The 56,844-nt window shown below is 40.0% G+C and carries 58 protein-coding genes, 1 tRNA gene and 4 pseudogenes (2 of these 63 cut by a window edge); 36 read left to right on the forward strand and 27 right to left on the reverse strand.

Annotated elements, in window-relative coordinates; genetic code table 11:
* Positions 1 to 337, reverse strand: partial view of a DUF2813 domain-containing protein gene (locus VRUMOI_RS06395; RefSeq protein WP_089139671.1) — the 5' end (the start) only. It extends 1,328 nt beyond the left edge of the window; the window shows 337 of its 1,665 coding nt (coding positions 1–337); it begins with the start codon at positions 335 to 337; the stop codon falls past the left edge of the window.
* Positions 338 to 606: 269 nt separating this feature from the next.
* Between VRUMOI_RS06395 and VRUMOI_RS06400 the strand changes: the two genes are divergently transcribed.
* Both VRUMOI_RS06400 and VRUMOI_RS06405 read left to right on the forward strand, forming a co-directional pair.
* Positions 607 to 2,340: a bifunctional metallophosphatase/5'-nucleotidase gene (locus VRUMOI_RS06400; protein ID WP_089139672.1), complete on the forward strand. Its 1,734-nt coding sequence runs from the start codon at positions 607 to 609 to the stop codon at positions 2,338 to 2,340.
* Positions 2,341 to 2,611: 271 nt separating this feature from the next.
* Complete coding sequence (locus VRUMOI_RS06405; protein WP_089139673.1) at positions 2,612 to 3,565, forward strand: TerC/Alx family metal homeostasis membrane protein; 954 nt, start codon at positions 2,612 to 2,614, stop codon at positions 3,563 to 3,565.
* Between the two features lie 95 nt (positions 3,566 to 3,660).
* On the opposite strand, the gene moeA is transcribed toward VRUMOI_RS06405, so the two are convergent.
* Positions 3,661 to 4,920 carry a molybdopterin molybdotransferase MoeA gene (gene moeA / locus VRUMOI_RS06410; RefSeq protein WP_089139674.1) on the reverse strand — a complete coding sequence of 420 codons (1,260 nt, stop codon included), beginning with the start codon at positions 4,918 to 4,920 and terminating at the stop codon, positions 3,661 to 3,663.
* 221 nt (positions 4,921 to 5,141) lie between these two features.
* Here moeA and folE point away from each other — a divergent pair, with 221 nt between their 5' ends.
* Entirely contained in the window at positions 5,142 to 5,825 is a 684-nt protein-coding gene (gene folE, locus VRUMOI_RS06415) for a GTP cyclohydrolase I FolE (protein WP_089139675.1), read from the forward strand.
* Positions 5,826 to 5,921: 96 nt separating this feature from the next.
* Here folE and arfB read toward each other — a convergent pair whose 3' ends face one another.
* Positions 5,922 to 6,335, reverse strand: a complete 414-nt coding sequence (gene arfB, locus VRUMOI_RS06420) for an alternative ribosome rescue aminoacyl-tRNA hydrolase ArfB (protein ID WP_089139676.1) — start codon at positions 6,333 to 6,335, stop codon at positions 5,922 to 5,924.
* Between the two features lie 153 nt (positions 6,336 to 6,488).
* Here arfB and VRUMOI_RS06425 point away from each other — a divergent pair, with 153 nt between their 5' ends.
* Entirely contained in the window at positions 6,489 to 7,076 is a 588-nt protein-coding gene (locus VRUMOI_RS06425) for a beta-phosphoglucomutase family hydrolase (protein ID WP_089139677.1), read from the forward strand.
* Between the two features lie 148 nt (positions 7,077 to 7,224).
* Positions 7,225 to 7,473, forward strand: a complete 249-nt coding sequence (locus VRUMOI_RS06430; RefSeq protein ID WP_089139678.1) for a DUF3297 family protein — start codon at positions 7,225 to 7,227, stop codon at positions 7,471 to 7,473.
* Positions 7,474 to 7,556: 83 nt separating this feature from the next.
* On the opposite strand, the gene VRUMOI_RS06435 is transcribed toward VRUMOI_RS06430, so the two are convergent.
* The 4 genes and pseudogenes from VRUMOI_RS06435 to VRUMOI_RS19710 all read right to left on the reverse strand — a co-directional run.
* Entirely contained in the window at positions 7,557 to 8,030 is a 474-nt protein-coding gene (locus tag VRUMOI_RS06435; protein ID WP_089139679.1) for an FKBP-type peptidyl-prolyl cis-trans isomerase, read from the reverse strand.
* Positions 8,031 to 8,039: 9 nt separating this feature from the next.
* A complete protein-coding gene (locus tag VRUMOI_RS06440; protein ID WP_089139680.1) occupies positions 8,040 to 8,666 on the reverse strand; it encodes a thioredoxin domain-containing protein in 627 nt (208 codons plus the stop codon).
* Positions 8,667 to 9,130: 464 nt separating this feature from the next.
* Positions 9,131 to 9,912: pseudogene (locus tag VRUMOI_RS06445) on the reverse strand (IS30 family transposase); the annotation flags it as partial.
* A gap of 32 nt (positions 9,913 to 9,944) precedes the next feature.
* A pseudogene (locus VRUMOI_RS19710) lies at positions 9,945 to 10,077 on the reverse strand (helix-turn-helix domain-containing protein); the annotation flags it as partial.
* A 78-nt stretch (positions 10,078 to 10,155) separates the two neighbouring features.
* Between VRUMOI_RS19710 and VRUMOI_RS06450 the strand changes: the two are divergent.
* Positions 10,156 to 10,995 carry a S1 family peptidase gene (locus VRUMOI_RS06450; protein WP_089139208.1) on the forward strand — a complete coding sequence of 280 codons (840 nt, stop codon included), beginning with the start codon at positions 10,156 to 10,158 and terminating at the stop codon, positions 10,993 to 10,995.
* 38 nt (positions 10,996 to 11,033) lie between these two features.
* Here VRUMOI_RS06450 and VRUMOI_RS06455 read toward each other — a convergent pair whose 3' ends face one another.
* Entirely contained in the window at positions 11,034 to 11,534 is a 501-nt protein-coding gene (locus tag VRUMOI_RS06455; protein ID WP_089139207.1) for a CreA family protein, read from the reverse strand.
* A gap of 254 nt (positions 11,535 to 11,788) precedes the next feature.
* On the opposite strand from VRUMOI_RS06455, the gene VRUMOI_RS06460 reads away from it, so the two are divergent.
* Both VRUMOI_RS06460 and yieH read left to right on the forward strand, forming a co-directional pair.
* Complete coding sequence (locus VRUMOI_RS06460; protein ID WP_089139206.1) at positions 11,789 to 12,316, forward strand: flavodoxin; 528 nt, start codon at positions 11,789 to 11,791, stop codon at positions 12,314 to 12,316.
* A 127-nt stretch (positions 12,317 to 12,443) separates the two neighbouring features.
* Entirely contained in the window at positions 12,444 to 13,097 is a 654-nt protein-coding gene (gene yieH / locus VRUMOI_RS06465) for a 6-phosphogluconate phosphatase (RefSeq protein ID WP_089139205.1), read from the forward strand.
* A gap of 57 nt (positions 13,098 to 13,154) precedes the next feature.
* Here yieH and VRUMOI_RS06470 read toward each other — a convergent pair whose 3' ends face one another.
* On the reverse strand, positions 13,155 to 13,364 hold the full coding sequence (locus VRUMOI_RS06470; RefSeq protein WP_089139204.1) for a hypothetical protein: 210 nt from the start codon (positions 13,362 to 13,364) through the stop codon (positions 13,155 to 13,157).
* A gap of 254 nt (positions 13,365 to 13,618) precedes the next feature.
* Between VRUMOI_RS06470 and VRUMOI_RS06475 the strand changes: the two genes are divergently transcribed.
* Entirely contained in the window at positions 13,619 to 14,212 is a 594-nt protein-coding gene (locus VRUMOI_RS06475; protein WP_089139203.1) for an acyl carrier protein phosphodiesterase, read from the forward strand.
* Positions 14,213 to 14,279: 67 nt separating this feature from the next.
* Complete coding sequence (locus VRUMOI_RS06480) at positions 14,280 to 15,548, forward strand: DEAD/DEAH box helicase (protein WP_089139202.1); 1,269 nt, start codon at positions 14,280 to 14,282, stop codon at positions 15,546 to 15,548.
* Between the two features lie 6 nt (positions 15,549 to 15,554).
* On the opposite strand, the gene VRUMOI_RS06485 is transcribed toward VRUMOI_RS06480, so the two are convergent.
* The 3 genes from VRUMOI_RS06485 to VRUMOI_RS06495 form a co-directional block, all read right to left on the reverse strand.
* On the reverse strand, positions 15,555 to 16,271 hold the full coding sequence (locus tag VRUMOI_RS06485) for a TetR/AcrR family transcriptional regulator (protein WP_162598347.1): 717 nt from the start codon (positions 16,269 to 16,271) through the stop codon (positions 15,555 to 15,557).
* 214 nt (positions 16,272 to 16,485) lie between these two features.
* Positions 16,486 to 17,496 (reverse strand): low-specificity L-threonine aldolase, encoded by a 1,011-nt coding sequence (gene ltaE, locus VRUMOI_RS06490; RefSeq protein WP_089139200.1) that lies wholly within the window; start codon positions 17,494 to 17,496, stop codon positions 16,486 to 16,488.
* A 26-nt stretch (positions 17,497 to 17,522) separates the two neighbouring features.
* Positions 17,523 to 18,047, reverse strand: a complete 525-nt coding sequence (locus tag VRUMOI_RS06495) for an NUDIX hydrolase (protein ID WP_089139199.1) — start codon at positions 18,045 to 18,047, stop codon at positions 17,523 to 17,525.
* Between the two features lie 201 nt (positions 18,048 to 18,248).
* Here VRUMOI_RS06495 and VRUMOI_RS06500 point away from each other — a divergent pair, with 201 nt between their 5' ends.
* From VRUMOI_RS06500 to ppiC, 6 genes and pseudogenes are all read left to right on the forward strand, one after another.
* Positions 18,249 to 19,910, forward strand: a complete 1,662-nt coding sequence (locus VRUMOI_RS06500) for an ATPase RavA domain-containing protein (protein WP_089139198.1) — start codon at positions 18,249 to 18,251, stop codon at positions 19,908 to 19,910.
* A 12-nt stretch (positions 19,911 to 19,922) separates the two neighbouring features.
* Positions 19,923 to 21,371, forward strand: a complete 1,449-nt coding sequence (viaA, locus tag VRUMOI_RS06505) for an ATPase RavA stimulator ViaA (RefSeq protein ID WP_089139197.1) — start codon at positions 19,923 to 19,925, stop codon at positions 21,369 to 21,371.
* A gap of 234 nt (positions 21,372 to 21,605) precedes the next feature.
* Positions 21,606 to 21,692, forward strand: a tRNA-Leu gene (locus VRUMOI_RS06510).
* Between the two features lie 255 nt (positions 21,693 to 21,947).
* A pseudogene (locus VRUMOI_RS06515) lies at positions 21,948 to 23,599 on the forward strand (choice-of-anchor I family protein).
* A gap of 365 nt (positions 23,600 to 23,964) precedes the next feature.
* Positions 23,965 to 24,648, forward strand: a complete 684-nt coding sequence (locus VRUMOI_RS06520) for a MaoC family dehydratase (protein WP_089139196.1) — start codon at positions 23,965 to 23,967, stop codon at positions 24,646 to 24,648.
* An 83-nt stretch (positions 24,649 to 24,731) separates the two neighbouring features.
* Positions 24,732 to 25,010, forward strand: a complete 279-nt coding sequence (gene ppiC / locus VRUMOI_RS06525) for a peptidylprolyl isomerase PpiC (RefSeq protein ID WP_089139195.1) — start codon at positions 24,732 to 24,734, stop codon at positions 25,008 to 25,010.
* A 219-nt stretch (positions 25,011 to 25,229) separates the two neighbouring features.
* Here the strand turns inward: ppiC and VRUMOI_RS06530 are convergent.
* A protein-coding gene (locus tag VRUMOI_RS06530; RefSeq protein ID WP_110410650.1) for an IS3 family transposase occupies positions 25,230 to 26,380 on the reverse strand; the annotation gives its coding sequence in 2 pieces (ribosomal slippage) (positions 25,230 to 26,137 and positions 26,137 to 26,380; 1,152 coding nt in all).
* A 24-nt stretch (positions 26,381 to 26,404) separates the two neighbouring features.
* A complete protein-coding gene (locus VRUMOI_RS06535; RefSeq protein WP_110410651.1) occupies positions 26,405 to 27,172 on the reverse strand; it encodes an EAL domain-containing protein in 768 nt (255 codons plus the stop codon).
* Between the two features lie 209 nt (positions 27,173 to 27,381).
* Between VRUMOI_RS06535 and VRUMOI_RS06540 the strand changes: the two are divergent.
* Positions 27,382 to 28,328: pseudogene (locus VRUMOI_RS06540) on the forward strand (IS30 family transposase).
* Between the two features lie 69 nt (positions 28,329 to 28,397).
* Here the strand turns inward: VRUMOI_RS06540 and VRUMOI_RS06545 are convergent.
* Genes VRUMOI_RS06545 through msrP form a run of 3 tightly spaced genes read right to left on the reverse strand, consistent with a single transcriptional unit; the run spans position 28,398 to position 30,913 of the window.
* The gene (locus VRUMOI_RS06545) at positions 28,398 to 29,189 is read right to left on the reverse strand and encodes a lipase family protein (RefSeq protein ID WP_089138244.1); all 792 of its coding nucleotides are present in this window, start codon (positions 29,187 to 29,189) and stop codon (positions 28,398 to 28,400) included.
* Between the two features lie 57 nt (positions 29,190 to 29,246).
* Positions 29,247 to 29,900, reverse strand: coding sequence for a protein-methionine-sulfoxide reductase heme-binding subunit MsrQ (msrQ, locus tag VRUMOI_RS06550; RefSeq protein ID WP_089138243.1), 654 nt, complete (start codon positions 29,898 to 29,900; stop codon positions 29,247 to 29,249).
* Positions 29,900 to 30,913: a protein-methionine-sulfoxide reductase catalytic subunit MsrP gene (gene msrP, locus VRUMOI_RS06555; RefSeq protein ID WP_089138242.1), complete on the reverse strand. Its 1,014-nt coding sequence runs from the start codon at positions 30,911 to 30,913 to the stop codon at positions 29,900 to 29,902. Before msrP ends, msrQ begins: the two co-directional genes overlap by 1 nt.
* Positions 30,914 to 31,225: 312 nt before the next feature.
* On the opposite strand from msrP, the gene VRUMOI_RS06560 reads away from it, so the two are divergent.
* Positions 31,226 to 31,765, forward strand: a complete 540-nt coding sequence (locus tag VRUMOI_RS06560) for a cytochrome b (RefSeq protein ID WP_089138241.1) — start codon at positions 31,226 to 31,228, stop codon at positions 31,763 to 31,765.
* Positions 31,766 to 31,776: 11 nt separating this feature from the next.
* The gene (locus tag VRUMOI_RS06565) at positions 31,777 to 32,346 is read left to right on the forward strand and encodes a YceI family protein (RefSeq protein WP_089138250.1); all 570 of its coding nucleotides are present in this window, start codon (positions 31,777 to 31,779) and stop codon (positions 32,344 to 32,346) included.
* A gap of 88 nt (positions 32,347 to 32,434) precedes the next feature.
* Here the strand turns inward: VRUMOI_RS06565 and nadE are convergent, their stop codons facing one another.
* Complete coding sequence (gene nadE / locus VRUMOI_RS06570; protein ID WP_089138240.1) at positions 32,435 to 33,265, reverse strand: ammonia-dependent NAD(+) synthetase; 831 nt, start codon at positions 33,263 to 33,265, stop codon at positions 32,435 to 32,437.
* Positions 33,266 to 33,617: 352 nt separating this feature from the next.
* Between nadE and VRUMOI_RS06575 the strand changes: the two genes are divergently transcribed.
* Positions 33,618 to 34,145 carry a nicotinate-nicotinamide nucleotide adenylyltransferase gene (locus VRUMOI_RS06575; protein WP_089138238.1) on the forward strand — a complete coding sequence of 176 codons (528 nt, stop codon included), beginning with the start codon at positions 33,618 to 33,620 and terminating at the stop codon, positions 34,143 to 34,145.
* Positions 34,146 to 34,159: 14 nt separating this feature from the next.
* Here VRUMOI_RS06575 and VRUMOI_RS06580 read toward each other — a convergent pair whose 3' ends face one another.
* Positions 34,160 to 34,771, reverse strand: coding sequence for a cupin domain-containing protein (locus VRUMOI_RS06580; RefSeq protein WP_089138237.1), 612 nt, complete (start codon positions 34,769 to 34,771; stop codon positions 34,160 to 34,162).
* 267 nt (positions 34,772 to 35,038) lie between these two features.
* Here VRUMOI_RS06580 and VRUMOI_RS06585 point away from each other — a divergent pair, with 267 nt between their 5' ends.
* Positions 35,039 to 36,154 (forward strand): 1-acyl-sn-glycerol-3-phosphate acyltransferase, encoded by a 1,116-nt coding sequence (locus VRUMOI_RS06585; protein WP_089138236.1) that lies wholly within the window; start codon positions 35,039 to 35,041, stop codon positions 36,152 to 36,154.
* Positions 36,155 to 36,266: 112 nt separating this feature from the next.
* On the opposite strand, the gene VRUMOI_RS06590 is transcribed toward VRUMOI_RS06585, so the two are convergent.
* Together VRUMOI_RS06590 and VRUMOI_RS06595 are read right to left on the reverse strand one after the other, a co-directional pair.
* On the reverse strand, positions 36,267 to 36,581 hold the full coding sequence (locus tag VRUMOI_RS06590) for a DUF406 family protein (protein ID WP_089138235.1): 315 nt from the start codon (positions 36,579 to 36,581) through the stop codon (positions 36,267 to 36,269).
* 348 nt (positions 36,582 to 36,929) lie between these two features.
* A complete protein-coding gene (locus VRUMOI_RS06595) occupies positions 36,930 to 37,718 on the reverse strand; it encodes a M48 family metallopeptidase (RefSeq protein WP_089138249.1) in 789 nt (262 codons plus the stop codon).
* Positions 37,719 to 37,933: 215 nt separating this feature from the next.
* Between VRUMOI_RS06595 and VRUMOI_RS06600 the strand changes: the two genes are divergently transcribed.
* From VRUMOI_RS06600 to VRUMOI_RS06620, 5 genes are all read left to right on the forward strand, one after another.
* Positions 37,934 to 38,353, forward strand: coding sequence for a hotdog fold thioesterase (locus tag VRUMOI_RS06600; RefSeq protein WP_089138234.1), 420 nt, complete (start codon positions 37,934 to 37,936; stop codon positions 38,351 to 38,353).
* The gene (locus VRUMOI_RS06605) at positions 38,350 to 38,583 is read left to right on the forward strand and encodes a DUF3389 family protein (RefSeq protein ID WP_089138233.1); all 234 of its coding nucleotides are present in this window, start codon (positions 38,350 to 38,352) and stop codon (positions 38,581 to 38,583) included. The genes VRUMOI_RS06600 and VRUMOI_RS06605 overlap by 4 nt, the downstream gene beginning before the upstream one ends.
* A 134-nt stretch (positions 38,584 to 38,717) precedes the next feature.
* Entirely contained in the window at positions 38,718 to 40,415 is a 1,698-nt protein-coding gene (locus tag VRUMOI_RS06610) for an SgrR family transcriptional regulator (protein WP_089138232.1), read from the forward strand.
* A 30-nt stretch (positions 40,416 to 40,445) separates the two neighbouring features.
* Entirely contained in the window at positions 40,446 to 40,775 is a 330-nt protein-coding gene (gene cutA / locus VRUMOI_RS06615; RefSeq protein WP_089138231.1) for a divalent-cation tolerance protein CutA, read from the forward strand.
* A 61-nt stretch (positions 40,776 to 40,836) separates the two neighbouring features.
* The gene (locus VRUMOI_RS06620) at positions 40,837 to 41,310 is read left to right on the forward strand and encodes a LabA-like NYN domain-containing protein (RefSeq protein ID WP_089138230.1); all 474 of its coding nucleotides are present in this window, start codon (positions 40,837 to 40,839) and stop codon (positions 41,308 to 41,310) included.
* Here the strand turns inward: VRUMOI_RS06620 and VRUMOI_RS06625 are convergent.
* The gene (locus VRUMOI_RS06625; RefSeq protein WP_089138229.1) at positions 41,302 to 41,487 is read right to left on the reverse strand and encodes a DUF2986 domain-containing protein; all 186 of its coding nucleotides are present in this window, start codon (positions 41,485 to 41,487) and stop codon (positions 41,302 to 41,304) included. The genes VRUMOI_RS06620 and VRUMOI_RS06625 overlap by 9 nt on opposite strands.
* 175 nt (positions 41,488 to 41,662) lie before the next feature.
* Between VRUMOI_RS06625 and queD the strand changes: the two genes are divergently transcribed.
* Together queD and queE are read left to right on the forward strand one after the other, a co-directional pair.
* Positions 41,663 to 42,028 carry a 6-carboxytetrahydropterin synthase QueD gene (queD, locus tag VRUMOI_RS06630; RefSeq protein WP_089138228.1) on the forward strand — a complete coding sequence of 122 codons (366 nt, stop codon included), beginning with the start codon at positions 41,663 to 41,665 and terminating at the stop codon, positions 42,026 to 42,028.
* Between the two features lie 11 nt (positions 42,029 to 42,039).
* Positions 42,040 to 42,708 carry a 7-carboxy-7-deazaguanine synthase QueE gene (gene queE, locus VRUMOI_RS06635; protein WP_089138227.1) on the forward strand — a complete coding sequence of 223 codons (669 nt, stop codon included), beginning with the start codon at positions 42,040 to 42,042 and terminating at the stop codon, positions 42,706 to 42,708.
* Between the two features lie 85 nt (positions 42,709 to 42,793).
* Here the strand turns inward: queE and VRUMOI_RS06640 are convergent, their stop codons facing one another.
* Together VRUMOI_RS06640 and trxC are read right to left on the reverse strand one after the other, a co-directional pair.
* Complete coding sequence (locus tag VRUMOI_RS06640; protein ID WP_089138226.1) at positions 42,794 to 43,954, reverse strand: MFS transporter; 1,161 nt, start codon at positions 43,952 to 43,954, stop codon at positions 42,794 to 42,796.
* A 212-nt stretch (positions 43,955 to 44,166) separates the two neighbouring features.
* Complete coding sequence (gene trxC / locus VRUMOI_RS06645; RefSeq protein ID WP_089138225.1) at positions 44,167 to 44,601, reverse strand: thioredoxin TrxC; 435 nt, start codon at positions 44,599 to 44,601, stop codon at positions 44,167 to 44,169.
* Positions 44,602 to 44,770: 169 nt separating this feature from the next.
* On the opposite strand from trxC, the gene VRUMOI_RS06650 reads away from it, so the two are divergent.
* The gene (locus VRUMOI_RS06650; protein ID WP_089138224.1) at positions 44,771 to 45,862 is read left to right on the forward strand and encodes a ketoacyl-ACP synthase III; all 1,092 of its coding nucleotides are present in this window, start codon (positions 44,771 to 44,773) and stop codon (positions 45,860 to 45,862) included.
* Positions 45,863 to 45,919: 57 nt separating this feature from the next.
* Here VRUMOI_RS06650 and VRUMOI_RS06655 read toward each other — a convergent pair whose 3' ends face one another.
* Entirely contained in the window at positions 45,920 to 47,566 is a 1,647-nt protein-coding gene (locus VRUMOI_RS06655; RefSeq protein WP_089138223.1) for an FAD-dependent oxidoreductase, read from the reverse strand.
* 84 nt (positions 47,567 to 47,650) lie between these two features.
* On the opposite strand from VRUMOI_RS06655, the gene VRUMOI_RS06660 reads away from it, so the two are divergent.
* From VRUMOI_RS06660 to VRUMOI_RS06670, 3 genes are read left to right on the forward strand one after another with little or no spacing between them, the layout of a single operon-like run.
* The gene (locus VRUMOI_RS06660; protein ID WP_394609443.1) at positions 47,651 to 48,070 is read left to right on the forward strand and encodes a YeeE/YedE family protein; all 420 of its coding nucleotides are present in this window, start codon (positions 47,651 to 47,653) and stop codon (positions 48,068 to 48,070) included.
* A 9-nt stretch (positions 48,071 to 48,079) separates the two neighbouring features.
* Positions 48,080 to 48,505, forward strand: a complete 426-nt coding sequence (locus VRUMOI_RS06665; protein WP_089138221.1) for a YeeE/YedE family protein — start codon at positions 48,080 to 48,082, stop codon at positions 48,503 to 48,505.
* A gap of 47 nt (positions 48,506 to 48,552) precedes the next feature.
* Entirely contained in the window at positions 48,553 to 48,789 is a 237-nt protein-coding gene (locus VRUMOI_RS06670) for a DUF2789 domain-containing protein (RefSeq protein ID WP_089138220.1), read from the forward strand.
* A 4-nt stretch (positions 48,790 to 48,793) separates the two neighbouring features.
* Here VRUMOI_RS06670 and VRUMOI_RS06675 read toward each other — a convergent pair whose 3' ends face one another.
* Positions 48,794 to 49,549 (reverse strand): 5-oxoprolinase subunit PxpA, encoded by a 756-nt coding sequence (locus VRUMOI_RS06675; RefSeq protein WP_089138219.1) that lies wholly within the window; start codon positions 49,547 to 49,549, stop codon positions 48,794 to 48,796.
* 136 nt (positions 49,550 to 49,685) lie between these two features.
* Here VRUMOI_RS06675 and galE point away from each other — a divergent pair, with 136 nt between their 5' ends.
* Positions 49,686 to 50,702, forward strand: a complete 1,017-nt coding sequence (galE, locus tag VRUMOI_RS06680) for a UDP-glucose 4-epimerase GalE (protein ID WP_089138218.1) — start codon at positions 49,686 to 49,688, stop codon at positions 50,700 to 50,702.
* 645 nt (positions 50,703 to 51,347) lie between these two features.
* Positions 51,348 to 52,253 (forward strand): LysR family transcriptional regulator, encoded by a 906-nt coding sequence (locus VRUMOI_RS06685; RefSeq protein ID WP_089138217.1) that lies wholly within the window; start codon positions 51,348 to 51,350, stop codon positions 52,251 to 52,253.
* Positions 52,254 to 52,306: 53 nt separating this feature from the next.
* On the opposite strand, the gene VRUMOI_RS06690 is transcribed toward VRUMOI_RS06685, so the two are convergent.
* Complete coding sequence (locus tag VRUMOI_RS06690) at positions 52,307 to 54,988, reverse strand: bifunctional acetate--CoA ligase family protein/GNAT family N-acetyltransferase (protein WP_089138216.1); 2,682 nt, start codon at positions 54,986 to 54,988, stop codon at positions 52,307 to 52,309.
* A gap of 229 nt (positions 54,989 to 55,217) precedes the next feature.
* Between VRUMOI_RS06690 and VRUMOI_RS06695 the strand changes: the two genes are divergently transcribed.
* The gene (locus tag VRUMOI_RS06695) at positions 55,218 to 55,838 is read left to right on the forward strand and encodes an SPOR domain-containing protein (protein WP_089138215.1); all 621 of its coding nucleotides are present in this window, start codon (positions 55,218 to 55,220) and stop codon (positions 55,836 to 55,838) included.
* A gap of 159 nt (positions 55,839 to 55,997) precedes the next feature.
* On the forward strand, positions 55,998 to 56,844 hold the 5' portion of the coding sequence (locus tag VRUMOI_RS06700; RefSeq protein ID WP_089138214.1) for a D-alanine--D-alanine ligase. 152 nt of this gene lie beyond the right edge of the window; the window shows 847 of its 999 coding nt (coding positions 1–847); it begins with the start codon at positions 55,998 to 56,000; its stop codon lies off the right edge, out of view.

Here is a 56,844-nt window from a genome sequence, read left to right on the forward strand (position 1 = left end):
TTTTACAAGGTTGATTGTCAACATCTTTATCATCTTGCCAAACAGGTTTTAGCTTGCGATAACGAATGTTTCTATGCTCATTTGGATGAGAAGTACGCCAGCGGGTAATGATTTGTATTTGCTGGGTTTGTGGTTGAGATTGGGCATAATCGACATGGAAATCTTCAAGTTCAAATTGGTATAATTGATTCGTCGTCGGTAGAGCAATACACAGCGCATCGAGTAGTGATGATTTTCCCCAAGTATTTTCCCCAAGTAGTGTGGTCATTTCATTTAAGCTCAGGGAAAGGCGTTTAATGCCTCGAAAGCCAAGAATTTCAATTCGATCTAGTATCATGGCCACTCCTTAATATTAACCGGCGATAGGGTGAGTGTAACGAGTGAGAAAAAGCCAGTCTTGTCGATAAGAGTATAGGATTGAAAAAAGCTAAACGGTTGTATTTATCACATTTTTTGATTAATGAGCATGATTGCATCAAGACGAAAATAAGCTGAAAAGTAAAAATTCATAGTTTTGTCATCATTCAAGCAGTAGTATGGAGCTTACTTAACTATTCAGTCAGGATTTAAGACTGAGTCAGTTAAACAATTAAATACAGAGGTATAATGACCCAAAAGAATAACCAAGCCGTTAGCTTAATTTTAGCTCACATCAATGATACCCATTCTTATTTTGAACCGAGTTCCTTACAGCTTACTCTGAATATTGAACAGCAGCAGTTAAAGCCTTATGTAAGCGCTGGTGGTTTTGCTCGCATCGCAACTCGAACTCAACAGCTGAGAAAAGAAGCCCAAGATCGTCATTTAGGTTTTCTATTTTTGCACGCTGGTGACTGTTTCCAAGGCACTTTATATTTCTCGCTATTTAAAGGGCGGGCGAATGCTGAATTACTTAATGCATTAAACATTGATGCAATGGCACTTGGTAACCATGAATTAGATATGGGCAATGAACCTGTCGCGCAATTTTTGACTCGCATCGAATTTCCATTGTTAGCAGGAAACTGGGATGTCTCGAATGAATCGACCAATAAATCAATTCGAGTGAGTGATTCAAAGCAGTTAGTGGCTTATCAAGCAGAGAAACAACACGCTAGATGGATAACTAAGCAAGTGCAAGGGAAGTCGATTGCTATTTTTAGTTTGGCACTCGATAAAATGGCCGATATTTCAAACCCTGATCAAGACACACCATTTGTGAACTCCATTGATGTAGCAAAGGCAACAGTGAAAGCCATTCATGATCAAGGCATTAAAAATATCATCTTGCTTAGCCATTTAGGTTACGAGGCTGATTTAGACTTAGCCAAGCAGGTTGAAGGTATTGGTATTATTGTTGGTGGCCACTCTCATAGGTTACAGGGTGACTTTTCGGGGGTTGGGCTCGATAAAGATGACGATTATGGTCAATGTATCAATGGTACTTATGTCGTTCAGGCGGGTTATCACGCTCTGTCTATGGGGCACAGCGAAATTACCTTTGGTGATGATGGCAACGTTATTGCCTTCAACGGCAAAAATGAATTGTTACTCGGCAGACGCTTATGCCTAGACGCCACCTTGTCTGATGCTCACCAAGATGATTCTCACGCCAAAGCCAGTGATTATTTACGTAACCATAAGCATATTGTGATTTGTAAAAAAGACCCGCAAGTTCATGATATTTTGCTGAATAAATATATTCCACGTGTACGTAAGTTACAGGAAACCATCGTGGCAAAAAGTGATGGCCCACTGAGACACGTGCGTATACCTGATCACGATGGACCAAGCGTTTTGGCGCCATTAGTCGCTGAATCTTTCGCTTTTATGATGAAACAACAAGGTTATGACGTTGACTTTGCCATTCATAACGCCGGCGGTGTGAGGGCTTCATTAAATCCTGGCAATATTACTATTGCTGATATTGCAGGTAAGCTATTGCCATTTGCTGTGCCTATTGGGGTATATCAAATACAAGGTCGTTATCTGGCTGGCATATTAGAAGGGGCGATAAATAATGCTCTTAATAATGGGGTAGAAGGGACTGGTTCAGGTAGTTATCCTTATACCCATAACCTTGATTTTACTTATGTTGCTGAGAATCCAATCGGTCAAAGGGTTGTAAATCTTCATATATTTTCAAGCAAATCACAATGGCAACCAGTCGAACAAGATACATGGTACAACGGCACGTCATCGGCTTATACCATGAAAGGCAAAGAGGGCTATGATGCTATTTTAAATATGCATAAATTCGGCAAAGTGACCCATTTCTCCATGTCTGATTGCTTTACCGATTTTTTACAGAATAATCCCCAGCGAATTCAACAAGTAACGAGAAGTTATAATCAAAGTTAACATATACAAAAAATAGTGCTTGTAGGCATATCGACTTGAGAGTAAATTGACTTCGTTTGGGGAGTAGTCAGTGAGAATTTGCTTGTCGTCATCTCGGAATAGGCCACTATAAGAAGTGACAGACCTATTTCCGGTAAGCAAAGGTGGGTAGCCACTCTGACAAGACCAACGCACATCGTTTGAATATCAGATCTTGTATCTGATATTTCTTGTATTGTGCGGATGGTCTGAATACTCTCATTCATTTCTATCCGCAGTTTGAGGATCAGAAATGCACATCACCACCTACGCTTACTTTGGTTTACTTACCGTACTGATGTTAGCCCTCGATGTTTGGCAAACCCGCAATGGTAATGTCACCATCAAAAAAGCCGCAATATGGAGCCTATTCTGGGTTTTATTGGCTATAGCCTTTTTTATCTCTTTATATGAGTTTTGGCCTGTATTCGAACCGGATAGTGCTTATTCTGCTCATGATGCTGCGACCGCATTCTTAACGGGTTATTTGCTCGAAAAATCCCTTAGTGTTGATAATTTGTTTGTCTTTGCCTTAATTTTTGGCCGCTTTGCCGTGCCTCAAGAGTTAAGGCCGAGAGTATTATTGTGGGGGGTTATGGGTGCTTTAGTGTTGCGTGCAATGATGATTGCTATTGGCGCTGAACTACTAGAAGCATTCCATTGGGTATTGTACCTCTTTGCTTTCTTCTTAATTTGGACTGGTTATCAGTTAAGCAAACCAGAAAGTGATGATGAGGAAGAGATGAATTCTTTCCCAGAACGCATGGTACGCAAATTATTTAGAGTGACAGAAGGCTACCAAGGCACCAAATTATTTACTCGTGATAATTTAGGTTTGATGGTAACACCTTTATTGGTGGTGGTTGCTGTCATCGCAATGACCGATGTGCTGTTTGCTTTAGATTCAATCCCTGCTATTTTTGCCGTCACTCAAGAACCATTTTTGGTGTTAACGGCGAATGTGTTTGCATTGCTTGGATTGCGCTCTTTGTATTTTGTGCTGGAAGGGATGCTTGATAAGTTTGTTTATTTACGCCCAGCATTAGCGTTCATTATGATCTTTATTGGTATCAAGATGCTATTGATTGGTACACCATGGGCTATTCCAACTATGGTATCGTTACTTGTTTTATTAACAACCATGACGCTTGCCGTACTTGCCTCAATTATGAAAGAAAAAAAACTTAAAAAGCTCAATCAAAAGTAACCGGATAATGCCAAATTAAGTTTAAACAAAGGCCGAAGCAACGTTCATTGCTTCGGCCTTACTTACTATAGGTTGTTTAAGTCGAGATAAATGAATTAATAAAAGCTTGGGCTAAACATCTGGATATGAACCGTTTCACCGACTTCCACATGACCACGATCTTGTTCTAGAACAACGAAACAATTGGCAAGGCTCATTGAGCGGAATGCACCAGAACTTTGATTACCCGTTGTCGATACTTCAAGTGTTCCTTGCTCAGTAATTGAGAAAATACCACGTTGGAAATCTGTACGCCCTGGCGCTTTTTTGAAACGCGTTTGGCTTATTGCCGGAATACTAGGCTGTGGTTGCCATTGGCTGTGACCGGCTAGTTTTGCTAATAGCGGCTGAACGAGAATATAAAGAGTTAATACTGCGGATACAGGGTTCCCAGGTAAACCGCAGAATAGGGCGCTATGACGTTCTTCCGTTTCTAACAACTTACCAAAAGCAAAAGGTTTACCCGGTTTCATGGCGATTTTCCAAAAACCAATTTCACCCAACTCATCCAAAATTACTTTGGTGTAATCCGCTTCACCGACACTCACACCACCAGATGTGATCACAACATCGGCCTGTGATTGCGCTTGTTGAAAGGCTTGCTTCAATAATTCTTTATCGTCAGGAATGACACCTAGATCAATCGCTTCACAACCAAACTTTTCAAGCATGACTTTAATGCCGTAACGGTTACTATCGTAAATTTCACCCGCTTTAAGCTTGGTGCCGAGAGGTTTTAGTTCATCGCCGGTTGAGAAAAAGGCTACTTTCGGCTGTTGAAATACCGAAACACTTGGAATGCCTAGCGTGGCAATCATTGGGATATCTCGAGAGGTTAGCTTATGACCTTTTGGTAAAACTAATGCACCTTGTTCGATATCATCGCCGGTAGGTCGGATGTTTTGGTTAAGTTTGACGGGGAGGGCTTGCGAAAAATCGATGTCATCGCCAATGACTTGAGCTTGTTCTTGCATGATGACGAGATCGCAACCTTCTGGAATTTGTGCGCCTGTCATGATTCGAATACAAGTCCCTTGAGGCCAGTCGCCTTCAAATGGGATACCTGCAAAGGATTTCCCCGCTAATGGTAATTGCGTTGCCGTTTCTAAATCACTAGAACGTAAGGCGTATCCGTCCATTGCCGAATTATCAAATGGTGGAACATTGATTGGTGAGTGGATGTCTTCACTTAAAACATGGCCAACGGCTTGATCAAGAGCTAAATCTACTACTAACGAAATTGGTGTGATTGATTCAAGCATCTTGGAAATGGCAGTTTCAATTGGCATCAAGCCCGGAGTGTCGCAGCAACCCATACTATGTTCCTAATCATTTTATAAACAAAGGACTATTATCACTAAATTTACGCGGAGATGAAAGGCAAGGTTAAATAAATCCACTGATTACATTCAAAGGCAAAAAGCACAGTGAATTTAGGGATGTAATTTTGAATAAGAACGAGTATCCTTAACCTCCCTTGTAGAGGTTAATACGCCTAGTTTAAAAGGGATGAAGTCCTTGAAACCGGAGAAATCGAATGGCAAATTTGGAGACGCAAGCGGTAGCTAATACAGAGCTAAGTGCAGCGGCATTATTAGTTCAGGCAGCGTTGGCTGAACGCGGAATTGAAACGCCTATGTATCCGAATGATGTATCAAGAGAAGAAAAAAAGGAACGCATCGAGTATCACATGCGTGAAATTTTGTCGTTACTTGAGCTTGATCTTGCCGATGATAGTTTAGAAGAAACCCCAAGACGTATTGCCAAAATGTACGTCGATGAAGTGTTCTCTGGTCTTGATTATAAAAACTTCCCTAAGATCACGGTAATTGAAAATAAAATGTCGTGCAGTGAAATGGTTCGAGTGAAAGATATCACGGTAACCAGCACTTGTGAGCATCACTTAGTGACGATAGATGGTCAAGCCGCAGTGGCTTACATTCCAAGAAGTAAAATTATTGGTTTATCAAAGATTAATCGCATTGTGCGCTTTTTTGCTCAACGCCCGCAAGTGCAAGAGCGTATGACTCAACAGATTCTAGTCGCTTTACAAGCCTTACTCGAAACGGATGATGTCGCTGTTACTATGGATGCAACGCATTATTGTGTTAAGTCGCGTGGTGTAATGGATGCAACCAGCGTAACAACGACAACGGCGTTAGGTGGCATTTTTAAATCAAATCCAGCAACCCGCTCTGAGTTTTTACATGGTCTAAGGTAAACTGCGCGTTTTCTAAGTGATTAAATCAAAGCATGTTATACAACAAAGCCGCTATCTCAGCGGCTTTGTTGTATTTGGAAGAAAGTATAAAGCTATTTAGATGTTCACTTTACCGCGTAATTTTTTCGTTTGACCACGCATGACTTTTTTATCGGTTCGTTTCCGTTGTGAAGATTTGGTTGGGGCAGTGGCTCGACGGATTTTATCAACCTTAGCAGCATCTAATATCATCTGTTTTAAACGCTCTAATGCATCTTCTCTGTTTTTTTCTTGTGTCCTAAATTGCTGAGCTTTAATCACAATGACGCCATCTGTTGTGATTCGCTTGTCTTTTAATTCAAGTAGTCTCTGTTTATAAAATTCTGGCAGCGACGATTTATTAATATCAAAGCGTAAATGAATCGCAGAAGAGACTTTATTAACATTCTGGCCGCCAGCGCCTTGAGCCCTGATTGCCGTTAGTTCTATTTCCCAGCTTCCAAGCTCAACATTATTGGAGATTTTTAACATAAATTGACCATTAGCTCACAGATTTAGCGGGTTTAGTTATCGAATTGTTAATAGGTTCGGTGGTATGCTATATCCATAAAAACAATATGGGGTAAAACACTCCATGTTTGTGTGCAAAGCCCATATGATTAAAATCAAACAAGAGAGGCACGTATGGCAGTAGATGTTTCTGGTTATAAAGGCTTAATTTTCGATATGGATGGGACCTTAATTGATACCATGCCTTCACATCTATTTGCATGGAAGAAAACTGCCGAACAATTTGATTTTCCATTTGAACCTGAATGGATCCACAGTCTCGGTGGCATGCCAACCCAGAAAGTCGCGATGTTATTGAATGAACGATACCACATCGATATCGATCCTCAAAAGGTTGCAAAAGTGAAAACGGGACTATTTGCCAGTTTGATTGAGGATGGCAGCATCATAAATTGTACTTATGATGTTTTAAAGCAGTTTTATGGTCAGAAAAAACTTGCGATAGGAACGGGGAGTAATCACCAGAATGCTATTCGTTTATTAGAACACAACAATTTGCTTCCATTGCTTGATGCTGTTGTTACTGCTGCTGATGTAGAAAATCATAAACCAAACCCAGATACTTTCTTACTTGCTGCCCAGAAGCTCGGTTTAGCCCCACAAGAATGCGTTGTTTTTGAGGATACTGAGATCGGGCGGCAAGCTGCTTTAGCCGCAGGGATGGACTGTATTATGGTTGTTAATGGTCAATTAATGGCGTGATTCAGTTGTCAGTATGATTTTAAACGACGAACGGTTATTTTTGGTGTTATTTAGGCATTAAAAACAACAAAATAGTCGCTTGCTTTATTGAGCCTTAGGCTTGCTTTGTCTACAATGACGTACTTTTTAAAAAAACTAGGTCAAAAAAATGAGCGACACTAATTCAGCCCCAGCTTTACCGGATCATCTTTCTGGTAACCCTCGTAGCCCACACTACGTAGCGGAATGCTTTGAACAACCAATAGGTATTCGCCTTAATGGTAATGAACGTACTGATGTTGAAGAATATTGTATCAGTGAAGGTTGGGTGAAGATCGCATCACCGAAAGCAAAAGATCGTTTTGGTCAGCCGATGTTGGTTAAATTGAAAGGCGAAGTTGAAGCTTTTTATAAGTAATTAAATTATCTATTAAAAAAGCAAGACATAGGGCGATAAGCTAAATGTCTTGCTTTTTTTTTGCTTGTGATTAGAGGAGATGATTAATTCGCGATGTTAATTAGCTCAACATCAAAAATTAAGGTCGCGCCTGGCGGAATAGGGCCTGAACCACTTTTTCCATACGCAATGTTATAGGGGATAAATAGGCGAACTTTTTCACCTTCAACCATCAATTGTAATCCTTCCTGCCAGCCTTTAATCACTTGATTTAATTTAAAGGTGATAGGTTCATTCCGCTTATAAGAACTATCAAATTCAGTCCCGTCTAAAAGCGTTCCTTGGTAATGAACTTTCACTTGGCTTGTAGCAGTAGGGTGAACGGTGCCAGTGCCTTCTTTTAATACCAGATATTGCAATCCACTATCGGTAACTTTGACGCCTTCTCGCTTACTGTTTTCTGTAAGAAATTGTTCGCCTTTTTCGATATTGATTGTGGCCGTTTTTTGATTGTTAATATTGCGATATATAAAAAATGCAACTAACAATAAAATGATGATAGGAATGATAAATTTCACGTTAGACCTTTAAGGTTGTTTAAGTAAAAAGTTAATGGTTTTTGCTATATCTTGAATATCTTTATGGCCACCGACAAGTACTTCATATTTGCCATTAACAATGAAGGTTGGTACTGAATTAAATTCACCTTGCTTGCTAATGTCTATTGCTTGATTCAAATATCGAAATAGCGCTTTTTGTTGTAAATCATCAAAGCTGTATGGGCTAATCATATGACGAGAAGTGAAGACTTCTTCAATTGCTTTTTGCTGTTGTGAAATAGTGGTGCCTTCTCCCAATTGAACCGCTGCAAACAAGTCTTTCATCATTGCTTCATCAGGCATGTGATTTAATTGCATTACTGCTGCGTAATAAATTAGGGCGGCAACTTGTGCCTGATCGTTAAACGTCACATGGATTTTCGAGATATCTTGATTTGTAAGTTTTTCCAGCTCAGGTATTGAAGCTTCCATATTGCGACAATGTCCACAAGTAAGAGAAAAAACCTCTGTAACTGGTTTGATTTCTGTTTGGGTCAGCGGCGTTGTTAATGGTTGGTATTGCTCACCTTGTTTTGGAGTATCTGAATCTGAACACCCAGCAATAAATAGGGCTGTAATAATGAGTAATGTGATGTTTTTTAAAATTTTTGACATGATGCACTTCGGCGTAGGTTGAGTAAATAGGTAAATAGTAATTACATACGATATAGAGCATGTAAGATATGAAAAGTTCCTACAGAAGTAAAACTTCTTTTGTATCAGTATGTTTTTGCTGAAAACAAAAACATACAAATTGTAGAAAGCATAGCGTAAACTTATTCATATCACCTATGGGATTGGTCATATTTTATGGATAAACCTACTTTTAAGATGGCATTTAAAGGCGGAGTGATATCAATATTGATAACGCTCGTTGGTATTGTTCCTTATCGTTATGCCGAGGGGAATACGGATATTACGCCTTATATTATTAATGGTAATACCGCTTCAACGATTACGTACCCCTACATGGGAATATTAATCATTAATCGGCTCTCGGAACCCTCAAATAGTGTGGAATCTTTTTGTGGTGGTACATTAGTCCCGAATTCAACTGCGAAGTGCGACACTCTCCAATATCAAGCAGCCAATGCCATTTCTTTAAAGACAATCGCTGGTTGCTTGAAGTCTAAACACTTTTTCGGGCGATAATTTATCCGTGATACAGCGAATTCAATATCGCTGTCTGTTACCGTTGTTAAGTCGGTTCCTTTCTTCACATATTGCCTTAAAAGCCCGTTAGCATTCTCATTGGCTCCACGCTCCCAAGAGCTATAAGGATGGGCAAAGTACACATCAGCCTCCAACGCCTTTGCGATGGTTTCGTGGCCTGCAAACTCTCTCCCATTATCTGCCGTGATGGTATGGACATGTTCCTTATAAGGCATGAGTAGCTCTATGGTGGCTTGGGTGACATCATCTGCTGACTTCGATGGCACTTTCTTGACCACGTAAAATCGAGTTTACGCTCTAAAATGGTCACCATAGCACCAGTGCCATGTTTACCTAATACGGTGTCGATTTCCCAATCACCCAATCGCTCCTTACTGTCAACGATGCTTGGCCTATCATCGATAGAAACAGCATTCTTGATCGCTGGCGCTTTCTCTTTTCTACCGCGACGATACCGCTTGTGACCTTGCCTCAAGTGGCGATATAACTTGCCTCCCAAGCGTTTATCCTGCGCAACAAATCGGTAGATCCACTCATGACTGACAGCGGCACCGACTCTATTTAATACACTGGAAATCTGCTCTGGACTCCAATCTGCTTCTAGAAGGAGGCGGATAAAATCAACACGCTCCTTTGGTATTCTGTATTTACGCGCTGATGTGCGTTTTTTGATTGAGAATGCCTGAGCTTCGCTTGGGCAATAATGACTGCCTTTGCGGCCGCGTTTAAGCTCCCGATATACCGTAGAGCGATGGCACTGAACGGTTTTGGCTATTTCAGAAACCGAAATTCCCCGTTCCAAAAGAGCAGAAATCTGGTATCTTCTGCCCTCGGTCAACTGCTGATAATTCATGGTAGTACTGCTTGTTTCTTTGGAGAGAAGAGCGTACCACTTTCAGCAGTTGGCTTCCTCTTCTACACCTTTCCATGAATGTCGCACTTATTATCTGAAATCGGGGTTAATGAACAGTATGTTCTAACGGCTGCTCATTGTTTATACACTAATACCCCCTCTGAGTTTAAAAATTTAGAAGTCGTATTTAATGTCGATAATATTCAAAATGATATTTTCAATCGCACTAATACTTATGCGGCGACAGAAATTTATTATCCAAAAGCATTCAAGCCAAATGATAATTTTCAAAATGATATCGCACTGATTAAGTTAGCCTCTCCCGTTTTAGAAACCGTCGTATCTTCACGTAATTTCGTCAATCTTGCACCAGATGAAAGCTATCGTGTAGATAATCAAAAATTTTCTGTCATTGGGTATGGTAAAACTGGGCCTGATGACGATAGTTCCGATACCTTGCAAGCGGTGCAAGTGGAATATGCCCAACCTGAGCAATGCAACGGAATATTTGTTGGCGGCGCTATTTCAGATACACAAATTTGTGTAACAGGAGAGGTAGTCAATGATTTGCAATCAGGGGTTTGTGGTGGAGATTCAGGAGGACCACTATTATATGAAAATAATGGCACCTTATATCAAGCTGGTATTGTTAGTTTTGGGCCAAAGCAATGTGGTGACAGCACTGTGGCGATTCAGAGCGTTTATACTGAAATATATGATTACAGCGATTGGTTAGCGGGTGTGTTTAATGGCACGACTAAACCGCAATACGATGTTACCAAGCTAGAAGTTCCAGATACCAACTCAAACAATAGCAGTAGCGGAGGAAGTGTCGGTTGGGGATGGGGAGGCTTACTGATGCTATTGGCAATATTTAGAAAACCACCAGTTCAATCAATAAAAAAACGCCAGCAATAGATGACTGGCGTATAGTGTTTGATTCTATTCGACGATTCTTATTCGCTATCTTGACCTGCTAATTTTTCAGCATCAAGTTGCTCAGGCGTTTTATAAGCTTTCGTGTTCCAAAGAGGTACCGTAGACAAACTGTGTTTGTAGCTTCCTTGAATCTCTTTAGTACTGTATGAAAGGTAGAGTAGTGTTTGTGAGCTTTGATCAAAAATACGACGAATTTTCAACGTTTTAAAGAGAACACTTTTCGACTTCTTGAATACGACTTCACCTGATTTTGATTTGTCGATCTGCGCAATCATATCAGCGGTAATTTCGCCAGTTTGACGACAAGCGATTCCCATATCAGAAGGGTCGGCAAAGTCTAAATTCGCTTCTACATTGGAAATATGACAGGTTACGCCGGTAACAATCGGATCAGATAAAACTTCAATCTTAATGTCTTTTGTTGTGAAAATCCCTAAAGAGACATCACCCACTTCATTTTTATCACAAGCCGTTAGCGACAGTGTGATGATAGATAGAAGCGCAAGTTTTTTTATCATGTTCCTTTCCTTTGGAATGAATCAATAAGGGGTCAATATCAATAATAGTGATACGGTATGATTAAAGTTTATCATAGCCACTAGAAAGTAATGAAAAATAAATTCAATGAGTTGGATTAACGAGGGGTTGGGCCCTAAGCAAGCTGGCCGATAACTAGCACCTATGGCATTGACCTGTTAGGATGACTCTATTCGCACGAGGATACCTCGTACTCTTGCTTTCAAAGCGATAAACAATATCGCTGAGGTAAAATATGCAATTTCAAATCGAAAGCTATATTTCGGATAAAAATAATTGGTTATCTAAACAAGTTGATGTGGAGTTTCCGACACCAGAAAGCTTGATTGGTCGACAGTTATATTTAGCTTCCCAACAAGACATAACATTTACTGAGTCAAACATTGAGTCATTGTTGAAAACCAAAGGAGATTTAGAGGTAATTGAGGTCGATTTTCATCGTTTGACCATCTTGTTTTCAATTATTCAAGCTTCCTTATGGTCTGATACTCCTGCAGATGAACGCTTTATTATAGAGTTTTTAACTCAAATTATTCTTGATGATGACTATCAACTTTATTTAGGTTTTCATGAGAGAGAACCGGTTTCTGCATTGATTTGTCACATTGACCAAAAAAATAGCCTCGCGGTTTTATCTGATATCACTATTTCTAAAAATTGGCAAAGTACCTTTAATGAGCAAGGTTTTGTTTCGGATATTCTTTCATACTTGCTCTCTAAATCACTGATAATAAATAAGGTTATTCACCCTGAGTGGATATAAATCGTGATCTCGTTATAAATTTTAAATTTTCTTACTGTTTCAGGTAACACAAAACCTCATCGATTCTGTTCTTTTTACTATAAACATCGACACTGGAAGTAGAAGAAAAAAACTGACAGGTGTGATGATGGATACAGGTAAGATCAAATGTGTCATCTTTGACTGTGATGGGACTCTCGTCGATAGCGAAAGTTTATGCTGCCAAGCGCTTGTAAAAGTGTTTGCCAGCTACGGAGCTGATATTAGTTTTGAGCAATGTATGGCCAATTTCCAAGGCGGAAAAATGTTCGATATATTGAAAGAAACCAGTGACCGTGTTGGCTTAACGATTCCAATGGAAGTATTGGAACCACGTTATCGTGAGCAAATGAGCCAACTGTTTGATGAACAACTTAAACCTATCCCATATGCAAAAGAAACCGTTGAACATCTGATTCAGCAGGGCATCTCTGTTTGTGTTGCATCCAACGGCCCACAGAGTAAAATGCAGCACTCACTGGCATTAACAGGCATGTTGCCACTCTTTGAAAATAAAATTTTTAGTGCCTTTGACATTAATAGCTGGAAGCCAGAACCCGATCTTTTACTTTTCACTGCGATGCAAATGGGCTTTTTACTTGAAGAGTGTTTGTTTGTTGATGATACCGAAAATGGAGTTTACGCGGGTATTAATGCCGGGTTAAAGACCGTTTATTATTCACCTACCGCAGATAATATTTTTGAACACCCTCAGGTGAGTACTATCCAAAGTTTGTCTGAATTAACCAAGTGGTTTAGCTAATCATCACCGCACTTGGCTGGGTTTAGTTTCTGTCATCGACTGATTTAACAGCTAAAGTTAGTGTAGGGTGGTGGTCATGGATTTAAAATGGTGGCTATCCCGTTGGGTCATTAGAGTTAAGCTATTTTCGTTTTTAATTGGAATAGGCCCACAATCGACACAAATAATTAAATCATGATCTTCTGATAATAGAAATTCATCACTCGAGCAGATAGGGCAGCAGTTAATATCATCACTGTGAAAGGTATCGTTGTTCTTCTTATCCATTATATAAACCCTCTTTCATTCTTAAATAGTATGAGCGGTCAAAGCTCTAATGCATAGGTTTCATCTATATTCGCGGCAATAAAGCGAGCGGTTTACAGTATAAAGAAGATATCTCGGCAATCATTTACATTGTATTAAGATGAATGTCTCAAAACTATGGATAACAGTATACTTAACTATGAATGTAAATGTTTATTTAACAATCAGATCATACCAGTAGCCTAAGCGCAACGTCATAACTTAAAGGTCACTATATGAATTTTCTAGCGCACCTCCATATTGCGGATTATAACCAAAGTGATTTAGTCGGTAATTTATTAGGAGACTTTGTAAAAGGAAATCCAGAAAATAAATATCCTCAACACGTTGTTGATGGTATTCGTCTACATAGATTTGTAGATAAATTTACGGACACACATCCGCAAGTACTACAGCAAAAATCGCTGTTCAATGAGAAGTTAAAAAGGTTTTCGCCAATTGCACTTGATATGTTCTGGGATCATTGCCTAGCATGCGAATGGCCATCATTTCATAAGTTAACCCTCGCCGATTTTTCCCATTATTGTAAAACAGCCTGTCAATTAGCAGACTATACTGTGCCCGACAGTTACCAAACGACTATGAATGCAATGTGGTCTGGAGAATGGTTAATATCTTATCAAGACATCAATAGCACGTTATATGCTCTTGACAGGATGTCACAGCGAAGTTCTAGAATGGGACCTTTAGCCGATTGTGGGAGTACATTGCTCAAGCATTACTCTGAGTTAAGAGATACTTTCCTACACTTTTATCCGGATGTCTTAACTAATGCAAAATTAGTGGTAGAGAAACATCAACAACAGTAAGCTTTAATTTGGTAGAATCTGCCGATTTATCGCGTTTCATTTTCATTTATTGTAATTAGGCTTCTCTATGTCGTTTTCAAGCTTAGGTTTATCCGCGGAAATTTGTAATACCTTGTCTAACTTAGGGTTTACTACTCCAACAGACATTCAACAACAAGCTATCCCTCAAGTATTACAAGGCAAGGATGTGCTTGCGAGTGCGCAGACCGGAACGGGAAAAACTGCCGCTTTTGGTTTGCCTATCATTCAAACATTATTAGATGCCAATAGTGCCATTGTGTTCGATGATGAAGAACAACTTCTGAAAAAGCAAAGAGGGGCGGCGGTTAAAGCGTTGATTTTGACGCCCACACGAGAGTTAGCACAGCAGGTTTACGATAATCTGGAATCGTATAATCAAGGTCTAAAAATCGTGGTGGTTTATGGTGGCACTAGTATGAATGTTCAGACTAAAAATTTACATTCAGGTGCAGATATCGTTATTGCAACCCCTGGTCGTTTACTCGACCATCTGTTTGTTGGAAATTTACATCTACAGCAAACTCAGACATTAGTATTAGATGAAGCAGATCGTATGATGGATATGGGGTTTATGCCCGATTTACAACGAATTTTGCGCAGAATGAACCAAGAGAAGCAGACACTATTTTTCTCTGCCACATTCACAAAACGAATTCGAGAAGTGGCATATAAATTACTCAATGATGCCGTTGAGATCCAAATTACGCCAGAAAACAGCACCGCTGATACGGTTGAACAGATGGTGTATTCGGTAAATAAATCTCGCAAACGAGAACTGTTATCTTTTCTTATTGGTTCTAGGAACTGGCAACAAGTTCTTGTGTTTACTAAGACCAAACAAACCTCAGATGTGCTTGCAAAAGAATTAAAGCTTGATGGGATCGAAGCCGCTTCAATTAATGGGGATAAAAGCCAAGGCGCTAGACAAAAAGCATTAGATGATTTTAAGTCCGGAAAAATAAGGGCACTGATTGCTACTGATGTTGCCGCGCGAGGATTAGATATTCATCAACTGCCACATGTAGTGAATTATGAATTGCCATTTCAAGCTGAAGATTATGTTCATCGAATTGGTCGAACGGGTCGAGCTGGACAAAAAGGGCAAGCAATCTCTTTAATGTGTCCGCAAGAACAATATTTATTAGATGCTATTGAAACCTTGCTGGATACTCGTCTACCTCAACAATGGCTTCCGGGTTATGAGCCGACATTTGAAGAAGAGGAAACTCAACCCAAACGCCGTAGTCGCTCTTCTGAAAAACGAAAACTAAAAGCGAAACTAAACATACATGCTTCAAGAGGTAAACGTAGGTAGCCGATGCTACCTAGTTGATTCGACAGGTGGTGTGACAATCATATCCTCTAAGCAGTTTGGTGTTTCAATATACTCTTGTGCAATATGCAGCTGGATTGCGAGTAATTGGCTGAACTGCTTCCAATGGGAAAAAATCGCCACTTTTCGGTCATCACATTCAAAGGCATGCAACATTAAAGGATCGAGTGTACTTGCTGCATGAGAGTACATCGAAGCTTGCCAACGTAAAGTCTTAGCCGTGAGAAGCGACTCAGGATGTTCTTGTTTAAAAGCTTGGATTAACCCATCAATAAGTTGGTTGTTTTTTCTACTTGGTTCTAGAAAATAGTTGACCATTTTCTTTTCTTGTCGAACGGCATCCGCAAGAAAAGTGATCGCTCGTGAATCATTTAAACTACATGCTAAAACACGGTTCATAAGCATATAAAGCTGAACATTAGCTGGTAAGTTTTGAGGCAGTGAGTCAATAATATATTGGAAGTAGTCTTGAAAATATTGATAAATATGGTCACTTATATGCTGCCAGATTTTTTCTTTGCTTCCAAAGTGGTAACGTAACAAACTATGTGAGACGCCCGCTTGCTCACTAATTTGGCGGAGTGACACTTTTTTATATCCGTGCTGACAGAATAGCTGCGCGGATACTTTCAAAATTTCTTTTTTGGTCAGTTCGGCTTCTTTAGCGCTGCGCCGGCCTTGTTTTTTTTCTGCTACCGAGTTCAATATATTACCAACATCAATGAGTTATCGTTCAGTAAATAATACTGGTGTCTTATCTAAGCAGTATAAACATATACGCAAAAAAATTCTTGCGCTATTTGCTTATTAGGTTTGATTTTCGTCATATATTTGAATGGAATGATTGATTAAAAAAAGCTGATAGCAATTGCTACCAACTTTCCAATTAAGTGTTCAATTTTCTTGTTATATCTTGGTGTTAACCGCGGACAAAACTCTGAATCTGCTCAATCAATATATCGACATCGTTGGCTTCCACATCATTATGCAATACAAAGCGAAGCGGGTTACCAGAACCGATAAGGATACCTTGTTGTTTTAATTGAGCTTGCAGCGCGGTGGAATCAATATGAGGGGCGAGCTTTACAAACACAATATTAGTTTGAACATGCTCGACATTAATATCAAAGCCATCAATCTGCGATAACCCATTGGCGAGTCTTTTGGCATTATCGTGATCGGTTTGTAGACGATTAACTTGTTCAGTTAGTGCAATTTTGCCTGCCGCTGCCAAGATGCCGGCTTGACGCATACCACCGCCGAGCATCTTACGAATACGGCGAGCTTTGGTGATCAATTCTTTTGTTCCCAATAACAAAGAACCAACTGGAGCGGAAAGGCCTTTTGATAGACAAATCGTCATGGAGTCAAAATGACAAGCAATCTCTTTAATATCAACGTTTAATGCCACAGCAGCGTTATAAACGCGCGCACCATCTAAATGCAACTGCAAGTGATGACGTTGAGTAAACTCACGCGCTTGGCGTAAATAATCCAAAGGCAACACTTTACCATTAATGGTATTTTCTAAGCTTAATAACTTGGTTTGAGCAAAATGTATATCATCCGGCTTAATGGCTTGTTCGAGTTTTTTAAAACACAGTGTGCCATCGGGTTCATTTTGGATAGGTTGAGGCTGAATTGAGCCGAGTACCGCAGCACCACCACCTTCAAATTTATAGTTATGAGCTTGTTGACCACATAAGTATTCATCACCACGTCCACAATGAGACATTAAACCGAGCAAATTGGCTTGGGTACCTGAGCTGGTAAAAATGGCAGCTTCAAACCCATGATGCTCTGCTGCCCACTTTTCTAAGGCATTAATGGTAGGGTCATCTCCATAAACATCATCTCCAACAATCGCATTTGCCATCGCAATACGCATTGCTTCTGTTGGTTGGGTGACGGTATCTGAACGAAAATCCATGTACTTTCCTTATCAGTAATTAATGATTATTCGGTTAAAAATCCACATAACTTTGCCTTACTTAAGCAAGCAATGGTTTTCCCATCCGTAATTTCATCGTTTCGAATCCAATTCTCTATCTCACTTAAAGAGACTTTAATGACATCAATAATCTCATCGTCATCTAGTGACAATGAATGATTTGGATATAAATCTGTTGCGACAAATAAATGTTGAATCTCATCGCAGAAACCCGCGAGAGGAGAGCACTGACCTAATGGTTCAAAGCGTTTTGCACCATATCCAGTTTCTTCGATAAGCTCTCTCATTGCACAATCAATGGGTGCCTCATTTGTTTCAATAGTGCCTGCGGGGAGTTCTAAAATCCACTTATTTAATGATGGACGAAATTGCCTAAGTAATAAAATCTTACCGTCTTCGGTAATAGGCAAAATGACCGCTGCGCCAGGATGAATAATGGTCGTGTGCCTAATTGATTTACCATTCGGCAGAGCAACATCGATCTCCGCTAGTTGAATGTTTTTCCAACGATGTAAAACAGTATGGCTCATAATGATTACTCTTAATGGGTCGGTATGTTGAGCTTGTGAGATTAAATTCAGGTTACCAAAAGGATTGATGGATTACACTGTCTATAGTGTGTAAATCTTCATTAAAATGAATAAGCTAATTGATCCATAATAAAAAAATGATTCATCTTTAAGTCAAAATAAGACAAAGTGTTGCTAAAGAAGTATTTAGAAGAGGTATGCATGGAAAGCGCAAATAAAAGAACATCATCCGAACGCTCATTACTATCAGAAAGGATCAATAAATTAGTTCAAGCGCTATCTGACGGCGTCTATGAGCGAGAAGATACGATTAAGTTATGTTTGCTGGCAGCATTATCTGGAGAAAGTGTATTTTTACTTGGCCCTCCTGGCATCGCGAAAAGCCTGATAGCCAAACGACTTATTCAGGCTTTTGAAAGTAACAGCTATTTTGAATACTTAATGACTCGATTTTCGACACCAGAAGAAGTATTTGGTCCACTAAGTATTCAGGAATTAAAAGATAACGGACGCTACGTTCGCTTAACTGACGGCTATTTACCGACTTCTCAAGTGGTGTTTTTAGATGAGATTTGGAAAGCTGGACCCGCGATATTGAATACGCTACTCACGGTCGTCAACGAGAAAACCTTTAAAAATGGCAGTGATGTAGAGCCAGTTCCAATGCGTTTATTAATTACGGCATCAAACGAGTTACCAAGTGAAGATAGTGGCTTAGAAGCACTCTATGATCGAATGCTAGTTCGTGTTTTTGTTAATCGTATTCAAAACAAACAAAATTTTCATTCGATGTTAACCGTAGGTACACCTCAAGAAGCAAAAGTACCTGAAGGGCTAGCGATCAAAGATGAAGAATATTATCGATGGTTAACGGAGCTTGATCAGCTCGAGTTATCTGAGGCTACTTTTGAGCAACTTTATTATTTAAAATCTAAGATTGAAGCAAAAGAACAAGCCTCTGCGACTGTCACCGCTGAAAGCGATTTATATGTATCAGATCGACGCTGGAAAAAAGCGGTTAAATTACTAAAGGCCAGTGCTTACTTTAACGGCCGAGATAGTATTAACGCACTCGATCTCCTGCTATTACAAGACTGCTTATGGAACTCTCCTCAATCTCGTTTAATTGTCCGTGAATGTATTTCAGAGTTCGCCACTGAACAAGCTTATCATCAAAGTAATTTACGCCTTCAGATAGAACAAAATCAAAGCAAACTAGGTGAGCTTGATTCTTCGATAGTGCAACGTTTTGCAATGTCTTTATCTTCAGATGTAGAAGGAACGATTCGCCGTAAAAATATTTATCAATATGATTTATCCAAAGCGAAACGTTATCGGGTAGGGAATACATCTGACTTGGTTAAATTGGTTTTGTTACAAGCGAACATGTCGGTGACGGATCATGATACCGGTGATAGTCGCTGGGTTTACATTCCATACAAAGAGCTAGAACAAGTCATCAAAGATGGTGGTGGCGATGCTTACGGGTTTGTGAATAAGAAAACAAACTTGTGTCGCTTTAGATTTGAGGTCGATGTCGAGCAACACTTTGTAATTAAAGATATCGCTAATCGAGGCATCGCTGTCACGCTAGCGACTGAACATGGCTTTGATCAAGATGTATTAACGCAATGGCAAACCACTACCGAGTCGGTAATCAAAGCGCTCACTAGTCTTGAATTTGATGTTCGTAAAGCTCGCGAAGAATTCCATTCGAGCTTACCTCATATCTTTTTAGATAAAGCGGTATTGCTGAAAATTGAATCCAGTCTACAAGAGCTTAATCAATTAACCGATGCGATTAAGCAACAAACTAATGATGCGATGGAACAAGTACACCGTTTGAAAGAAGCGTTTGAATAATGAGTGATTATCATGCTGGGAATTGATGCTTTAGACATTGCTGTTTTACTTGCTGATGCGGAAATGATTGAGGTAGCGTTACAAGATTTAATGGGCCGTTCTCAACTATTACCGCTTGTTGAGGAGAACAAAAGTGTGCGCAGTTTGGTCAAATCCCAATTGAAACGTTGGAAGAGTAAGGTCTCCGCAAAAATGGATAACCTACCTCATACTCAAGAATTAAAACAAGAGCTGACTTTATATCAAGAGGTCATTCATTGGACTGAAGCTGAATTTCTAATGAAAGTGGATGGTCTGATAGAGCAATTGCAAACTTGTTCAGAGTTTTATCCAGAAGCACAAAAGATTGTAACCGCAACAAACGCAAAGCTAAATCCAATGTTGCCGCATTATTTTTGTCAACAATGGTATAAAAGCATAACGAGTCATGTAAAAAAAATTCAAGAATCTCAGCTTGAAGCGGAAAAGAAAAGGGAATTGGAACAATTACGTAAACGCCTAGAAAACATTAAACAAATGGATCAACTTGCCCCTGATGAAGATCCAGGTGCGATTGCTGGACGAATGTGGGATATGACCAATGTGAGTTTGTCAAAAAGCGATTGGTCCGTCATGAAATCACAAGCCGATTTTTTAAATAAACACCCGAAGCTAAAAGAGATTGCAGAGCAACTTGGCCGAATGGCAAACCAACTGGATCCAAATGAGCCACCGAGTTATAGCCAGGGCATTCAATTTGACGAAGAAGTTTCTCTACAAGCGACGGATGATATTGTCGGTATTCATGAAAGTGATGATTTGAATAAACTACTACCTAATGAGCTGCTATTTCTTACATATCCAGAGTTAGAAGTTGTATTTTATAAGCACTTAATTGATAAGCGGTTAATGAATTATCAAATGGAAGGTAAGGCACATTCCTCGAAAAAAGTCACCGCAATGGAACCGGTTCCAGCTAAAGCGGAAAATGACACCGGTCCATTTATTATCTGTGTGGATGCTTCAGGCTCTATGCGAGGGTTTCCTGAACAGTGCGTTAAGGCGATAGCTTTTGCTCTAATGCAAATAGCCTTGGCTGAAAATAGAGACTGTTATGTGGTTCTATTCTCAACAGATTATGTTACCTATCAGTTAACAAAACAAGATGGGTTAAGGGAGGCGAGTGACTTTCTTTCTTATACTTTTCATGGTGGTACGGATCTAGAACCAGCAATTACTGCAGCAATGAAGCAAATGCAGGGAGAGCGCTATCAACATGCAGACCTTGTTATTTTGTCAGATTTCATTGCACCAAAACAGTCAAAAGAAATGATTAAGCAAGTCGATGCCTTAAAGCAGAAAAATAACCGTTTCCATGCCATTAGTTTATCAAAGTATGGAAATCCAGAATTGATGCACATTTTTGACCACGTATGGTCTTATACACCGAACTTAGGACAACGATTTGTGAAGAAAAAGTAAGGATAGCGAAGGGATTAACTATGGTTTTATTGCATTTGGTCTGATTTTTGAGCAATTAAACTAAAAGTGATGAATTTCTAGTTGACTCAATCGCTCAGTCAAGTAAAGTAGCATTCATTGATTAAGCAGTTGATTGTTCACTGATTAATTAAACCAAATAAAAAATATAGCAAATGCTGTGTTTAAGATGGTGTCTAACTTTCAATAGGTTAGGTGCATCGCAAAGAATTGCGTGCCCTGGTGGTGGAATTGGTAGACACAAGGGATTTAAAATCCCTCGGCGTTCGCGCTGTGCCGGTTCAAGTCCGGCCCGGGGCACCATCTATATTAAAGGCTTACCATTTTCGGTAAGCCTTTTTTGTTTCCTCAATATCTTCATTTTCTAATACTCCACCTCTAAGTTTTGTGAAACGTAATACAATCGCAATATATCTGTCATTTTAACTTCAAGAACAATCGAGACTATGCCGTTTTATATTCATGGACGATGGAGACAAAATGAAACTTAAGTTAGTACCAGCACTATCCGTATTTGCACTCAACATATCAGCAGCTTTCCCTACCTATGCTCTCACTATGGATCTTGTGGGACGCTATCAAACGGGAATTTATGGTGAAGCAGGGGCTGAAATCGTCGATTATCACCAAAATACTCAATCCGCTTATGTTGTTAATGGCGCTAAAAACCGTATCGATATTATCAAGCTTGCTCACTTATCAACAACAGCAATTGCACATCCTTATACTGCAAATACTTTAACTGCGGTTCAACTTACACTACCAAAAGAAGTGGTGACAACAGATCACCAAAGCATACAACTGGGTATCGCCAATTCATTGACTATTCACGATGATTGGTTAGCCATTGCCGTTGGCAATAAGGTAAAACAAGAAAACGGCGTGGTACTGTTTTATAGCATCAAACAAGATCAAACTAAATTCGTCAAAGCAGTACAAGTTGGTGCTTTGCCAGATATGGTGACATTCACCCCCGATGGCACAAAAGTGATTGTTGCTAATGAAGGGAGCCAACCGCAGATTATCAGTATGATCCCGTTGGTAGCATTGGCATTATTAATCTAACGAGCAATGTACCTGACGATGTAGCAGTGCTGCTTATGTTTGATAAATTTGAAAGCCAAAAAGAGCAACTCATTAAACAAGGTTTTAAATATGCTAGTCCTGAAGGGCATTCACTATCTCAAGATATTGAACCCGAGTACGTTACCGTAACGGATGATAACCGTTATGCATGGGTTTCATTGCAAGAAAATAATGCTTTAGCCAAAGTAGATTTAAAAAATCACAATATTGATGGGATTTATCCACTTGGCCTGAAAGATTTTGGTCAAGTTGGAAATGGAATTGATGCTAGCGATAAAGATAAAGGTGTCAATATTCATGAATGGCAGGGGGTTTATGGTTTATATCAACCTGATACGATTCATAGCTATACGATCAATGGTAAACATTACACTGTCACGGCAAATGAAGGTGACTCTCGCGATTGGTGGTTTCAAGCGAATGATAAGCAGGCTTGCTTAAATGCGGGAGGCAAAGAGTTTGATAAAGATGATGGCTGTCTAGCTTATAGTGAAGAGACAAGAGCAGGTAAATTGCTTCTATCAGCGAATAACCCAGCGAAAGAGCATATGAGCAAAAAAGAACTGGGTCGGTTAAAAGTCACCACAACAATGGGGGATGAGGACGGTGATGGTCAATATGAAAAAATTGTCACATTTGGCGCTCGCTCATTTTCTATTTGGGATGAACATGGACAACAAGTTTTTGATAGTGGTAATGAATTTGCCAAAGTACTTGCTGAACGTTACCCAGAAGGATTTAATACCGATGAAGCGGAAAATAATAAAGATAATCGCTCAGATGATAAAGGCTCAGAGCCTGAGGCACTTGCGTTGGGAGATGTAAATGGTAAAACATACGCCTTTATCGGCTTAGAACGCATGGGAGGCATCATGGTTTATGATATTAGCCAACCAAAACAATCTAAGTTTATTGATTATCAACTCAACCGTGATCTATCCACTAAATTTGAAATTGATGATTCTACTGATCCAGTTACGTTAAAAGGCGAATATATTCAAGCTGGAGATTTAGCTCCTGAAGGTATGCGATTCGTAAGTGCAGAAGAAAGCCCAACGAATAACGCACTATTATTGGTTGCAAATGAAGTGAGTGGTACCGTATCGGTATATCAATTGAAATAAAAACATCCATAAATTAAGAGATATAACTAAGCCTTGTTTGTGACAAACAAGGCTTTTTTTTTAACCAATAACTTTGAAAAATATTAAAAAGTAGCCAATATATGAATAGGGTCATTAATATTCAATCATTCAGCTTTCAATATTTGAGCGAAAAGCCATTTTAAAGTCAGAATAGTGTCAAGTTAATAATAAATTGCAATATAACAAAATAAAGATAAGCTATTGATTTTTAATGATTCCAATGTAAAAGCCATACAGCTGTACGCTCGAAAGTATTTGCACAGATATGTGAACTGGTTCAAAATTATCGTTTAGTGAACAACTGGTAAGAGTTCTTCTAACATCTTATAGGGCAAAGGCTGATCATGAAAGTCGTTGATATTATCAAGCACAAAACAGATTCTTTAGCGAAACATCAATTTGAATTGAAAGATTTGATGTCGCCAGTATTGAGAGAATACTGGGCTGATTTTATTAATCGTGCAAATTCTCAACAAATATTTCCTTGGCTTAAAGATCATCAAACCCCGGCTGTCAATGAAGAAGTGGTATTGTCACCAGTACCTAACATTGAATTATCACCGGAAGCAGACGCATTATATCAAGAACTAAGTGAAAAAATTGGCCAAGAAATCCATGTTGGTGATTGGTTAACTGTTGACCAAGACCGTATAAACGCATTTGGCCAAGTAACAGAAGATATGCAATGGATACACACTGATGCGGATCGTGCCGCAACAGAGTCACCTTTTAAAACCACTATTGCGCACGGCTTCTTAACATTATCATTACTCTCTCGTTTAACTGACAGCGTTGATGAAGATAATCCACCATTCCCGACAGCTAAAATGACCGTGAATGTTGGTCTTAACGAAGTTCGTTTTCCATATCCAGTAAAAGCAGGCAATAACATTCGTGCTCGTAGTAAGCTTTTAAAGGTTACGCCGATTAAGCGTGGCCTTGAAATTGAACGTGAAGTGAAAGTTGAAATTGACGGTGTACGCCGACCTGGTTGCGTAGTGGTATCGGTTATTCGCCTATACTTCTAACCCAAATACATTCATTTTGAACGAATAAATTTTAAATATAGCGCTATAATATTAGCGCTATTTTTTTGTAAAGAGAGGACAATATGGCACGTACCGCCGCAGCGCTACATATCTTAGTTAAACATGAATCTCAAGCCCAAGATATTTTACAACAGCTCAAAAAAGGCGCCAAATTTCAAGCATTAGCCAAGAAATACTCAACGTGTCCTTCAGGTAAAAAAGGCGGCGACTTAGGTGAGTTTCCTAAAGGTGCTATGGTTCCAGCATTTGATAAAGTATGTTTTAGTGGTGAGTTAATCACGCCACATTTAGTTAAAACTAAGTTTGGCTGGCATATCGTTAAGGTGTTATACCGCACTTAGATTACACTTCCCAGTAGGAAGAATAGGCTTTAATGGCTGATTTATAAAGAAATTTAAAGAATCCATAAAAAAAGAGTTCACGACTTAAAGTGAACTCTTTTTTTATTTTGATGCTTAGCAATAATATGAATAACCGTTTAATGTTTAACTAAGCAGCCGGAATCATTGGAGCAGGCATGCCTAGAAAGTTGATCTGCTCCAGCCAGACTGGACACTTCATTAAGCGACATTTTGATTTTCAAAGTTAACTGGGCTTAGATACCCAAGAGCACTGTGCCTTCTTGTCCGATTATAATCAACCTCTATGTATTCAAAGATCGTTTGGCGCATCTCGTCTCGCGTCATGATCGGCTCATACTGGATCGCTTCAACTTTCAATGAATGGAAGAAGCTCTCAACACAAGCATTATCCCAGCAGTTTCCTTTCCTACTCATACTTTGCTTTAGATTATAAGCAGTTATGATGTCTCGATAATCTTTTGAGCAGTACTGACTACCTCGGTCACTATGAACGATAACCTGCTCAGGGAACCCTCGACGGAACAAGGCCATTGATAACGCATCGCAAACCAGAGTTGCCGTCATTCTGGTATCCATAGACCAACCGACTACTTGCCTGGAATAAAGGTCAATGATTACCGCCAAATACAGCCAGCCTTCGCTTGTCGCAACATAGGTGATGTCTCCCGCCCACTTTTGATTCGGAGCCTCTGCCTTAAAATCCTGAGCCAGCAGGTTCGGAGCAACTGGCATTTTATGTTTGCTGTCCGTCGTACACTTAAACTTACGTGCCGCTTTCGGCGTTAAATCCTGCCGCTTCATACTGGCGGCAATGGTTTTAACATTACGGCTATCACCGGTCTCAGCCAGCTCTTTCTGGATGCGCCTTGAGCCATCACGACCTTTGCTATTATCAAAAGCCTCTTTGACCTTCGTATCAAGCTCTTGGCGAGTTACCTCGCGCTGGATGGCCTTGTGGCGATGCTTAATCCAGTAATAAAACCCACTTCGTGAAACACCGAACACCTTAGCCATGCGGGCAACTCTGAAGCACAGCAGGTGTTCGAGCATAAATTCGTAGCAATCTACTTTAGGTTTTTCGCGAAGTAGGTGGCGGCCTTTTTTACTATATCTAGCTCTTCAGCTTGCTCAGCCAATTGTCGTTTGAGTTTGGCAACTTCAGCGGCTAGATCTTTTTCCCGCTGACTGGTGCTGGTGTCGCTCTTAGCTGACTTACGCCAACCATAGATCTGGGATTCGTGTAACGACAGTTGTCTCGCTGCCGCAGCTACTCCCACTTTCTCTGCTAGCTTCAGGGCTTCTGCTTTAAATTCAGGGGAATGGATAATACGTTTTTTCTTGCTTGTCATGGTTCACCTCGTTAGTGATTGTACTCACTTAACTCGGTGTCCAAAACTGCTGGTGCGGATCAAGTAGCCTTGATACATATCGATATTCAACGCTCTCATCGTATCAAGTTGCTGCTTGTTCTCGATGCCTTCGATAACGGTTTGAGCGTTATAGGTTTTAGCAATAGACATTGCTTCAAGTAACTTTTCTTTATCACCCTTCATGTACAGATCAAGCAACATACGATCAATTTTCACAATGCTTGGATTGATAAGTTCTACACGCTCACTGTTTGAGTATTCAGAACCAAAATCATCGATAGCAATGTCAAATCCATGACCACTCATTTTTTTTACCGAGGCTTGTAATTGCTCAATATTTTCACAATGGAACTCTAATAGCTCAAGTACAATTTGATCTGAACAAACTTTAAGTTTTTTTAGCTCTTTTAAGAAACGAACTTCGTGAATACAAGATTGCTCAAGTACCCTAAAGCTATTAGGTAAAAAGTTTAGAAATAGCTTAATTTGCTTGTGTTTAGAATCAACAAAATTATTGATATGCAGAATACGGCTAATCAAATCAATGGCATTTTTATCATCATTTTGGGGATTATCATCGGAAAAATAATACCCAGGGCAGATATGTTCGCCTGAATTATCCTTCATCCGCAATAATGCTTCTACACCGACAACCTCATTGTCTTGATTAAAGATCGGTTGAAAGACACTGCTTAATATGAAATTTTTATATTTTGCAAAATGGTTGCCACACTCATCTTTAAAGAATGACATGTCGAAATTATTTGACATTGATTTAGATGCTCAAACGACTACTAGAGGTTAGGCTTAAGATAACAAATCCTAGATTACTCAGCTATGTATTTAGAAGTTTAAACGGCTTTTTTTTACGTTAAACCTGATTTCAGATAATAACTGCGACATTCATGGAATGGTGTAGAAGAGGAAGCCAACTGCTGAAAGTGGTACGCTCTTCTCGCCAAAGAAACAAGCGGACTACCATGAATTATCAGCAGTTGACCGAGGGAAGACGATACCAGATTTCTGCCCTTTTAGAACAGGGAATTTCAATTTCTGAAATTGCCAAAACCGTAAAATGTCACCGCTCAACTCTCTATAGAGAGTTGAGACGATGCGGTACAAAAGAACAATATTCACCAGATACAGCCCAGCAACTATCTAGGGCAAAGCGATTAAACGCATCTAAGTATCGAGTACCGCAACAACGTGTGGAATTTATTGAGTTTTTAATAACGCAAGACTGGAGTCCAGAGCAAATATCTCACGTTCTTACTCGTATTGGAGAAAAAGTCAGTCATGAATGGATTTACCGTTTTATTGCCTGCAATAAACGGCAAGGCGGTAAACTGTTTCGTCATTTACGCCAAGGTCATAAACGCTATAGAAGAGGCAAGAAAGATAAAGCTCCCGCAATAAAAATGCCATTTCAATAGATGAAAGACCCAAAGATGTCGATAATCGTACACGTTTTGGTGATTGGGAAATTGATACAGTTCTTGGTAAACATGGTACGGGCGCTATTGTCACAATCTTAGAGCGAGCCACACGGTTTTATTTAGTAAAAAAAGTGCCTTCAAAATCAGCAGAAGATGTGACCAGAGCGACGATAGACTTATTACGGCCATACAAACGATTTGTTCATACTATAACGGCCGATAATGGCAGAGAATTTGCGGGTCATATGGAAGTAGCACAAGCCTTAGAAACCGATGTGTATTTTGCTCACCCTTATAGTTCTTGGGAGCGCGGTGCTAATGAAAATGCTAATGGCCTGTTGAGACAATATATCAAGAAAGGAACAGATTTACGGTCGGTGAGTGATGATGAAGTTGAGCGAGCCCAACTTCGGATAAATTATCGTCCAAAGAAGTGTTTAGGGTTCAAGCAACCAGCCGTCATTTTTAGCAAAATGATGTTGGCTGCTTGAAATTACAAATGTCGCAGTTCGGAGTTGAATTCGGGAATAAGCATGTCCAAGTGAGATGTTTCTTATATGTTAATGGTCATCGAAGAAATCTTTATTTCGTATATATTTACTCATTAAATGATACGAAAAAGGCCTAATTAACCAGCTCAATAAAGAACGACCCAAACGTAATATAGTTGGGGTATTTTCATAAACTCGCTCATTATATAACCACAGCATTTTTCCTACATGCCAATACATTAGTGGAATAGGGGGAAGAAAGGTCACAATATCGATATCGCAACATATCCTAAATGTTCTTCTTGAAAGTTGATAATGTCGCCGAAATTTCCAACCACCAATAGCCGGTTGGCCAAATGTGACCACTCGCTTAATGATATTTGGGTATTTACGCTCCAAGTAATCAGCAAAGACTAATCCAATTGCGCCCCCTGAAGAGTGACCTGTTAAGCTAATTCGCTTACCTTGGTTAATCAAAGGTGTTAATACCGTTTCTAGACGAATATATACCGAATCGCCCAATCTATCATCACGGTGAGAAGGCAGGCTTTCTTGATGTAAAAGAGAATAGAAACCAGCATGAATAGAGTAAGGTAAGCCTAAAGTGGCTTGGCAGGATTTATGCCACATTGCAAAATTTAACAACCAATCTTTTACGCTATGTGATCCTTTAATTACCACAATCACTTCTTCTTTATCTTTACTCCATAACACCCGGATTAAGGTTTTCCCTCTAGAATTGTTGATAATTCTTTGTCCGTTTGGATCAAAACCGTAACGAGTCTGCTTAAAAACACGTGGATAGGCTAAGCGGCATAACACCGCATAGCGTTCGTATTGATACCGTTTTAGTGTCTTCAAATAAAAATCATCGTTTAGCAAAAGTAATAAACAGGGTGCCAAATTAGAATTAAGGTTTTATGACGTTTTATGCTTTGAACGAGTGTTAGGTGGCGATGATTTATTGGCCGTGCTCATGTTAATCCAGCGCTGAATTTTATCTTTTCTTATCCAAAGTAATATCAGAGCGCATCCAATATAAATACCTGGCTCTAAAATTTCCGACTTTACTGACCAGTAATAATGAATCGGCGCTAAAATGGCCGCTATATAGACCCAATTATGAAGCTGTTGCCATTTTTTCCCCATTCTTCGTTGAATCGCTTGTGTGGACGTTATCGCTAACAAAAGCAAAATCACCCAAACTATTGCCCCTAATACTAAATATGGGCGTTTGACTATTTCGCTGCCGATCAATTGCCACTCCAACGCGAGATCTAACCAAGCAAATGCAGTTAAATGAATAACCGCCCAGGCAAAGCTGTACAGGCCTAATAAGCGCCGTGTCCGGATTAATTGGCCTTGCTTGAATCTTTTAGCCACAGGAGAAACCAGCAGCGTAATCAACAAGGTATTCAATGCTGCTTTGCCTGTAAAATGGATAATAGGTTGAACTGGGTCCGCACCGAGGTGTCCATTTATCACCGCGAACACTAGCCAAGTAAACGAAAAAAGTTGGCCAATATGAATGACCACCTTTAGGCCAAGTATATGTTTAGGTTTTAAAGACATTAATAATTCCGCTTTAAGTCTAAATTTTTATACAAAGAAGCGACTTGTTCACCATAGCCATTAAACATCAACGTGTCTTGACGAGTCGAGCTAAACAAACTGCCTTCACCAATAAAACGTTCACTCGCTTGGCTCCATCTAGGATGGTCAACATTAGGGTTAACATTGGCATAAAATCCATACTCATCGGGAGCAAGTTTGTTCCATGTTGTCGGTGGCTGTTTTTCAAGCATGTGAATTTTGACGATCGATTTAATACCTTTAAAACCGTACTTCCACGGCACAATTAAGCGTAAAGGCGCTCCATTTTGCGGAGCAAGTGTTTTGCCATATAACCCAACCGTCATTAAGGTGAGAGGGTTCATCGCTTCTTCAATCGTTAAACCTTCTATATAAGGATAATCAATACTTGAAAAACCGCGTTGTCCTGGCATTTGTTCGGGGTCATAAAGTGTTTCGAAGGCGACATACTTCGCTCTGCTGGTTGGCTGCACTAGCTTTAATAGAGAAGCCAAGGGAAAACCAAGCCAAGGTACATTCATCGACCAAGCTTCTACGCAACGATGCCGATAAATACGCTCTTCAATTTCCATGCTTTTCATCACATCAGCCATATCAAGCTTAACAGGTTTGGCGACTTCGCCAGTGATTTCAATTGTCCATGGGGTCGTTTTAAATCCTTTCGATTGCTCAGCAGGTTGACCTTTACCGGTACCAAATTCATAAAAGTTATTATAAGTCAGCACTTTGTTTTCTGGCGTTAGGTTTAACCCGTCGGTGGAATACTTCGATGGTATTCCTTCTAACGCAATTCTTGGGTCGGCTAGGTTGGTATTATTCTCTTTAGGCGAGCTGAAAACATCGAATAAACCAGCCTGAGCTTGAGAGGCAAAAGGGACAACCGCCGCCGCTATACCTAATTTCTTTACAATATCACGGCGTTGTTTATAGATAGATTCTGGTGTGGCATCGTTATCACTTAAAAACCAAGAGGGGCGCGATTTAATCAACATAAAACAATCCTTTCTTTAAATACGGTAAAGACAATATGTCCACTAGTTTTTATATGACCTAGTTATTTAAAAAATAATTTCATAACTGATTGAAAATTTAACTGACATTCATTAACACAACTTTTGTTACATAAAAGTAACTGCGATTATATGTTTGTTATTCCTTCTACTATCAATGGTTGTCACAATAGTGGTTCTCTTCATCAAGAAATTTGAACAACTTGTCCAATCCCCATGCTTATGTTTTGGGAACATTTGGTAATACTGTTAATCATAGACAAGGTCACTTTCATTTATATGGAATTTGTTTGCATGAATCGAGTTGTACAAGGCTATAACGTCATAGCCAAAGTTAACCATTGGCTTTCTGCTGTTATCATTATTGGTTTATTTGCTGTTGGTTTATGGATGGTAGATCTCAGTTATTACAGCGCTTGGTATCAAGATGCGCCTCATTGGCATAAATCGGTTGGGTTGCTATTGGCTCTTTATACGATATTTCGTGTGACTTGGCGTTTATTAACCCGATCCCCTGAAATTGAAGGTACTGGTTTTGAAAAGTTCGCAGCGAATATCGCACATTTTCTTATGTACGCGCTGTTATTTGGCATATTCATTTCAGGGTATTTAATCTCAACGTCAGACGGCAGAGGGATCGATATTTTTGATTGGTACACTGTGCCATCTCTGGGCGCTTTATTTGAAGATCAATCGGACATTGCCGGTTGGTTGCATTATTACTTTGCTTGCACCTTAATTGGCTTAGCTTCTTTACATGCGATAGCCGCACTTAAACATCACTTTGTTAATAAAGACAATACGTTAAGAAAAATGACAGGAGCGATAAAATGATCAAAATGGAAATGAAAAAGTGGCTAACAACCGCAGGCCTTTGTGCCACAATGGTATTGCCAATGGGCGTAATGGCTGCTGATTATAAAATTGATACTAAAGGGGCTCATGCTTCGGTTAACTTTCGAGTCAGCCATTTAGGATACAGTTTTACACAAGGTCGTTTTAACGATTTTGAAGGTACTTTTTCTTATGATCCAGCGAACGTAGAAGCTTCAAAAGTCAATGTAGTAGTGAATACGGGAAGTATTGATTCAAATCAGGCTGATCGTGATAAACACATTCGCAGTGATGACTTTTTGGATGTGAGTAAATATCCAAAAGCGACATTTACTAGCACCAAAGTCACCGATAAAGGTGATGGAAAATTAGTGGTCGATGGTAATTTAGAACTACACGGTAAAACGGTGCCGGTAAGTATCAATGCAGAATTTATTGGCGCAGGTAAAGACCCATGGGGCGGTGAGCGTGCAGGCTTTAAAGGTACTACTCGTCTAGAAGTAAAAGACTTTGGAATTCAAGAAATGGCAGGGGCAAGCTACGTTGATCTAGACCTTTACGTTGAAGGCATTAAACAATAAGTAATAAGCGTTAATCATCTTCGATAAATTAGAAAGGCTCACTGCATGGTGAGCCTTTTTTATATAAAGTGGTGAACCCCGTTACTTATCAGTCGTAAATGGTTGGGATCGGCTGACGCTTATGTTGCGTTGCTTTATAAATGCCCACCAAGCGGTCAGTCACTTCTTGAGGTACAGGTTTGCCTTCTAAGAAGTCATCAATTTGGTCATAAGTTAAGTTCAATGCTTCTTCATCGGCTTTTTGTGGAGCAAGTTCTTCCAGATCAGCGGTTGGTACTTTTTTAACTAAAATATCTGGCGCACCTAACTCTGCGGCAACTTGGCGTAGTTGGCGTTTATTTAACCCAAAGAGAGGGGCAAGATCACAAGCACCATCACCAAACTTAGTATAGAAACCCGTAATATTCTCTGCAGAGTGATCCGTACCTAGAACCAACCCTCCAACGTAACCTGCCACCTGGTATTGAGCAACCATGCGCGCACGAGCTTTAACATTACCTTTAACAAAGTCTAATTTAGCGAGATCTGTAGGTAATAAACCGGTTCCATTTAATGCTTCATGGCTAGCCGCATTTAGGCCATCAACACCCGCTTTAATGTTGACTGAAATAGAGTGGGTTGGTTGAATAAAAGACAATGCAATTTGTGCTTCATCTTCATCTTGTTGCTCCCCATAAGGCAAGCGAACAGCAATAAATTGGTAATCGTTAGACTGAGTTTCGTTGTTAAGTTCATCTACCGCTAACTGTGCTAGACGACCACAGGTGGTTGAGTCAACACCGCCGCTAATACCAAGAATTAGAGACTTACAACCAGCTTGTTGTAATTTGTTTTTAATAAATGAAACTCGACGAGTAATTTCAAATTGAGCATCGATAGAGGGTAATACGTGCATTTCTTGGCGAATGAGTTGCTCCATGAGAATTCCTTATTGTGCAGCAAAAAATGTGGTCTACCGAAGTAACGTCAAGGTGCAGATTTCATCAAGAATAAAACAAACTTTAGGTAAGACAGATAATGGTCGTGTGATTCTATTTCTGTTCAATATAAACCCGGATAAAGTTTTGCACTTCTTTGGCTGCTTCCTCTTGACGTTAGTTAGGTATCGTTTAATTCTGTGATTCTAATCATATAACTAAATTACCTTTTGATGCGAGTCTAAACAGCAATTGATATTTGTATTTTTATTAAAAACAAACATCTCGTTTATCTGACTCATCATCAATGTTAATCTTGCTTTAGTTTCTTATCACTCTAGGAATGTCATTTAAGTGAACATTGCAATTTTTGGCAGCGCGTTTAATCCACCCAGTTTTGGGCATAAAAGTGTTCTAGAAAGACTTCAACATTTTGATTTGGTGTTACTCGTGCCGAGTATTGCTCACGCATGGGGAAAAGACATGATTGCCTATACCCATCGTTGCAAGATGGTTGAAGCTTTTATTGCTGATATAGGATTGGATAACGTGCAGATGAGTAATATTGAAGAATCAATTTTACAGCCAAGTGATAAACATCAAGCTCAGTCCGTGACGACCTTTGCCGTCATGACAGCGCTACAAGAAGTCTATCCACACAGCCAACTTACATTTATACTTGGCCCAGATAATTTTTTAAATTTTTCAAAGTTCTACAAAGCGGATGAAATAACCACAAAATGGTCGGTATTAGCTTGCCCAGAAACATTACCGATTCGTAGCACCCAAATAAGACAGCGTCTTGCCAGCCATCAAGCTATTGATGATCTGACAACTCCCTCTGTCGCGACCTATATTAAACAAAACCGACTTTATTGCTGAGCACAAAAAGAGCGCTAACGATTCAGTGTTTGATTGGCAATCGCAAGGCACAATTGCTCTGCTTGCTGAGCATTGGCAGAAAAAATTTCATCGATAATACGTTCCGCTTTGATACCAGAGGAACGTAACTTAAACGCTTGTCTTACTTTCAACGCCATTTGCAGTGACGTTTTATCTATATTTGAACACTTATCCGCTTGGTCTAAAGTCATTACTGATTCGTCTAACAGCGGTGAAAGCTTCTCAAGTTCAAAATCGACCACGTCTAACCACTTTTTCTGTTCATGATTATTAGGAGTAAATGGTGAATCACTCAGTTTCTCCAACAATGCATTGAGCAGTGAAGATGGCTGAACTAAACCAGCATGATGCGGATAATTTTTGCTTGAACGTACCGAAACTTCGACTTCTATAAATGTACAATTAGGGAAGTAAGTTAGGGCCGTTAGGCAATCCAAAGGCAGCCAAAAAGCATCACCAGCATTGATTACATATTCCTGCTTTCCTAGACGTACAGTAGCAAAACCGCTTAAAACCGAAATCAATTTGTGCTTTATCGTTTTTTTACGTGCAGTGGTATGTAGAAAAGGATATTGATAGGTATGGTGAGCAATTAAATAGTTCATGAGTCATATTTTAGCGATGAAAATTCAGCGCTACGATAACGCTTTCTACTCGCTATTCCAATCATTTTAATATCAATAACATCATCACAATTATTGTTTTAGCTCAATGAATCACAGTGTTTTGTTAAAGTTGAACATTCGTCTATTCACTAATTTAATGAATTCATGTACTTTACGCATCCAATTGGCTTTGCGTTGAGATTGTTCCTGTCTATTTGGTTCATATCATCGTAAAATTACGTGTTTATTCATAACTGCAGTAAATTAATGAGCATTGATAACGATCCATACAAAGAAATTCGTCCTTATAATGATGATGAAATCCCAGCCGCTCTTGAGCGTTTAATTAATGATGACAGCTTCATTAATGCCATCATCAAATATCGTTTTTCTCATAAACCTGCTTGGTTCAAAAAGCTGGTCTCTCCTGCGATAAAAGTATATCTAAAAATCAAATGGTCGAAGCTAAAAACCGTTGATGATATCCAACGTGAAGTTGAGCTCTACATGGGATCAACACTGAATAAAACAACGAATGGCGTAACTTATTCTGGATTAGAAAAGCTCGACCCTGAACAAGCCTACCTGTTTGTTTCTAACCACCGTGACATCGCAATGGATCCAGCGTTAGTCAACTGGGGCCTTTATAATAATGGGCACCAAACGGTCCGTATCGCGATTGGTGATAACTTATTAAAAATGCCTTGTGCAACTGAGATGATGAAGTTAAATAAAAGCTTTATCGTAAAACGCTCAATTAAAGCACCACGTGAAATGATGAAAGCGTTAGGCTTGCTATCGTCTTATATTAAACATTCATTAGACACCAAAAACTCTATTTGGATTGCTCAGCGTGAAGGCCGAGCAAAAGACGGCAATGACATGACAGAGCCAGCTATTTTAAAAATGTTTCATGTAGAAGGGCGTCGTCAAAAGATTCCATTTCCTGACTACATTAAATCACTGAAAATAGTGCCAGTTTCGATTTCATACGAAAATGATCCGTGTGATCTTGATAAAGCCAAAGAACTCTATGAAATAGAAGTTAATGGCAAATATGAAAAGACAGAGTTTGAAGATATTGCCAGTATTGTAAAAGGCATTATTGGTGAAAAAGGGCGAGTCCATGTCAGCTTTGGTGATGTGATCACAGGTGATTTTGAAACTCCTGATGAATTGGCGATAGAACTAGATCGCCAAATTCATTCGTTATACCGTTTATACCCTGTAAACTTGTTGGCGGCAGGCAAGCAAAGCGATGCGATCACTGAAGAAGTTGAAACTCATTTTGCGAAAAAATTGAAAGCATTATCCCCAGGCGCTCAGAAAAAACTCGTGGCAATGTATGCAAACCCCGTCGCGAAGAAAGCCGAAATAGAGTAGTCGGGAACTCGACATCAATAATGAGAACATAAAAAAAGCAACTGAGTTAATCAGTTGCTTTTTTATTACAAACTACTTTTAAAGTTGGCCAAATAATATAAGTGTAAGTCTATTAACGATTCAAAGAACGGCTTTGAAGTTCAAAAATTAACTTTTCAGCACTACATTCAAATTTAATACGAGCAGTGAGTTGATTTGCATCTTCCGCAACATCTTCAATTTCACTTTCGTAGTTTGGATTTACACGCTCAGCAAGTTGAAGATAAGGTTGAAGTTGAGCGATTAACAGCTCTTTACCTTGAGCTAAAATGGTCACTTCAGCAACATCGTCACCTTCTTTAATGAAAAATCCCATTTCAGCACTACAGCCACAAGCTTCGCATACTTCATTTTCTGCGCTTACTTCTAACTCTACTTCTGTTGTCATATGTTTATCCTCGTACAAAAACTGTGGGTACTTTACGCCTGATTTTAGATTAAAACCAGAAAAAAGCATTGAGCTAAAACAAATCAAATTGTTTTATATAAACTCAAATATCGGATAGGTCGCTCTTGATTTTGACAAGGTTGAAAAAAGGGTAAGCCAATTGACTTACCCTTAGGGGGATGCTGCAAGCGAAGTGACACCCGTTCTCCCATTATTGGGAGTTATTGTTTATTCACTATAGCAATAAATTTATGCTCTGCTGTCGCCATGAGTATTATTTTTGGCGGAGTTCTAAATAATCAAAGAGACCGATGTAATGACGTATTTTGTCATTGCATTGATATCAACCTATGCCTGGCAATTAGGGGTTGGAGTTGTATATTGTGGTAAATGTTTTATTTCCTTGGTTAAGTCTTGTATGCGAGTGCTGTGTGATGGGTGAGTGGACAATAATTCTGGCGGTTGATTGCCACCTGATGCCTTCGCCATATTTTTCCATAATTGAACGCTTTGTTGGGGATTAAAGCCCGCTTTAGCCATTAAATCGATCCCCATAATATCCGCTTCGGTTTCTTGAGTTCGTCCATAAGGCAAATTAATGCCGTATTCGACACCTAAGCCTAACGCGCTCATCGCCATTTCTTTATATTCCGTCCCCGCTAACGCAAAATCGCTGACTTGCAGACCCGTGTTGGTTATTTGGCTGCGTGACATTCTTTCATTACCATGATTGGCTAATACGTGAGCCACTTCATGGCCTAAAACGGTTGCGAGTTGATCTTGATTGGTCGCCACTTTCAATAATCCGGTATACACACCAATTTTACCGCCAGGTAGTGCAAATGCATTGACTTGGTCGGAATTAAATACCACCACTTCCCATTGGTCGAAGCTTGATTGTTTTGGCACTTGGTTTGTGATTGCGTTTGCCACACAAGTCACATAGGCATTCACCTTAGCATCATTGCTGACTTTCTCATTTTGTTTCATTTGTTCAAAAGATTGAGCGCCTAGTTGTGACATTTCACTGTCTGAAAATAAGATCACTTGGCTTCTTCCTGTTGGGGAGGAAGTACAAGCCGATAATCCCAGCACGAACAATCCACCTAAAGTGAAAGTCTTTAATTTCGGCGACATTCTCATCATAACCATTCCTTGATCCCTAATTGGTAATAGTAAGTTAACTTTAAAACACATTATCTGAAGCTGCAATTTACGTTATGAACGTTAAAACTGTAATCAAGATAAAGAATCCTCGGTATATTGAGAAGTGAAATCTTGCACTTAGTTATTGATAAGAATATTGTTAATGGCTGCTACCAATAACTTCATTAACAACAGTAGGGATCAACATGATTTGGAAAAAAGACGTGACTTTAGAGCGTTTAAATGCAACTTCACGCAATACATTAATGGAGCATCTAAACATAGAGTATGTGGAGATCACGGATAATAGCATTTCAGCCACCATGCCGGTTTCAAGCATTACTCACCAACCAATGGGCTTATTACACGGTGGCGCATCTGTCGTATTAGCGGAAACATTAGGTTCATTGGCTGCGAATATGTGTGTGGATGAGAATTCCTATTGTGTTGGTTTAGACATTAATGCCAACCATATTCGAGCTAAACGTAGCGGGGTTGTCACTGGAAAAACTTGGCCAATTCATATCGGTGTTTCAACTCAAGTGTGGCAAATTGAGATTGTTGATGAAGAACAGCGCTTACTGTGCACTAGCCGAATTACTATGGCGGTTAAAAATAGAAAATGATCATCGAATTCTCGCAAGGAAAAATCATAGCCAATCAACACGAGATTGTGGTGCGTTTGAGCCAAATTGCGAATGTGAGTATGCAGTGCCAAATTGAGGCTTTACAACTTATTGGACGAGGTGCCAATGTCATCACAGCGTATGATATGCAATGTCAGTGGTCGATTAAATTAGATTCTGAGCAACAATTACAACAACTCGCGGATTTTCTTTGCTTACCTATTCAATAAGTTGTTTATAACAAAAGGGGAATATTTCGCCTTCGTATTAAGTCTAAAAGTCGTGGTGACCACAAGATTTATCGCTTTAAAGCTGATAAAGTAGGAAATATTTTCTAACTGGTAAAATATAGAGTTTCCCCTTTATGAGTAGCCCACGATTAAGAACACAATTTGAGCGATTATTTGAACATTTTCAAGGTGAAGATTGCGCCATTCAATTAGAAGAACTCACCGACATATTGTGTTGTACTCGCCGAAATACTCGTATTGTCCTAAACAAACTGGCGGAAGAAGGCTGGATAGAATGGATGCCTGCCGCGGGGCGAGGTAAGTTATCACGCCTAATCTTTAAGCGAAATAAAATTGATGTTAGTGAGAATCTTGCTAAACGGTATTTAGAAGAAGGTAAGATTGAACATGCATTGTCTGTTTTAGATAATGATCCGGCACGCTTAACTCAAGTCTTCCAAGGCTACTTAGGTTTTAGTCATTTAGAAGGGCAGCAAGTCATCCGTTTGCCTTATTACCGCCAACTCACCACCCTGAACCCTTTGAAGCCGACTCGACGATCTGAACAACATATCATTCGACAAATCTTCAGTGGTTTAACCCAACTTGATGAACAAGAACAAGTACAACCAGACTTAGCTCATCACTGGGAAATGCTATCGCCAACCCATTGGCGTTTTTATCTACGTTCGGGGGTTCGCTTTCATAACGGCGATCGCTTAACCATGAGTGATGTGGTTGAGAGCATGAATCGTTTAAAAGAATTAGCCTTGTTCGAGCATATTGAGAATGTGATTTCGCCCTCCAACAACACGCTCGATATTCATTTAACGGATGCCGATTATTACTTGCCTTTATTGCTGACGGAAACGCCGGCAAAAATATTACAGTCAGATATTGTCGATCATAATAAATTTGACTTAATCCCCAACGGTACAGGTCCATATCGAGTCACCAGAAATGACTCGGCGCGTTTAGTACTAGAAGCCTTTGATCATTACTTTGGTTTTCGCCCGTTAATCGAGCGTGTTGAAGTCTGGGTGATTGATGAAGCACACTCATCAATGGTGTATCCGAGTTTAACTCATCCTAATAAGCCAGCAGAAGGTCAATTTACCGATGTTGAACTGGATCCCGGTTGTACATATTTATTGCTTAATCGACGCTCTGGTATCGCAAAAAATGATGGTTGGGCCAACTACTTAGCACAAAAACTGAATCCATTTAGTTTGCTACGTGGGATCCCAGATCAAAAAGTGATTGAGTTAGGCTTACTGCATGCTCATGGATTAAAGCCAGGTTGGCATCATAGTGGGATCTTGCAACCAGATCTCACACCGCCAGCGACAGAAGAAAATATAAAACAACAAGTGACCGTTGCCTATCACGGAATGCATCCATTATTTTCTCATGTGATCCAGTCAATGAAAGCGCTACTTAAAGAAGATGGCATCAGTTTAAAAACCATTAAATATGATTTAACCGTTGAAAACCCCGATGAAATCGATATCTGGTTGAAACCTATGGGGCTTGCAAACAATCGCAAAGATGCCTTAATCGGTTGGCTGCTAGGTTATAGCGACATTGATCTCATGAGCTCTAGTGAAAACTTTTCCAGATGGAAACAAATGGTCTCCGATTGGCGTTCACAGCCGAATCAAACGTTCCCAGCTAAAGAATTGGCCAAACAATTAGTACAAACCCAACAATTAATTCCGATGTTTCACTGCTGGCTAGGCGTCAGTCAAGAGCAGTGCGGCTCATTACAAAATGCTACTTGCAATGCTTTAGGTTGGTTTGATTTCAGTCAGGTATGGGTAAAACCAGAGTAAGCCTCTACACTAAATGAGAAGGAGTGAATTATGGACACACACCAAGAAGGCTATGCGATCGTTTTATCCACTACGAATGATGAAGAGTGCCAACAAGCCATTATTGGAGCATTACTCAAGGCAAAACTAGCTGCCTGTATCCAAGTGATGCCGATAACTAGCTATTACCAATGGCATGGAGAAATTAATAATGACCAAGAATCACTTTTGATCATTAAAATTTTGCACCGTCATTATAAAGAAGTCGAAAGAATGATTTTAGCCCATCATACTTACCAAGTTCCGCAAGTGGTTATGCTACCTATCGAAACCGGTTATCACGAATATTTACAATGGATTCAAACTAGCAGTCACTCATAAGACTGAAAACAGTTTCTAAGCCCATCTTATTTTTGGGCCATTACTTTTTATTTGGAATTTTATGCAAACGGTATCCATATTAGTCGATGTTCAAAACATCTATTACACCACACGAGACAAATATCATCGCCACTTTGATTACAATGCCTTTTGGGCCCAGGTCATGAAAGATCGCACTTTAGTCAACGCTTACGCTTACGCTATTGCTAGAAGTGATGATAAGCAAAAGCAATTTCATAATATTTTAAGAGGCATAGGCTTTGAGGTTAAACTTAAGCCGTTTATCCAAAGGCAAGATGGGTCAGCAAAAGGGGATTGGGATGTTGGGATTGCGCTTGATGCGATGGAATTAGCCGAAACTTCTGACGTGATTGTCATTGCATCAGGTGATGGTGATTTTGATTTGTTAGCAAAGCGTATTCAAAGCCGCTATGGGAAAGTTGTTGAAGTGTATGGTGTACCGGGTTTAACGGCGAATTCTCTTATTGAAGCCGCCGATCGATACCAACCGATTGAAGATAGCCTATTACTCTAATTCGGCTTGTTCTGGTTGTTGAACATCATCGGTAGAGGCTTGCGTTTGAGCCTCTTCTTCCATGCGAGCTCGTTCTGCCTTAGAAATATACTTCGGCTTATTGGTTTTATGCATTTTGGCATTCTGCTGCTTTAAGCGCTTCTTTAAAATCGAATTGATTTTTTTCTTACGGTTCATAACCAGTCTCTGCAATGAAGTGGGTGCGCATCATATCAAACGCTAACTTTAATACTAGCTTAAGCTTCATATTTTTTAGTTGCAGATTTACCATCGAATTTATCAATATTCGCTTTTCATTCAAGAGCCACTTCTATATATTCGTATCCCATTTTAATCAAGACGCGGAATTGCTATGACTTGCGAGATATATAAAGACTTCATTTTTGAAGCAGCGCACCATTTACCGAATGTACCAGAAGGGCATAAATGTGGACGTTTGCACGGTCATTCTTTCTTTGTTCGTTTATACATTCAAGGCGAAGTAGATCCAACAACTGGCTGGATCATCGATTTTGGTGATGTGAAGAAGATTTTTGCTCCTATCTATGATCAACTTGACCATTATTACCTGAATGATATTCCTGGTTTAGAGAACCCAACGAGTGAAGTTTTAGCGAAATGGATCTGGGAAAAAGTCAAACCGCTTTTACCTCAACTAAGCAAAGTTGAAATCAAAGAAACCTGCACAGCAGGCTGCATATACCGCGGTCAAGAATAAAGGCGAGCCTTGTGTATAAGATCAATGAAATCTTTGAAACCATTCAAGGTGAAGGCTATTTTACTGGTGTACCTTCAGTTTTTATTCGCCTGCAAGTTTGTCCTGTCGGTTGCTCATGGTGTGATACTAAGCAGACTTGGACAGCCGAGGAAGCCCATCAAATAACACTCGGTGATATTATTATCAAACAAGGGGATAGCCCAACGTGGAGCCCTGCGAGTGTTGACGATATTGTGGCCATGTATCAACAACAAAGCTACACAGCGAAGCACATCGTTATCACAGGCGGTGAGCCTTGTATCTATGATTTACAGCCACTCACAGCAGCATTGGAAGCACTCGGTTGCCAATGTCAGATAGAAACGAGTGGTACATCAGAAGTATTATGTTCAGATAATACATGGGTGACAGTGTCACCTAAGATAGCAATGAAAGGTAAACTTGATGTGCTTGATTCTGCATTGCAACGCGCCAATGAAATCAAACACCCAGTAGGGACGCAAAAAGATATTGATCAACTTGATGCGCTACTGATTCGTGCAAATTGTGAGTCGAAAGCCAATATTGCCTTACAACCTATCAGTCAGAAGCCAAGAGCCACTGAACTGTGCATGGAAACCTGTATTAAACGTAATTGGCGTTTATCTATCCAAACACATAAATATCTGAATATCGCTTAAACGCCTGATATCTGATTTTGTTCGAAAGACAAAAAAGCGCCTCACTTCTTTTGAAATGAGGCGCTTTTATTGATAGGAAGAAAGGTTATTCACCCGCGACCATACGTGATTTTCGCTTGATGCTCATAGCAAACATATACAAAGAGGTTGCTAATAAAATCACAAATAGGAAGCCAATTAACCCTTCTGGATTGTTCATCCAATGCTGAGCTGCAATAGGGCCAACAACAGAGCCAATACTGTAAGCCAATAACATTACTTGAGTGGCAGAGACAATATAACGCTCTTCTAAACCATCACAGCCTAAGCTAATCGCTAACGGGTAAATCGAGAATGTTGCCATCCCCAGCAATACCAAGCAAATTGCTAGAACAACCAAACTTGAACTTAACGTGGTTAATCCAATAGCAAAAACACCTAATAGACAAAACAATCCCATCAACATTTTTTTGCCCACGAACTGGCTTGACCAAGAGACGATAGGCTGAACTAACATTGCGCCCATCACAAGCAGAGCCATCAAGCTGCCAATTTTCGCAGTGGAAACATGACGATCATGCAGTTCTAAAGGCATTAGCCCATAAATTGAACCAATCAATAAACCAGACACCATACAACCAATTAACGCTGCTTTTTTCATTTTCAGAACTTGCTTCAAGCTCAGTGCTGAATGTGTTTCAGTCTGAGGTTGCTGACAACGTCCAAAGCAAAGCAACAGAGTGGCTACCATTAATAATGACAAAATAACCACAAATGGCCACTCACTATTAAGGTCAAAAACACTAATACCAAGCTGACCTAACGTTGCACCACCATAAAGTGACGCCATGTATAGACCTAATCGCTTAGCTCGGCTTTTTTCATCACCAATAAGTAGCCATGATTCAACGACCACGAAGATACCTGCAACGGCAATCCCCGCAATGAAACGCGCAAATAGCCAAGATTCAAAAGCAGGTACAATCGGCATAATCACAATCGTTAATGAAAATAGCACCAAGAAGAAGATAAAAGCGTTCTTATGTCCTACTTTGGCTACAATTGGTTCGATAAACATCGCGCCTAATAGTAAGCCTGCATAAAAAGCGCTCGCTAACCAACTCGCAGCATCCGTGCTTAAACCATATTGACCCAACATCAATGGGATCAAACTCATCAAATAACCTGAAGCAACTGCATATAAAGATAGCGCTGCAACAGGAATGAAAAATGAAGGTTTTGATGAAGTCAAAGCTACGTCGTTCACCGCATACTCCGCAAGGTTAGTATTTAAAAATTAATGAAATTAAGAGGGGTTTTCGCGGCGAATATGAGGCTTGGTTCACAAGATGTAAAATGAGTTTTTTTTGATTTAACGATAAAATAATTTGATTGAAGCTGAGGGGCTTTATTTTAGATGGAAAGTGGCTTAATACTCGGGATATCAAGCCAGTTTAAGTTGATTTTTCTATTTGTAATTTATTTTATTAAAGCTTGGTTTAACCATTGAGTAAACTGTCCTTTTGGCAAGGCGCCATTAATTGAATCTACTCTTTTTCCGCCTTTGAACACCATAATAGTAGGAATACTACGAATTTGATACATAGCTGCAATGCTTTGTTGTGTTTCAGTATCGACTTTTAAGAATCTTGCCTGACCCAACATTTCCGCCGCTGTATCTTCAAATACCGGAGCAAAGCCAACACATGGATTACACCACGGAGCCCAAAAATCAATCACGACCGGTTGTTCACTTTCTAACAGCGCGTCCAGATTTTCACTCGTTGCTGTGACAGGTTTCCCATCAAATAAAAATGACTGGCAACGGCCACAAGTGGCTTTATCAGACACACGAGATAAAGGCACCTTATTTTTACCTTGGCAATGTGGGCAAGCGGTTATAAATGATGTCATGAAGTACCTCTTTAAGAACATTCTCTAATATTTATAAAAATGTGACTAGCTGTTTATAAAACGGTTAGTAAGGAAACGCTTAACGTATAAGTTTTCAAGCAATTATCGTATAATGTTTGCAAGTTTGAAATAAACAAAAATAAAACAATAAAATTGATAGGGTATTTTTATGGCTAACGTTTACGCAGAAATTACAGGGTGGGGTAAATGTCTACCACCAGCGGTTTTGACTAATGACGATTTAAGTACATTTTTAGAAACCTCTGACGAATGGATCCGCTCTCGTACGGGCATTGAAAGTCGCCGCATTAGCCATGTAGAGACATCTGACCTTGCGACCGTTGCTGCAAAAAATGCCATGCAAGCAGCAGGCATCAACGCAAATGAAATCGATTGTATTATTGTGGCAACTTGCTCACCAGATACCTTGATTCCCAATATTGCCTCTAAAGTACAAATCAATTTAGGTATTCAAGTTGCCGCTGCTTTCGATTTAAATGCAGCGTGTACAGGTTTTCTATATGGCTTAGAAACCGCCACTCGCTTACTTCAAGCGGGTAATTATCGTCATGCGCTTGTTATCGGTGCGGAGCATTTATCTTTTTATCTAGATTGGACGCAACGTGATACTGCGGTCTTGTTTGGTGATGGTGCTGGGGCGGTTGTACTTAGCCGCCGTGAACAAGACCAACCGGTTGGTCTATTAGAAGCTTCTTTAGGCTGTGATCCTGCGGGGCGTGATATCTTGGCAATACCGAAGTTTGGTACCGCCATGGATCGCTTTTCCGACGATGCGGCGCACTGGAGCTTTGACTTTGTCGGTAAAGACATCTTCAAACGTGCAGTAAAAGGCATGAGTGCAGCCACTCAAAATGTACTTGAACGTTCCAACTTAAGCAAAGAAGAAATTGATTGTGTCGTTCCTCATCAAGCCAATATTCGTATAATCCAAACCTTGTGTGATTTTGCCGGTATTTCTCAAGATAAAGCCTTCGTCAACATCCAGAAATATGGCAACACTTCTGCCGCAACAATACCCATTGCTTTGTGTGAAGCCGTTGAGCAGGGCTTTGTGAAACCCAATATGAATATCCTTGTGGCGGCGTTCGGTGCTGGCTTAACGTGGGGCGCGGGTATGATCAAGTGGGGCGATAGAGTCACGCCACTCGAAGCACAAACTGCGGAGCTAGAGCCGTGTGAAAAAACCGCGCTGCAATTGTTAGAAGAAGCCATTAAACACTGCCAATCTTACAATCAATAATCCGTGTTGAAATAGACATATAAAAATGGCCACTTCAGAAGAAGTGGCCATTTTTTGTTAACACATAGCGTGTCGGTAAGTTCGGTAACCACCGATTAAATTTCTGGCTTGATAACCGTTATTGACCAATTGTCGATAGGCTACGTTACCGCGTAACCCAACTTGGCAATATACAATGATCTCTTTGTCTTTTGGTAACTCATTCATGCGTTGGCGCAGCTGATCGACCGGAATATTGATCGCTCCTGCAATAAAACCAACGCTTTCAAGCTCATTGGGGTTACGAACATCAACCAGAATTTGATCATCGGTTAAATGATCAATCTCATCATAATGGATAGCGGTAGCATCGCCATTTATTATGTTATTTGCGACAAAAGCGGCTTGGTTTATCACATCTTTTGCACTGCCATAAGGAGGAGCATAGGTCAGTTCAAGATGTTGTAACTGTTCGACCGTCATACCTGCACGTTGTGCCACGGCGAGTACATCAATACGTTTATCTACGCCATCTTTACCAACAGCTTGAGCTCCCAAAATCTTACCTGAGGTAGGAGAATAAATAAGTTTCAACGAAACCGTTTCGGCGCCGGGATAGTAGCTAGCATGGCTTGCTGTATGTACATAAACTTTTTGATACTCAATTGAGTCTTTTTTAAGTTGCTTTTCATTTTTACCAACCGATGCAACCGCGAGATCGAACACTTTACATATTGCCGTACCTTGGGTGGATTGATAAGACTCATTTCGACCAAATATATTATCTGCCGCCATTCTGCCTTGGCGATTTGCAGGACCAGCAAGTGGAACAAGACCTGGCTTGCCAGTGACGAAATCACTATCTTCAATCGCATCACCCACAGCATAAATAAACGGATCATTGGTTTGCATGTATTCATTCACCGCAATACCACCAAGTTCACCAAGGTCTAAATCGGCATTAACGGCTAATTGAGTTTCAGGGCGAACCCCTATCGCCATAATCAATAAACCCGTGTCTACCTTTTCATCATTGCTTAAGCTCAATCGCAATGTTTTATCATCTAACTGTTCAACGGCTTTTAACGCCACACCTAGACGTAAATCAACACCTTTAGACTTAATTTCCTGATGAACAAAACCGGCCATTTCTTTATCCACCGGAGTCATTACTTGTTCAGCCATTTCCAATAACGTTGTTTTAATTCCAAGCTGGTGGAACGCTTCCATCATTTCTAACCCAATGAAGCCACCGCCAACAACCGTTGCATGCTGCGGTTTATTCTTTTCAAGTGTATGAATAATCTTATCCATATCTGGAATATTACGTAAAGAATGGGTGAGTGGATTATCTATCCCTGCAATAGGAGGAACGATAGGAGCGGCCCCCGGACTCAGCAATAAGAAATCATAGCTTTCGGTGTATTGAACATTATCAATCAAGTTTTTGACCGTGAGTGTTTTATTATGACGATCTATCGTAAGCACTTCGTTCATCACGCGAACATCAACATTAAACCGCGATAAGAAGCTTTCAGGCGTTTGTAATAAAAGCTTATCCCTAGCTTGGATATCACCGCCAATATGATAAGGAAGACCACAATTAGCAAATGAAACAAAAGGGCCACGCTCAAACATTATAATTTCAGCATCTTCACTTAAACGCCTTGCTCTTGCCGCAGCAGAAGCGCCACCTGCAACACCACCAACAATTAAAATTTTCATGTTAACCTCAAACCTTATTTAGCTATTGCTAATAAATTATAGACTAATATAATAAGTGTCAAATAGTAATTATATGAGGTGTTTATGACGATTCCTTGGAACGCATTATTCGGTGGCGCATTACTCGGCGTATCAGCAACATTGCTGTTATTGTTTAAAGGTAAAATTGCCGGAATTAGCGGTATTCTAAGCGGTTCAATACTTTCCACGGCAGATAAAAGTTGGAGGGTTCAATTTCTTATTGGTTTAGTGGCAGGGGGCTGGTTAACCAACTGGTTAGTTAAACCAGACTTATCTGGCATTCCAACTCAATATGCTAGTTCGATAACAACGATGCTACTGGCTGGTTTGCTCGTGGGTATTGGAACAAAATTAGGTAATGGTTGCACAAGTGGCCACGGTATATGTGGAATGGGGCGCTTATCTATTCGTTCAACGGTAGCAACGTTTACGTTCATGTTCGTAGCGGCAATAACCGTTTATATACGTCTACATATTCTATAAGGAATACTCATGAAACATTATTCTATAATCCCATTACTTTCTGGCTTACTTTTTGGGGCTGGAATGGTTATTTCTGGCATGGTAGACCCCGTGAAGGTGATTGCCTTTCTCGATGTTGCAGGGGCTTGGAAAATTGATTTAGCATTCGTTATGGGCGGCGCGTTATTGGTGTTTGCTCCGATGTATCATTATGTTATTAAACCCAAACAAAATCCGTTGGATCACACTGAGTTTTGTATTCCCAAAAGCCAGTTAGTAGACAAAAAATTGCTCTTAGGCGCAAGCTTATTTGGTGTGGGCTGGGGAGTAGCCGGAATATGTCCAGGCCCAGCGATCGCATCATTATCCGGTTTCAACATTAAATTGATCGCTTTCATTATCGCAATGATATTTGGAATGACTTTAGTTCATAAGATCCAAAACAAGAGCCAATAACTGTTCTATCATTGATAATAAGCGTTTGTATAAATGGGGAAACACGTATGGAAATGCATAGACACTCGTTAGAATCATTATTTGAGCAACTAGGGTTACCAAGCTCTGCTGATGATATTAATCGCTTTATTCATCAACACTCATCTCAACTAGACCACTCACAACCGATTCATCGAGCTTCATTTTGGACTACGTCACAGTCGGAGTTTTTAAAAGAAGCCAAAAAGGAAGATGCGGATTGGGTAGAAGTCGTAGATCAACTCGATGCACTTCTTCGCGCGTAACCGGTTAGCTTATCGGTTGCGTTAGCGCTGTATAAATACGCTTAACCACAGCAATAGATTCTTCATTATCGCCATGAACACAAAGGGTATCTGCTTGTAATTCAAGTGTATGCCCTTTGATCGTTGTGACTGTCCCAAAGTTTGCTAACTGCATTGCTTGATAAAAGATATCTTCGGCATTTTGATGGACTGCATTGGGCTTATCTCTAGGGACTAATGATCCGTCATCTTTATAAGCTCGGTCAGCAAAAGCTTCAAATAACAGTGGTACATTATATTCATCAGCAATATCAAGATAGGCGGTATTGTCTTTTTTGGCTAATACCATCAAGGGTAAACCTGTCGGCATAACAGCTTGAACAATGGCTTCAAAGACATCAAAATTAGCCATCATGTCGTTATACAAAGCCCCATGAGGTTTTACATAATCGACTTGAGTATCGTAAAACGCAGCAAGACTCTGAATGGCGCCAATTTGGTAACTAATTAAATGAGAAATTTGTTCAGGTGTATGAGCAATAGAACGACGACCAAAACCTAATAAATCTTGATAAGAAGGGTGTGCGCCAATGCTTACGTTATGTTTAACCGCGAGTTGTATAGTATGCGCCATGATGTCTGGGTCTGAGGCATGAAAGCCACAAGCAACATTGGCCATATGTACATAAGGCATGATGGTTTCATCTTTTCCCATCGTCCAATGGCCAAAGCTTTCGCCCATATCGCAGTTTAGTTTTAATTTTGTCGTTTCAAGAGTCATAGTGTTGAGCCAACTGTAAGTTATCATCGATATTTGAAACATCACCTATCAATTATATTGACACTGCTAGGGTATATCTACAAGGTTCAATGTTGTATTGTTACACCTAAGAAAAATTATTTATATTGAGGCTCTTATGTTTGTTTTAGTCACAGGTGGGATGGGGTATATCGGTAGTCACACATGCATTCAAATGATTGAAGCAGGAATGACCCCAATCATTTTTGATAACTTATACAATAGTAAACCAACCGTACTTGATCGTATTGAAAAAGTCTCAGGCGTTCGACCGATTTTCGTTGAAGGCGACATCCGTGATAAACAAGCATTAAGCCAAGTTTTACAGCAATATGATATTGAGTCAGTCATTCACTTTGCCGGTTTAAAAGCCGTTGGTGAGTCGGTAGCTAAACCCCTTGAATATTACGATACCAATGTCCACGGTACTTTGGTTCTTGTTGATGCTATGCGTGAAGCGGGTGTGAAATCGTTAATTTTCAGCTCTTCAGCCACTGTATATGGTGATCCTGCATCCACCCCAATTCTTGAAGACTTCCCAACCAGCGCGACCAACCCTTATGGCCGCAGTAAGTTAATCGTAGAAGAATGCTTAACTGACTTCCAAAAAGCCAATCCAGATTGGAGCATTACCTTACTACGTTATTTCAATCCAGTAGGTTCACATCCGACTGGTGAGTTAGGTGAAGATCCTCAAGGCATTCCAAATAACCTGATGCCTTTTGTTGCTCAAGTGGCGGTAGGGCGTCGTGAATTTTTATCGGTGTTTGGTGGTGATTACCCAACGCCAGACGGCACGGGTGTACGTGATTATATTCATGTGATGGACTTATCGGATGGACATTTAGCCGCTCTAAAACATGTAGGCAGTAAACAAGGACTTCATATCTATAATCTCGGTACGGGTAATGGTCATAGTGTACTCGAAATGGTGGCAGCTTTTGAAAAAGCATCAGGAAAAACCGTCCCTTATCAAATTGTAGAACGTCGCCCTGGTGATATTGCTGAATGTTGGGCTGATCCAGCAAAAGCCCAAGTGGAGCTACATTGGAAAGCAACACGTTCGTTAGAGCAGATGACGGAAGATACATGGCGTTGGCAGTCTAACAACCCACAAGGTTACCCAGAATCTTAAGCGATAACGATAAATTGAGCGGCCTGACGTCGCTCAATTTGAACACTAAATAGTGCATTGATCGCAAAAACAAAAACATCACTACATTTTGATAACAAGCATGGTTATAATTCCCTCGATTTTTAATTTTGGCTAATTATTGGTCTATATAATCAGGGGAAGAATATGTCATTATCACTAGGTTTAATCATTGCTTTCATCATTGCAAGCGCTGTAATGGTAAAACATGAAATGTCAAAACAAGCTTAGTTTACAAGTATTTACATCAACCTTTAAAAACACTTTGAAATACAAATAACTAGATATGAAAAGCCAGCACTCGCTGGCTTTTTTATGTTTTTAGACTTAAGAAAGAAAAAACACGAATGCTTCTCTAATCTGTATTTTAACCCCTAATTAAAGCACACTTAGCTGAATGGAGAGTTCAAATCGCTCGCCTAAGCTTGCTCTATTTCGATTGCAGAGTACCATCTTTTAAAGAGCAGTAAATTCTTGTGCAACATAAGCTGTAAGAGTTAAAGTGGATCGGATAATGATTGCCAATAATGTGATTTTGTATTTATGGGAGCACATACAGTAATTTTATTATCTCGATGTTTATTATTGAGTCACCGTCGATAAAGATCATATTCACCAGATAAGGAAATGGGTAATTTGAATAACAGTATTACTTTAGAAGCCCTACAAGTACTTGATGCAATAGCAAGACGTGGAAGTTTTGCAGCCGCAGCGCAAGAATTAAATAGAGCGCCGTCGTCATTAAGCTACCAAGTACAAAAGTTAGAGCAAGATTTGGATTTAGTTATTTTCGATCGTTCTGGACACAAAGCCGTTTTTACCGATGCAGGCCAATTACTATTAGATCGAGGCCGTTTTATTCTTTCAGCAGCAAATGACCTTGTCGAAGATGCCAATATCCTTGCTCATGGCTGGGAGTTAGAAGTATCCATCGCTTATGACTTATTGCCTGTCGACTTTTTCTTTCCATTAGTCAAAGAACTCGAAAGCCATTCAAAAACGCGTATAAAGCTGCAAGAAGAAATCTTAGCCGGTAGTTGGGAAGCATTAGCCTATGGACGCACTGATTTACTTATTTGTGCCAAAATAGAACACACCCCAATTGATTTCAAAATAGAACCGTTAGGCAATATTAATATGGCATGGGTGGCTGAACCCAGTCATATTGTTCATAAAAGAACCAGTGAATTTAACCAATCGACCAGAAATAAGTATCGTGCAATTGCCGTAGCTGATTCAGCTCGTACTTCACCGGTATTAAGTAAAAACTTGGAAGACGATCAACCTAGGTTAACCGTAAGTAACTTCCCGGCCAAAATTGATGCATTATGTGCAGGATTAGGCATTGGAACATTACCTATGCATATTGCTGAACCTTTGATTAAGCAGGGTAAACTGAAAATCATTGAAGGCAGCGATAAGCAATCCGTAGAAATCGTGATTGCTTGGCGTCGTAATAAAATGGGCAAAGCCAAATCTTGGTGTATCCAATATCTCAAAAAACACTGGAAAGTAAGTGGTTTAGGTAGCTAAAGCGTAGTAATTAGAGAAAGAGGGAGCGAGTAATAAAACTCGCTCTCGTCTTATTAAAGAATCAAAAGCATATCGACAATGTTATCTTCAAAATGCGTTTCTGTTTTGAAGTTAAGTTTTTTCGCCAACTGCACCATCCCTTTATTGGATGGCATTGTTATCCCAGTTAAACGAGTTGTCCCTTTTGTTTGACTATAAGCAATGATCTTTTCCATTAAGCGTCTACCGAGTCCAATGCCTTTCAGATCCGATCGAACCAAAATTGAAAACTCCGCATCATGATTATGTGAATCCGCAATCACTCTTGCCACACCGAGTAACACTTCTTGATTATTATCATTTATCTGAGTCGCAATAAATGCCATCTCTCGGTCGTAATCAATCTGCGTTAAGTTCGCTAATGCCTCATGGTTAAACTCGCCAACTTCAGAAAAAAAACGTTTATACAAATCTTCGCGAGACACTTGAGTAATAAACGATGCCATTTTGGTCTCATCTTCTGGTAGAACTGGGCGCATTAAACACGTTTCACCATTCTTTAGCTGAACTTGCTCTTCATGCTCAACCGGATAAGGCTTAATCGCTAATCGTTGTCTCTTCTCCCCATCTTTAGCTTGTAACTCTAAGTGAGCATCAATGACAGTGAAATCATTGCCTACCGCTAATAATGGATGCAGATCCAAACTTAAAATCTCAGGATTATCGATCACCATTTGAGATAAACGTACTAATAGCTCACACAAAGCAATAGTATCAACCGGATTGGGAAGTTGCTCCAACCGCAGCTTTCCAATTCGCATTGCGCGTATCACCAAATAACGCGCAAGCGCCATATTTAATGGCAACAGCGCAACGGAAGCATCTTCACTGACATCCCATTCGGTTCCACCTTGGCCAAGCATGATAACAGGGCCAAAAATAGGATCTGTCTCAATACGAATTCTTAATTCTTGCGAGCCGGCTCGGCTTGCCATGCTTTGAACTGATACACCATAAATCAAAGCTGAAGGATAGAGGAGTGAGGTTCTATCCATAATCGCTTGAGTTGCACTAGCCACTTCATTGGCATTACGCAAATTCAGCATCACCCCTTGAACTTCCGATTTATGCAAAATATCGGGAGAGCGTAATTTCACTGCCACTGGGTAACCAATCTTTTCACTGATGTGTACCGCTTCACTTGCATCAGATGCAAGCCATGTTGGCAAAACAGAAATATTATAACTCTTTAATAAGCCAGCAATTTGGTGAGAATCAAACTGGTTTATTTGATTACCGATATGACTTTGAATCCAGTCTTTAGCCTGTAAAAGTTGGGCTGGGTTGCGTAATTCGACAGAAGAAGGCGTTTCCATTAATTGTTTTTGGTTACGGCGGTACTCAACCAAATGCATATAAGCCCCAACCGCGCCTTCCGGTGTACGATAGGTAGGAATTCCGGCCCGAGTAAATAACGAGCGGGCTTCTCTTGCCGTCATTTCTCCAGACCAATTGGTCAAAATATTGAATCGTCGGCTCTTTTTGTGCTTTTTAACGGTCTCAATAACTGCCTGAGCGGTTTGGGTTGGGTGTGAAATAGCAGAAGGGCTATGCATAACCAAAATGGCATCTATAGCATCACTATCAAGGAGAATATTCATCGCTTCTGAGTAACGTGAGCTATCGGCATCACCAACCAGATCAATAGGATTACTATGAGACCAACTTGGTGGCAAAATTTGGTTTAATTGCTCAATAGTTTCATCGGTCAGTGTCGCCAGTTTGCCACCACGTTGAATTAGTTCATCCACCGCCATAATTGCGGGGCCGCCACCATTCGTCATGATCGCTAAACGTTCTCCCCTTAATGGAACAGAGTGAGTTAGCGTCTCTAAAGCCGCAAAAAGTTCATGCGTATTATTTACGCGCAACATACCTGAACGTTTTATCGCAGAATCATAAATGATATCAATGCTCTGGCTACCACGAGTGTGAAGGGTCGCGGCTTGCTGTCCCTCGAGACTACGGCCAGATTTCAAAACGAGAATACGACGGTTACGTGAGGCGCTACGAGCCGCCGACATAAAGGTTCTCGCATCTTTAATGGAATCGACATATAACAAGATAGCGGAAGTTTTATTATCGACGGACAAGCTATCTAACAACTCAGGAAAATCGACATCAACCGCATTGCCAAGCGATACAAATGCCGAGAAACCAATTTGTTTATCGCTCGCCCAATCAAGAATAGTGGTGCAAACCGCCGCGGATTGAGAGATAAAAGCAATGCTACCTTGTGACGCTGTCACTGGTGATAGTGAGGCATTCAAATTCATCCAAGGAAGCATTAAACCGAGGCTATTGGACCCTAAAATTCTCATACCTGATTGACGAGCGATCGCTAAACATTCCTCATCAATACTCAGTTCAGAATCGCCTTCAGATTTATACATATCGGATGACACCACGATAACCGCCCCAGCTCCTTTAGCGGCGAGTTCTGTGAATATAGTTTTATTATATTTCGCTTTAGTACAAACAATCACAAGATCAGGAATTAAGGGGAGCTGTTCGATATTAGGGTAAGCCAGTACGCCACTCACCGATTTGTATTTTGGCGTGACCGGCATTATTGCCCCTTGAAAGCCACCACTGAGTAAATTCTGCATAACGATAGAACCTGCACGAAAAGGGCGCTGAGAGGCACCAATAACGGCAATTGAGCTTGGTTTTAACAGTTTACCTAACGTGAGCATTCATCCACCTTGATTTGGTTGCACAGCATAGTTGTCATCATAATCAATATTAAGATCAACATCTTTCACACTAACGTACCAATGTGATCCATAACGATAATTAGAGATGATTTATTCGTTGCATCAGATAAATTGACAAACATATCACTTTCTATTCTTTAATCACCTTGATATTCAGACATGGCAGAGGCATGATGCTTAAAGGTTTTTATAACACTTTGGTCTTACAATGAAAAAAATAGCGATTATCTCTCTTTCTGTTCTTTTTTTGGCGGCTTGTTCATCGGCAAATTACGATAACGAAGTCTCGACAGAAACATATCAAGAAACATATAAAACGGATGAAGTCCCTCAACCCATCACTGAATCTAATGCTCCTTTAGAGCAAGACTTGCAATCAGATTCACAAGCTTCACAACCCAGTATGATAGAGCCGGCAACACCGGAAACCCAATCAGGCAAAAAAGTGGTCAAGCTCAGCCCACCGACAGAAGCCGATAAAAAAGCCGAATCATCAGAGTCTACGGTCAAAGTATTCTATCCAGAACAAAATAATGTTAACCAGCCGGGTACTAATAACTACGTTGTGCAAGTCGCCGCATTACAAAGTGAAAAATTCTTAAATGAGACGGCAAAAGATTTACCTGAAAACCAGCCGAAGTGGGAAAACGTAAAAACGGTCAATGGTAAACAGTGGCACAGCTTGTTATTTGGAAACTTTAAAACAGCAGAAGAAGCGAAAGATGCCATTATGCGTCTTCCTGCAAAATACCAAAACATGGGGCCTTTTGTGAAAAGCGTTAAATCCATTACCAATTCACAATACCCAACGCTGAAAAAATTACCATAACCGGTAAAGGCACGTAGAACACAAGAATAAAAAATAACCAAAGGGGTGCTAAAGCGCTCCTTTTTTATGATGATTTAAGACTTTAGCGCGATTTTGTACTGCTCTTCGAGCGATAAAGCATTATGATTAGTCTATAGCGTTAACATAAACAGCGTCGAAATTAAGATGAAAAATATTTTACTTTTATGTGGTGGTGGTTCTTCTGAGCATGAAGTTTCACTCGTATCAGCACAATACCTTGAACAACAACTCAATCTCACCTCTGATTTCAATGTGATCAAAGTTGAAATAAAACCAGAGGCTTGGTTTGCTTCTTCTGGTGAAAAAGTTGAGCTGGATATCGCTCATTCATGTTTGAAGGGCGATAATTTCTCTTCTTATTCCATTGATTATGTTGTCCCCTGTATTCATGGCTTTCCTGGTGAAACCGGTGATATTCAATCGCTGCTAGAAATGGCGAATATTCCGTACTTAGGCTGTGGCCCTGAAGCCAGCTCAAATAGCTTTAACAAGATCACTTCTAAATTGTGGTATGACGCATTAGGCATTCCAAACACACCTTATCGCTTTTTAACTGAAAACAATGACGCTTCGATTCAAATTGCTGAACAAGCATTTGATCTATGGGGTAAAGTTTTTGTTAAAGCAGCCCGACAAGGCTCGTCAGTAGGGTGCTACAGCGTGACTGACAAAAACAAATTAGCTGAAGCGGTGCGTTCTGCGTTCACCTATTCTGATCAAGTCTTAATTGAAAAATCCGTTAAACCAAGAGAGTTAGAAGTCGCCGCTTATCAACTTAATGGTGAGTTAGTGATCACCAAACCGGGTGAAGTTATCGCTCCGGATGGCGTATTTTATACTTACGATGAGAAATACAGCGCAGATAGCCACTCATCAACGGTATTGGAAGCTCAAGGCTTAAGTGAAAGCGAACAACATGCAATTGAAAAGTACTCACGTAAAGTGTTTACTCATATGAATTTAAAAAACTTATCGCGCATTGATT

Source organism: Vibrio rumoiensis (assembly GCF_002218045.2).
In the GTDB taxonomy this organism is placed as follows: domain Bacteria; phylum Pseudomonadota; class Gammaproteobacteria; order Enterobacterales; family Vibrionaceae; genus Vibrio; species Vibrio rumoiensis.

Coding starts and splice junctions, on each gene's coding strand:
- VRUMOI_RS06440 (WP_089139680.1), bottom strand. CDS start 8,666: ATGTCAAAAATTTTAAAAAACATCACATTACTCATTATTACAGCCCTA.
- VRUMOI_RS06665 (WP_089138221.1), top strand. CDS start 48,080: ATGAAACATTATTCTATAATCCCATTACTTTCTGGCTTACTTTTTGGG.
- VRUMOI_RS06450 (WP_089139208.1), top strand. CDS start 10,156: ATGTCGCACTTATTATCTGAAATCGGGGTTAATGAACAGTATGTTCTA.
- VRUMOI_RS06405 (WP_089139673.1), top strand. CDS start 2,612: ATGCACATCACCACCTACGCTTACTTTGGTTTACTTACCGTACTGATG.
- VRUMOI_RS06470 (WP_089139204.1), bottom strand. CDS start 13,364: ATGGATAAGAAGAACAACGATACCTTTCACAGTGATGATATTAACTGC.
- VRUMOI_RS06520 (WP_089139196.1), top strand. CDS start 23,965: ATGAAAGTCGTTGATATTATCAAGCACAAAACAGATTCTTTAGCGAAA.
- VRUMOI_RS06650 (WP_089138224.1), top strand. CDS start 44,771: ATGGCTAACGTTTACGCAGAAATTACAGGGTGGGGTAAATGTCTACCA.
- yieH (WP_089139205.1), top strand. CDS start 12,444: ATGGATACAGGTAAGATCAAATGTGTCATCTTTGACTGTGATGGGACT.
- VRUMOI_RS06585 (WP_089138236.1), top strand. CDS start 35,039: ATGAGCATTGATAACGATCCATACAAAGAAATTCGTCCTTATAATGAT.
- VRUMOI_RS06425 (WP_089139677.1), top strand. CDS start 6,489: ATGGCAGTAGATGTTTCTGGTTATAAAGGCTTAATTTTCGATATGGAT.
- arfB (WP_089139676.1), bottom strand. CDS start 6,335: ATGTTAAAAATCTCCAATAATGTTGAGCTTGGAAGCTGGGAAATAGAA.
- VRUMOI_RS06625 (WP_089138229.1), bottom strand. CDS start 41,487: ATGAACCGTAAGAAAAAAATCAATTCGATTTTAAAGAAGCGCTTAAAG.
- VRUMOI_RS06495 (WP_089139199.1), bottom strand. CDS start 18,047: ATGAGCCATACTGTTTTACATCGTTGGAAAAACATTCAACTAGCGGAG.
- trxC (WP_089138225.1), bottom strand. CDS start 44,601: ATGACATCATTTATAACCGCTTGCCCACATTGCCAAGGTAAAAATAAG.
- VRUMOI_RS06565 (WP_089138250.1), top strand. CDS start 31,777: ATGAAAAAGTGGCTAACAACCGCAGGCCTTTGTGCCACAATGGTATTG.
- ppiC (WP_089139195.1), top strand. CDS start 24,732: ATGGCACGTACCGCCGCAGCGCTACATATCTTAGTTAAACATGAATCT.
- VRUMOI_RS06480 (WP_089139202.1), top strand. CDS start 14,280: ATGTCGTTTTCAAGCTTAGGTTTATCCGCGGAAATTTGTAATACCTTG.
- VRUMOI_RS06600 (WP_089138234.1), top strand. CDS start 37,934: ATGATTTGGAAAAAAGACGTGACTTTAGAGCGTTTAAATGCAACTTCA.
- VRUMOI_RS06430 (WP_089139678.1), top strand. CDS start 7,225: ATGAGCGACACTAATTCAGCCCCAGCTTTACCGGATCATCTTTCTGGT.
- VRUMOI_RS06605 (WP_089138233.1), top strand. CDS start 38,350: ATGATCATCGAATTCTCGCAAGGAAAAATCATAGCCAATCAACACGAG.
- ltaE (WP_089139200.1), bottom strand. CDS start 17,496: ATGGATTTTCGTTCAGATACCGTCACCCAACCAACAGAAGCAATGCGT.
- VRUMOI_RS06620 (WP_089138230.1), top strand. CDS start 40,837: ATGCAAACGGTATCCATATTAGTCGATGTTCAAAACATCTATTACACC.
- VRUMOI_RS06660 (WP_394609443.1), top strand. CDS start 47,651: ATGACGATTCCTTGGAACGCATTATTCGGTGGCGCATTACTCGGCGTA.
- VRUMOI_RS06695 (WP_089138215.1), top strand. CDS start 55,218: ATGAAAAAAATAGCGATTATCTCTCTTTCTGTTCTTTTTTTGGCGGCT.
- galE (WP_089138218.1), top strand. CDS start 49,686: ATGTTTGTTTTAGTCACAGGTGGGATGGGGTATATCGGTAGTCACACA.
- VRUMOI_RS06655 (WP_089138223.1), bottom strand. CDS start 47,566: ATGAAAATTTTAATTGTTGGTGGTGTTGCAGGTGGCGCTTCTGCTGCG.
- VRUMOI_RS06595 (WP_089138249.1), bottom strand. CDS start 37,718: ATGTCGCCGAAATTAAAGACTTTCACTTTAGGTGGATTGTTCGTGCTG.
- VRUMOI_RS06690 (WP_089138216.1), bottom strand. CDS start 54,988: ATGCTCACGTTAGGTAAACTGTTAAAACCAAGCTCAATTGCCGTTATT.
- VRUMOI_RS06500 (WP_089139198.1), top strand. CDS start 18,249: ATGGAAAGCGCAAATAAAAGAACATCATCCGAACGCTCATTACTATCA.
- VRUMOI_RS06670 (WP_089138220.1), top strand. CDS start 48,553: ATGGAAATGCATAGACACTCGTTAGAATCATTATTTGAGCAACTAGGG.
- VRUMOI_RS06580 (WP_089138237.1), bottom strand. CDS start 34,771: ATGAACTATTTAATTGCTCACCATACCTATCAATATCCTTTTCTACAT.
- VRUMOI_RS06535 (WP_110410651.1), bottom strand. CDS start 27,172: ATGTCAAATAATTTCGACATGTCATTCTTTAAAGATGAGTGTGGCAAC.
- folE (WP_089139675.1), top strand. CDS start 5,142: ATGGCAAATTTGGAGACGCAAGCGGTAGCTAATACAGAGCTAAGTGCA.
- cutA (WP_089138231.1), top strand. CDS start 40,446: ATGGACACACACCAAGAAGGCTATGCGATCGTTTTATCCACTACGAAT.
- viaA (WP_089139197.1), top strand. CDS start 19,923: ATGCTGGGAATTGATGCTTTAGACATTGCTGTTTTACTTGCTGATGCG.
- VRUMOI_RS06685 (WP_089138217.1), top strand. CDS start 51,348: ATGGGTAATTTGAATAACAGTATTACTTTAGAAGCCCTACAAGTACTT.
- VRUMOI_RS06675 (WP_089138219.1), bottom strand. CDS start 49,549: ATGACTCTTGAAACGACAAAATTAAAACTAAACTGCGATATGGGCGAA.
- VRUMOI_RS06475 (WP_089139203.1), top strand. CDS start 13,619: ATGAATTTTCTAGCGCACCTCCATATTGCGGATTATAACCAAAGTGAT.
- msrP (WP_089138242.1), bottom strand. CDS start 30,913: ATGTTGATTAAATCGCGCCCCTCTTGGTTTTTAAGTGATAACGATGCC.
- moeA (WP_089139674.1), bottom strand. CDS start 4,920: ATGGGTTGCTGCGACACTCCGGGCTTGATGCCAATTGAAACTGCCATT.
- VRUMOI_RS06590 (WP_089138235.1), bottom strand. CDS start 36,581: ATGACAACAGAAGTAGAGTTAGAAGTAAGCGCAGAAAATGAAGTATGC.
- VRUMOI_RS06610 (WP_089138232.1), top strand. CDS start 38,718: ATGAGTAGCCCACGATTAAGAACACAATTTGAGCGATTATTTGAACAT.
- VRUMOI_RS06460 (WP_089139206.1), top strand. CDS start 11,789: ATGCAATTTCAAATCGAAAGCTATATTTCGGATAAAAATAATTGGTTA.
- VRUMOI_RS06560 (WP_089138241.1), top strand. CDS start 31,226: ATGAATCGAGTTGTACAAGGCTATAACGTCATAGCCAAAGTTAACCAT.
- queD (WP_089138228.1), top strand. CDS start 41,663: ATGACTTGCGAGATATATAAAGACTTCATTTTTGAAGCAGCGCACCAT.
- VRUMOI_RS06400 (WP_089139672.1), top strand. CDS start 607: ATGACCCAAAAGAATAACCAAGCCGTTAGCTTAATTTTAGCTCACATC.
- nadE (WP_089138240.1), bottom strand. CDS start 33,265: ATGGAGCAACTCATTCGCCAAGAAATGCACGTATTACCCTCTATCGAT.
- VRUMOI_RS06455 (WP_089139207.1), bottom strand. CDS start 11,534: ATGATAAAAAAACTTGCGCTTCTATCTATCATCACACTGTCGCTAACG.
- msrQ (WP_089138243.1), bottom strand. CDS start 29,900: ATGTCTTTAAAACCTAAACATATACTTGGCCTAAAGGTGGTCATTCAT.